Source organism: Vibrio sp. V15_P4S5T153, from assembly GCF_963874485.1.
Classification (GTDB): domain Bacteria; phylum Pseudomonadota; class Gammaproteobacteria; order Enterobacterales; family Vibrionaceae; genus Vibrio; species Vibrio anguillarum.
In genome coordinates this window covers 666145-716663 of record NZ_CAWNHR010000017.1, presented here as the reverse complement: position 1 = coordinate 716663, position 50519 = coordinate 666145, and the positions used below count along the sequence as shown (strand labels likewise).

At 39.3% G+C, this 50519-nt stretch carries 85 protein-coding genes (2 of these 85 only partly in view); 52 read left to right on the top strand and 33 right to left on the bottom strand.

The window, feature by feature from the left end; translation table 11 throughout:
• A protein-coding gene (gene tnpA / locus AACT42_RS14215) for an IS200/IS605 family transposase (protein ID WP_094182899.1) crosses the window boundary here: on the bottom strand, positions 1-299 show its 5' portion. Its footprint begins 115 nt before the window's first position; the window shows 299 of its 414 coding nt (coding positions 1-299); its start codon is at positions 297-299; its stop codon lies beyond the left edge, outside the window.
• A 23-nt stretch (positions 300-322) separates the two neighbouring features.
• Here tnpA and AACT42_RS14210 point away from each other — a divergent pair, with 23 nt between their 5' ends.
• Together AACT42_RS14210 and AACT42_RS14205 are read left to right on the top strand one after the other, a co-directional pair.
• On the top strand, positions 323-1537 hold the full coding sequence (locus tag AACT42_RS14210; protein WP_094182898.1) for an RNA-guided endonuclease InsQ/TnpB family protein: 1215 nt from the start codon (positions 323-325) through the stop codon (positions 1535-1537).
• Between the two features lie 162 nt (positions 1538-1699).
• Positions 1700-2215, top strand: coding sequence for a hypothetical protein (locus tag AACT42_RS14205; RefSeq protein WP_094182897.1), 516 nt, complete (start codon positions 1700-1702; stop codon positions 2213-2215).
• Between the two features lie 71 nt (positions 2216-2286).
• Here the strand turns inward: AACT42_RS14205 and AACT42_RS14200 are convergent, their stop codons facing one another.
• The 4 genes from AACT42_RS14200 to AACT42_RS14185 all read right to left on the bottom strand — a co-directional run bounded on the left by AACT42_RS14200 (position 2287) and on the right by AACT42_RS14185 (position 3929).
• A complete protein-coding gene (locus tag AACT42_RS14200; RefSeq protein WP_094182896.1) occupies positions 2287-2610 on the bottom strand; it encodes a hypothetical protein in 324 nt (107 codons plus the stop codon).
• A gap of 100 nt (positions 2611-2710) precedes the next feature.
• Positions 2711-3061 (bottom strand): hypothetical protein, encoded by a 351-nt coding sequence (locus AACT42_RS14195; RefSeq protein ID WP_141194980.1) that lies wholly within the window; start codon positions 3059-3061, stop codon positions 2711-2713.
• Positions 3062-3158: 97 nt separating this feature from the next.
• A complete protein-coding gene (locus AACT42_RS14190; protein WP_094182894.1) occupies positions 3159-3527 on the bottom strand; it encodes a hypothetical protein in 369 nt (122 codons plus the stop codon).
• A gap of 54 nt (positions 3528-3581) precedes the next feature.
• Positions 3582-3929 (bottom strand): hypothetical protein, encoded by a 348-nt coding sequence (locus AACT42_RS14185; protein WP_053318218.1) that lies wholly within the window; start codon positions 3927-3929, stop codon positions 3582-3584.
• A gap of 152 nt (positions 3930-4081) precedes the next feature.
• On the opposite strand from AACT42_RS14185, the gene AACT42_RS14180 reads away from it, so the two are divergent.
• A complete protein-coding gene (locus tag AACT42_RS14180) occupies positions 4082-4906 on the top strand; it encodes an RNA-guided endonuclease TnpB family protein (RefSeq protein ID WP_094133545.1) in 825 nt (274 codons plus the stop codon).
• A 79-nt stretch (positions 4907-4985) separates the two neighbouring features.
• Here the strand turns inward: AACT42_RS14180 and AACT42_RS14175 are convergent, their stop codons facing one another.
• The 3 genes from AACT42_RS14175 to AACT42_RS14165 form a co-directional block, all read right to left on the bottom strand.
• On the bottom strand, positions 4986-5702 hold the full coding sequence (locus AACT42_RS14175; RefSeq protein WP_094133544.1) for a hypothetical protein: 717 nt from the start codon (positions 5700-5702) through the stop codon (positions 4986-4988).
• 119 nt (positions 5703-5821) lie between these two features.
• Positions 5822-6049 carry a hypothetical protein gene (locus tag AACT42_RS14170; RefSeq protein WP_094133543.1) on the bottom strand — a complete coding sequence of 76 codons (228 nt, stop codon included), beginning with the start codon at positions 6047-6049 and terminating at the stop codon, positions 5822-5824.
• Between the two features lie 2 nt (positions 6050-6051).
• Positions 6052-6747 carry a hypothetical protein gene (locus AACT42_RS14165; protein WP_094133542.1) on the bottom strand — a complete coding sequence of 232 codons (696 nt, stop codon included), beginning with the start codon at positions 6745-6747 and terminating at the stop codon, positions 6052-6054.
• A gap of 153 nt (positions 6748-6900) precedes the next feature.
• Between AACT42_RS14165 and AACT42_RS14160 the strand changes: the two genes are divergently transcribed.
• Positions 6901-7161, top strand: a complete 261-nt coding sequence (locus tag AACT42_RS14160; protein WP_094182893.1) for a hypothetical protein — start codon at positions 6901-6903, stop codon at positions 7159-7161.
• Between the two features lie 58 nt (positions 7162-7219).
• Here AACT42_RS14160 and AACT42_RS14155 read toward each other — a convergent pair whose 3' ends face one another.
• Positions 7220-7654, bottom strand: a complete 435-nt coding sequence (locus tag AACT42_RS14155; RefSeq protein ID WP_094133361.1) for a hypothetical protein — start codon at positions 7652-7654, stop codon at positions 7220-7222.
• A gap of 93 nt (positions 7655-7747) precedes the next feature.
• Positions 7748-8161: a hypothetical protein gene (locus tag AACT42_RS14150; protein ID WP_141193223.1), complete on the bottom strand. Its 414-nt coding sequence runs from the start codon at positions 8159-8161 to the stop codon at positions 7748-7750.
• A 239-nt stretch (positions 8162-8400) separates the two neighbouring features.
• Here AACT42_RS14150 and AACT42_RS14145 point away from each other — a divergent pair, with 239 nt between their 5' ends.
• The 7 genes from AACT42_RS14145 to AACT42_RS14115 all read left to right on the top strand — a co-directional run bounded on the left by AACT42_RS14145 (position 8401) and on the right by AACT42_RS14115 (position 13670).
• Entirely contained in the window at positions 8401-9786 is a 1386-nt protein-coding gene (locus AACT42_RS14145) for a DNA cytosine methyltransferase (RefSeq protein ID WP_094182892.1), read from the top strand.
• Between the two features lie 257 nt (positions 9787-10043).
• Entirely contained in the window at positions 10044-10226 is a 183-nt protein-coding gene (locus AACT42_RS14140) for a hypothetical protein (RefSeq protein ID WP_094182891.1), read from the top strand.
• A 78-nt stretch (positions 10227-10304) separates the two neighbouring features.
• A complete protein-coding gene (locus tag AACT42_RS14135; protein ID WP_094131874.1) occupies positions 10305-10496 on the top strand; it encodes a hypothetical protein in 192 nt (63 codons plus the stop codon).
• A 201-nt stretch (positions 10497-10697) separates the two neighbouring features.
• Positions 10698-10943: a hypothetical protein gene (locus tag AACT42_RS14130; protein WP_094182890.1), complete on the top strand. Its 246-nt coding sequence runs from the start codon at positions 10698-10700 to the stop codon at positions 10941-10943.
• Positions 10944-11052: 109 nt separating this feature from the next.
• On the top strand, positions 11053-11745 hold the full coding sequence (locus AACT42_RS14125; RefSeq protein ID WP_094182889.1) for a hypothetical protein: 693 nt from the start codon (positions 11053-11055) through the stop codon (positions 11743-11745).
• Positions 11746-12049: 304 nt separating this feature from the next.
• Positions 12050-12841 (top strand): hypothetical protein, encoded by a 792-nt coding sequence (locus AACT42_RS14120; protein WP_094182888.1) that lies wholly within the window; start codon positions 12050-12052, stop codon positions 12839-12841.
• A 148-nt stretch (positions 12842-12989) separates the two neighbouring features.
• A complete protein-coding gene (locus AACT42_RS14115; protein WP_094182887.1) occupies positions 12990-13670 on the top strand; it encodes a hypothetical protein in 681 nt (226 codons plus the stop codon).
• 59 nt (positions 13671-13729) lie between these two features.
• Here AACT42_RS14115 and AACT42_RS14110 read toward each other — a convergent pair whose 3' ends face one another.
• Positions 13730-14065: a hypothetical protein gene (locus AACT42_RS14110; RefSeq protein WP_094182886.1), complete on the bottom strand. Its 336-nt coding sequence runs from the start codon at positions 14063-14065 to the stop codon at positions 13730-13732.
• Between the two features lie 162 nt (positions 14066-14227).
• Between AACT42_RS14110 and AACT42_RS14105 the strand changes: the two genes are divergently transcribed.
• The 10 genes from AACT42_RS14105 (at position 14228) to AACT42_RS14060 (ending at position 19907) form a co-directional block, all read left to right on the top strand.
• On the top strand, positions 14228-14617 hold the full coding sequence (locus tag AACT42_RS14105; protein WP_094182885.1) for a hypothetical protein: 390 nt from the start codon (positions 14228-14230) through the stop codon (positions 14615-14617).
• Positions 14618-14676: 59 nt separating this feature from the next.
• Complete coding sequence (locus AACT42_RS14100; RefSeq protein ID WP_094182884.1) at positions 14677-15273, top strand: hypothetical protein; 597 nt, start codon at positions 14677-14679, stop codon at positions 15271-15273.
• A 431-nt stretch (positions 15274-15704) separates the two neighbouring features.
• Entirely contained in the window at positions 15705-15923 is a 219-nt protein-coding gene (locus AACT42_RS14095) for a hypothetical protein (protein WP_094182883.1), read from the top strand.
• A 182-nt stretch (positions 15924-16105) separates the two neighbouring features.
• Positions 16106-16237 (top strand): hypothetical protein, encoded by a 132-nt coding sequence (locus AACT42_RS14090; protein WP_254918652.1) that lies wholly within the window; start codon positions 16106-16108, stop codon positions 16235-16237.
• A 28-nt stretch (positions 16238-16265) separates the two neighbouring features.
• Positions 16266-16724 (top strand): hypothetical protein, encoded by a 459-nt coding sequence (locus AACT42_RS14085; protein ID WP_094131670.1) that lies wholly within the window; start codon positions 16266-16268, stop codon positions 16722-16724.
• A gap of 609 nt (positions 16725-17333) precedes the next feature.
• Positions 17334-18209 (top strand): hypothetical protein, encoded by an 876-nt coding sequence (locus AACT42_RS14080; RefSeq protein WP_094131669.1) that lies wholly within the window; start codon positions 17334-17336, stop codon positions 18207-18209.
• A gap of 106 nt (positions 18210-18315) precedes the next feature.
• Complete coding sequence (locus AACT42_RS14075) at positions 18316-18579, top strand: hypothetical protein (protein ID WP_094131668.1); 264 nt, start codon at positions 18316-18318, stop codon at positions 18577-18579.
• 79 nt (positions 18580-18658) lie between these two features.
• On the top strand, positions 18659-19051 hold the full coding sequence (locus AACT42_RS14070; protein ID WP_094131667.1) for a DUF7238 family protein: 393 nt from the start codon (positions 18659-18661) through the stop codon (positions 19049-19051).
• A gap of 102 nt (positions 19052-19153) precedes the next feature.
• Positions 19154-19582 (top strand): hypothetical protein, encoded by a 429-nt coding sequence (locus tag AACT42_RS14065; protein ID WP_094131666.1) that lies wholly within the window; start codon positions 19154-19156, stop codon positions 19580-19582.
• Positions 19583-19613: 31 nt separating this feature from the next.
• The gene (locus AACT42_RS14060; RefSeq protein WP_094131665.1) at positions 19614-19907 is read left to right on the top strand and encodes a hypothetical protein; all 294 of its coding nucleotides are present in this window, start codon (positions 19614-19616) and stop codon (positions 19905-19907) included.
• Here the strand turns inward: AACT42_RS14060 and AACT42_RS14055 are convergent.
• The 3 genes from AACT42_RS14055 to AACT42_RS14045 all read right to left on the bottom strand — a co-directional run bounded on the left by AACT42_RS14055 (position 19879) and on the right by AACT42_RS14045 (position 21138).
• Positions 19879-20271, bottom strand: a complete 393-nt coding sequence (locus AACT42_RS14055) for a hypothetical protein (RefSeq protein ID WP_141193138.1) — start codon at positions 20269-20271, stop codon at positions 19879-19881. The two genes, AACT42_RS14060 and AACT42_RS14055, sit on opposite strands and share 29 nt — an antisense overlap.
• Positions 20272-20500: 229 nt before the next feature.
• Positions 20501-20749: a hypothetical protein gene (locus AACT42_RS14050; protein WP_094131663.1), complete on the bottom strand. Its 249-nt coding sequence runs from the start codon at positions 20747-20749 to the stop codon at positions 20501-20503.
• A gap of 56 nt (positions 20750-20805) precedes the next feature.
• Positions 20806-21138 carry a hypothetical protein gene (locus tag AACT42_RS14045; RefSeq protein WP_094131662.1) on the bottom strand — a complete coding sequence of 111 codons (333 nt, stop codon included), beginning with the start codon at positions 21136-21138 and terminating at the stop codon, positions 20806-20808.
• A gap of 152 nt (positions 21139-21290) precedes the next feature.
• Between AACT42_RS14045 and AACT42_RS14040 the strand changes: the two genes are divergently transcribed.
• From AACT42_RS14040 to AACT42_RS14025, 4 genes are all read left to right on the top strand, one after another.
• Positions 21291-21668, top strand: coding sequence for a hypothetical protein (locus tag AACT42_RS14040; protein WP_094131661.1), 378 nt, complete (start codon positions 21291-21293; stop codon positions 21666-21668).
• A 21-nt stretch (positions 21669-21689) separates the two neighbouring features.
• On the top strand, positions 21690-22028 hold the full coding sequence (locus AACT42_RS14035) for a hypothetical protein (protein WP_094131660.1): 339 nt from the start codon (positions 21690-21692) through the stop codon (positions 22026-22028).
• A gap of 82 nt (positions 22029-22110) precedes the next feature.
• On the top strand, positions 22111-22290 hold the full coding sequence (locus AACT42_RS14030; RefSeq protein WP_053314497.1) for a hypothetical protein: 180 nt from the start codon (positions 22111-22113) through the stop codon (positions 22288-22290).
• Between the two features lie 28 nt (positions 22291-22318).
• The gene (locus AACT42_RS14025; protein WP_094131659.1) at positions 22319-22873 is read left to right on the top strand and encodes a hypothetical protein; all 555 of its coding nucleotides are present in this window, start codon (positions 22319-22321) and stop codon (positions 22871-22873) included.
• A 43-nt stretch (positions 22874-22916) separates the two neighbouring features.
• Here the strand turns inward: AACT42_RS14025 and AACT42_RS14020 are convergent, their stop codons facing one another.
• Positions 22917-23420, bottom strand: a complete 504-nt coding sequence (locus AACT42_RS14020; protein ID WP_094131658.1) for a hypothetical protein — start codon at positions 23418-23420, stop codon at positions 22917-22919.
• 200 nt (positions 23421-23620) lie between these two features.
• Between AACT42_RS14020 and AACT42_RS14015 the strand changes: the two genes are divergently transcribed.
• From AACT42_RS14015 to AACT42_RS13955, 13 genes are all read left to right on the top strand, one after another.
• Entirely contained in the window at positions 23621-24484 is an 864-nt protein-coding gene (locus AACT42_RS14015) for a hypothetical protein (RefSeq protein WP_094134120.1), read from the top strand.
• A gap of 161 nt (positions 24485-24645) precedes the next feature.
• Positions 24646-24951: a hypothetical protein gene (locus AACT42_RS14010; protein ID WP_094134119.1), complete on the top strand. Its 306-nt coding sequence runs from the start codon at positions 24646-24648 to the stop codon at positions 24949-24951.
• 168 nt (positions 24952-25119) lie between these two features.
• A complete protein-coding gene (locus tag AACT42_RS14005) occupies positions 25120-26826 on the top strand; it encodes a hypothetical protein (protein WP_094134118.1) in 1707 nt (568 codons plus the stop codon).
• A gap of 264 nt (positions 26827-27090) precedes the next feature.
• Entirely contained in the window at positions 27091-27666 is a 576-nt protein-coding gene (locus tag AACT42_RS14000; protein WP_094134117.1) for a hypothetical protein, read from the top strand.
• Between the two features lie 137 nt (positions 27667-27803).
• The gene (locus AACT42_RS13995; RefSeq protein WP_053312442.1) at positions 27804-28301 is read left to right on the top strand and encodes a hypothetical protein; all 498 of its coding nucleotides are present in this window, start codon (positions 27804-27806) and stop codon (positions 28299-28301) included.
• Positions 28302-28513: 212 nt separating this feature from the next.
• Positions 28514-29017 carry a hypothetical protein gene (locus AACT42_RS13990; RefSeq protein WP_053312443.1) on the top strand — a complete coding sequence of 168 codons (504 nt, stop codon included), beginning with the start codon at positions 28514-28516 and terminating at the stop codon, positions 29015-29017.
• 18 nt (positions 29018-29035) lie between these two features.
• Entirely contained in the window at positions 29036-29500 is a 465-nt protein-coding gene (locus AACT42_RS13985; RefSeq protein WP_094134116.1) for a hypothetical protein, read from the top strand.
• Positions 29501-29657: 157 nt separating this feature from the next.
• On the top strand, positions 29658-29816 hold the full coding sequence (locus tag AACT42_RS13980; RefSeq protein ID WP_176432230.1) for a hypothetical protein: 159 nt from the start codon (positions 29658-29660) through the stop codon (positions 29814-29816).
• Positions 29813-30016 (top strand): hypothetical protein, encoded by a 204-nt coding sequence (locus AACT42_RS13975; protein WP_020330660.1) that lies wholly within the window; start codon positions 29813-29815, stop codon positions 30014-30016. The genes AACT42_RS13980 and AACT42_RS13975 overlap by 4 nt, the downstream gene beginning before the upstream one ends.
• 130 nt (positions 30017-30146) lie before the next feature.
• On the top strand, positions 30147-30428 hold the full coding sequence (locus AACT42_RS13970; RefSeq protein ID WP_094134115.1) for a hypothetical protein: 282 nt from the start codon (positions 30147-30149) through the stop codon (positions 30426-30428).
• Positions 30429-30437: 9 nt separating this feature from the next.
• The gene (locus tag AACT42_RS13965; RefSeq protein ID WP_094134114.1) at positions 30438-30680 is read left to right on the top strand and encodes a hypothetical protein; all 243 of its coding nucleotides are present in this window, start codon (positions 30438-30440) and stop codon (positions 30678-30680) included.
• A 9-nt stretch (positions 30681-30689) separates the two neighbouring features.
• Entirely contained in the window at positions 30690-30902 is a 213-nt protein-coding gene (locus AACT42_RS13960) for a hypothetical protein (protein WP_021485808.1), read from the top strand.
• Between the two features lie 113 nt (positions 30903-31015).
• Positions 31016-31720, top strand: coding sequence for a hypothetical protein (locus tag AACT42_RS13955; protein WP_094134113.1), 705 nt, complete (start codon positions 31016-31018; stop codon positions 31718-31720).
• Between the two features lie 27 nt (positions 31721-31747).
• Here the strand turns inward: AACT42_RS13955 and AACT42_RS13950 are convergent, their stop codons facing one another.
• Both AACT42_RS13950 and AACT42_RS13945 read right to left on the bottom strand, forming a co-directional pair.
• Positions 31748-31990, bottom strand: coding sequence for a hypothetical protein (locus tag AACT42_RS13950; protein ID WP_044129180.1), 243 nt, complete (start codon positions 31988-31990; stop codon positions 31748-31750).
• Positions 31991-32309: 319 nt separating this feature from the next.
• Positions 32310-33038, bottom strand: coding sequence for a hypothetical protein (locus AACT42_RS13945; protein WP_094134112.1), 729 nt, complete (start codon positions 33036-33038; stop codon positions 32310-32312).
• A gap of 154 nt (positions 33039-33192) precedes the next feature.
• Here AACT42_RS13945 and AACT42_RS13940 point away from each other — a divergent pair, with 154 nt between their 5' ends.
• A complete protein-coding gene (locus AACT42_RS13940) occupies positions 33193-33954 on the top strand; it encodes a hypothetical protein (RefSeq protein WP_141193268.1) in 762 nt (253 codons plus the stop codon).
• Between the two features lie 107 nt (positions 33955-34061).
• Here the strand turns inward: AACT42_RS13940 and AACT42_RS13935 are convergent, their stop codons facing one another.
• Positions 34062-34802 carry a glutathione peroxidase gene (locus AACT42_RS13935; RefSeq protein ID WP_094133899.1) on the bottom strand — a complete coding sequence of 247 codons (741 nt, stop codon included), beginning with the start codon at positions 34800-34802 and terminating at the stop codon, positions 34062-34064.
• A 196-nt stretch (positions 34803-34998) separates the two neighbouring features.
• On the opposite strand from AACT42_RS13935, the gene AACT42_RS13930 reads away from it, so the two are divergent.
• On the top strand, positions 34999-35418 hold the full coding sequence (locus AACT42_RS13930; protein ID WP_094133900.1) for a hypothetical protein: 420 nt from the start codon (positions 34999-35001) through the stop codon (positions 35416-35418).
• Between the two features lie 31 nt (positions 35419-35449).
• Here AACT42_RS13930 and AACT42_RS13925 read toward each other — a convergent pair whose 3' ends face one another.
• From AACT42_RS13925 to AACT42_RS13885, 9 genes are all read right to left on the bottom strand, one after another.
• Entirely contained in the window at positions 35450-35785 is a 336-nt protein-coding gene (locus tag AACT42_RS13925; RefSeq protein WP_094133901.1) for a hypothetical protein, read from the bottom strand.
• Positions 35786-35887: 102 nt separating this feature from the next.
• Positions 35888-36112, bottom strand: coding sequence for a hypothetical protein (locus tag AACT42_RS13920; protein ID WP_094133902.1), 225 nt, complete (start codon positions 36110-36112; stop codon positions 35888-35890).
• A 5-nt stretch (positions 36113-36117) separates the two neighbouring features.
• Positions 36118-36354, bottom strand: a complete 237-nt coding sequence (locus AACT42_RS13915) for a hypothetical protein (protein ID WP_053314071.1) — start codon at positions 36352-36354, stop codon at positions 36118-36120.
• 12 nt (positions 36355-36366) lie between these two features.
• Complete coding sequence (locus AACT42_RS13910; protein WP_094133903.1) at positions 36367-36780, bottom strand: hypothetical protein; 414 nt, start codon at positions 36778-36780, stop codon at positions 36367-36369.
• 141 nt (positions 36781-36921) lie between these two features.
• Complete coding sequence (locus AACT42_RS13905; protein ID WP_094133904.1) at positions 36922-37131, bottom strand: hypothetical protein; 210 nt, start codon at positions 37129-37131, stop codon at positions 36922-36924.
• A gap of 154 nt (positions 37132-37285) precedes the next feature.
• Positions 37286-37630, bottom strand: a complete 345-nt coding sequence (locus tag AACT42_RS13900; RefSeq protein WP_094133905.1) for a hypothetical protein — start codon at positions 37628-37630, stop codon at positions 37286-37288.
• Between the two features lie 196 nt (positions 37631-37826).
• Positions 37827-38660: a hypothetical protein gene (locus AACT42_RS13895; RefSeq protein WP_094133906.1), complete on the bottom strand. Its 834-nt coding sequence runs from the start codon at positions 38658-38660 to the stop codon at positions 37827-37829.
• A 31-nt stretch (positions 38661-38691) separates the two neighbouring features.
• Positions 38692-39869 (bottom strand): IS3-like element ISVch4 family transposase gene (locus tag AACT42_RS13890; RefSeq protein ID WP_094182881.1). Its coding sequence is split into 2 segments (ribosomal slippage): positions 38692-39611 and positions 39611-39869, totalling 1179 coding nucleotides; the frame shifts between segments, so codons are not numbered across the junction.
• Between the two features lie 67 nt (positions 39870-39936).
• The gene (locus AACT42_RS13885; RefSeq protein WP_094132227.1) at positions 39937-40215 is read right to left on the bottom strand and encodes a hypothetical protein; all 279 of its coding nucleotides are present in this window, start codon (positions 40213-40215) and stop codon (positions 39937-39939) included.
• Positions 40216-40702: 487 nt separating this feature from the next.
• On the opposite strand from AACT42_RS13885, the gene AACT42_RS13880 reads away from it, so the two are divergent.
• Positions 40703-41656, top strand: a complete 954-nt coding sequence (locus AACT42_RS13880) for a hypothetical protein (RefSeq protein ID WP_094132226.1) — start codon at positions 40703-40705, stop codon at positions 41654-41656.
• Positions 41657-41766: 110 nt separating this feature from the next.
• Here the strand turns inward: AACT42_RS13880 and AACT42_RS13875 are convergent, their stop codons facing one another.
• On the bottom strand, positions 41767-42390 hold the full coding sequence (locus AACT42_RS13875) for a hypothetical protein (protein ID WP_094132225.1): 624 nt from the start codon (positions 42388-42390) through the stop codon (positions 41767-41769).
• A 222-nt stretch (positions 42391-42612) separates the two neighbouring features.
• Between AACT42_RS13875 and AACT42_RS13870 the strand changes: the two genes are divergently transcribed.
• The 8 genes from AACT42_RS13870 (at position 42613) to AACT42_RS13835 (ending at position 45898) form a co-directional block, all read left to right on the top strand.
• Positions 42613-42975, top strand: coding sequence for a hypothetical protein (locus AACT42_RS13870; RefSeq protein WP_094133169.1), 363 nt, complete (start codon positions 42613-42615; stop codon positions 42973-42975).
• Positions 42976-43060: 85 nt separating this feature from the next.
• Positions 43061-43348, top strand: coding sequence for a hypothetical protein (locus AACT42_RS13865; RefSeq protein WP_094133170.1), 288 nt, complete (start codon positions 43061-43063; stop codon positions 43346-43348).
• Between the two features lie 40 nt (positions 43349-43388).
• Positions 43389-43721, top strand: a complete 333-nt coding sequence (locus AACT42_RS13860; RefSeq protein WP_094133171.1) for a hypothetical protein — start codon at positions 43389-43391, stop codon at positions 43719-43721.
• Between the two features lie 70 nt (positions 43722-43791).
• A complete protein-coding gene (locus AACT42_RS13855) occupies positions 43792-44256 on the top strand; it encodes a hypothetical protein (RefSeq protein WP_094133172.1) in 465 nt (154 codons plus the stop codon).
• A 103-nt stretch (positions 44257-44359) separates the two neighbouring features.
• Positions 44360-44665 (top strand): hypothetical protein, encoded by a 306-nt coding sequence (locus tag AACT42_RS13850; protein ID WP_094133173.1) that lies wholly within the window; start codon positions 44360-44362, stop codon positions 44663-44665.
• 97 nt (positions 44666-44762) lie between these two features.
• Complete coding sequence (locus AACT42_RS13845; protein ID WP_155399615.1) at positions 44763-44927, top strand: hypothetical protein; 165 nt, start codon at positions 44763-44765, stop codon at positions 44925-44927.
• 25 nt (positions 44928-44952) lie between these two features.
• The gene (locus AACT42_RS13840) at positions 44953-45642 is read left to right on the top strand and encodes a hypothetical protein (RefSeq protein WP_094182880.1); all 690 of its coding nucleotides are present in this window, start codon (positions 44953-44955) and stop codon (positions 45640-45642) included.
• Positions 45635-45898, top strand: a complete 264-nt coding sequence (locus AACT42_RS13835; protein WP_094182879.1) for a hypothetical protein — start codon at positions 45635-45637, stop codon at positions 45896-45898. Before AACT42_RS13840 ends, AACT42_RS13835 begins: the two co-directional genes overlap by 8 nt.
• 479 nt (positions 45899-46377) lie before the next feature.
• Here AACT42_RS13835 and AACT42_RS13830 read toward each other — a convergent pair whose 3' ends face one another.
• Positions 46378-46710 carry a hypothetical protein gene (locus AACT42_RS13830; RefSeq protein ID WP_141194979.1) on the bottom strand — a complete coding sequence of 111 codons (333 nt, stop codon included), beginning with the start codon at positions 46708-46710 and terminating at the stop codon, positions 46378-46380.
• Positions 46711-47108: 398 nt separating this feature from the next.
• On the opposite strand from AACT42_RS13830, the gene AACT42_RS13825 reads away from it, so the two are divergent.
• Complete coding sequence (locus AACT42_RS13825) at positions 47109-47357, top strand: hypothetical protein (RefSeq protein WP_094131832.1); 249 nt, start codon at positions 47109-47111, stop codon at positions 47355-47357.
• 118 nt (positions 47358-47475) lie between these two features.
• On the opposite strand, the gene AACT42_RS13820 is transcribed toward AACT42_RS13825, so the two are convergent.
• From AACT42_RS13820 to AACT42_RS13810, 3 genes are all read right to left on the bottom strand, one after another.
• Positions 47476-47760 (bottom strand): hypothetical protein, encoded by a 285-nt coding sequence (locus AACT42_RS13820; RefSeq protein ID WP_094131831.1) that lies wholly within the window; start codon positions 47758-47760, stop codon positions 47476-47478.
• A gap of 364 nt (positions 47761-48124) precedes the next feature.
• The gene (locus AACT42_RS13815) at positions 48125-48277 is read right to left on the bottom strand and encodes a hypothetical protein (RefSeq protein WP_176432229.1); all 153 of its coding nucleotides are present in this window, start codon (positions 48275-48277) and stop codon (positions 48125-48127) included.
• Positions 48278-48314: 37 nt separating this feature from the next.
• A complete protein-coding gene (locus AACT42_RS13810; RefSeq protein WP_094131830.1) occupies positions 48315-48533 on the bottom strand; it encodes a hypothetical protein in 219 nt (72 codons plus the stop codon).
• A 213-nt stretch (positions 48534-48746) separates the two neighbouring features.
• On the opposite strand from AACT42_RS13810, the gene AACT42_RS13805 reads away from it, so the two are divergent.
• Positions 48747-49643 carry a hypothetical protein gene (locus AACT42_RS13805; RefSeq protein WP_094131829.1) on the top strand — a complete coding sequence of 299 codons (897 nt, stop codon included), beginning with the start codon at positions 48747-48749 and terminating at the stop codon, positions 49641-49643.
• Between the two features lie 286 nt (positions 49644-49929).
• Here the strand turns inward: AACT42_RS13805 and AACT42_RS13800 are convergent, their stop codons facing one another.
• Entirely contained in the window at positions 49930-50145 is a 216-nt protein-coding gene (locus tag AACT42_RS13800; RefSeq protein ID WP_094131827.1) for a hypothetical protein, read from the bottom strand.
• A 138-nt stretch (positions 50146-50283) separates the two neighbouring features.
• On the opposite strand from AACT42_RS13800, the gene AACT42_RS13795 reads away from it, so the two are divergent.
• A protein-coding gene (locus AACT42_RS13795) for a hypothetical protein (RefSeq protein WP_094131826.1) crosses the window boundary here: on the top strand, positions 50284-50519 show its 5' portion. The gene runs 124 nt beyond the window's last position; only the first 236 of its 360 coding nucleotides appear in the window; the start codon lies at positions 50284-50286; its stop codon lies off the right edge, out of view.

Sequence of the window (50519 nt, the reverse complement as noted above, 5' to 3'; positions counted from 1 at the left end):
CCCAAGTGCTCAGAAAACTCCTTCCTCACAAGTCTTGAAGTGGCAGTTTTCAAGCTGTTCACCATCTTGCTTGGCTGTATTTGGGGATTTGCAGAAATCAAAAGGTGAAGATGATCGGTTTCGCCGTTGCACTCCAAAAGCTCACAGTCCCAAGTTTCAAGCAACCTTCTATACTGGGACTCTAAGTACGCAGCAACCTCTGGCGTAATGCAGCGACGACGATATTTAGTTACAAGAACTAAATGGTAATGAATATTATAAACGCTGTGATATAGCGTGTTTAGGGATTGTTTTTTCATAATAACCAAATATAATCAATTGTATGAAAAAAGCAATCCGTAAAGTTACATACAAACTGAAACCATCAGTTTCTCAAGAAGAATCGCTGATGAATTTGTTTGTGCATCATCACCAGTTGTATAACTGGGCTTTACGTGATCGCATCGAAACATACCGCAATTCTGATTACGGCCTTAGCTTTTCAGAGCAGTGCAAAATCAACACACTTTGGCGCAATAACCGCAAAGTACATGGCATATTTAACGCGAATTCTCAAAGTGAACAAGTTACATTAAAGCGTGTCGCACTGGCTTTTGATGGATTTTTTCGCCGCTTAAAGAAAGGTGATAAAAAAGCTGGATTCCCACGTTTTAAACCGTTTCAACGCTTTAAAGGTTGGGGCTACAAAGCGCATGGTGACGGTTGGAAACTTCATCTAAAAGAGAAAAAGCATGGCGCAGTTTATCTGGCTGATGTTGGGATCGTTAAGATACGAGGAAAAGCCAGGAATGATGGTGGCAAGCCGAAAACTGCCGAAATTATCAGAAAGAATGACGAATGGTTTATCTCAGTTTCAATGGAATATGATTCTATTGAAAGGCAGTGTGGCACTAAGGCCATTGGTTTAGACTGGGGTGTTTCTCATTATTTTTCAACTATCGATCAAGATGGTCATTTTAAACAAGTTGAAAACCCGCGCTATCTCAGAAACAGCAAAGAGTTATTAGCGGCTTTGCAACGCGACCTTGCGTTAGCAAAAAAGGGGACTCGCGCCCATCGCAAATTGAAGCACAGAATTGCTAAACTGCACCAAAAAATCGCCCGTCAACGACTCGATTTTACTCATAAAGAAACGGCAAAATTAGTGAAAGTGGCGGCATTAATTGCCACTGAAAAACTCACCGTTAAGAACATGACCAGCAGCGCCAAAGGCACTGCCGAGAAGCATGGGAAGAACGTCAAACAGAAGGCTGGCCTGAATCGGGAAATCCTGAACACTGCGCCAGCCATGACTCTTAATTTGCTGCGATACAAAGCGGAAGAAGCTAGTAGCGAATTTGTTGAAGTACCAACAAAGCAAGTTAAGCCAAGTCAAACATGTCCAAACTGCGGAGCTAGGAAGAAAAAATCCTTAGCTGAACGCTGGCATTCATGCGAATGTGGCTGTGAGAAGCCCCGCGATGTCGCCAGTGCGCAAGTTAATTTAAACTGGGCGTTAGGTATTCAGGCTGGGAACCAGCCTAAAAAGGCAGCTTAGCTTTCTTTTTGAAACTCCTTCAAAACGCGCCGCGTTTAGTGGGAGTTGTTCATTATACAACTCAATGCACCAAAGTCAATTTATTTAATAAAAATATTGACCGAACTACTGAGAGTTGTATAATTAAATCAATTAAGGGGTTTCCAATAAAAGGTGTAATTTATGACATTAAGCAAGAGAAGTGTTGCCAGCAAAATTCTAATCGCAATTACTTTTTCGGCTGGAATTATGGCTGGAGACTATGTAAGAGCGGCATATTCAGCAATGACCACTAACGATGAGGAATCACGCTACCAAATCTCTCAGGTTGTGGTAGATGAAAGCCTGGCTGATGCCTGCTACTCATTAGAAATCCACTATTCAAACGCATCTAATGTTCTTCACGATATTTCAGCAGAATGCGACACTGGCGATGGTGTTTATCGCGCACGAGAGACAGCTATTTCCAACATCGATTACTCGTTAATTGAAGAAATTCCTGCGTTTTATAAAGGAATTGAAATCTTGAGTAAGCTTAAGGCAATGCACATTGCTGACTGCTACGGTGCCGAGCGATGCCTTACTGTTCGTGTTGATACTCATGATGAAAAAATGATGGCGTTGATGAATTCTGGCGAACTAGCTGAAAAAATCAATCCGCTACTTGTTCGAATGCAATTAAGCTCAGAACAGCTTTAAATTCTAACTGGGTTAGACCTATAATGCTCAAAATGAAAAAATAAATTGAGAAGTCATTTTGAGCATTAAACTCATCTAGACTCTTGCTTTATTATGTTAGCTAGATTCTCTTTAATACACGAAGAAACTCTTCCAACGGATGACATACCAGTAAACTCACAAATCTCTCTATCTAAACATACCAAGTCATAGTTACTAGACAATATTGAATCCGCATTGAATTCAAATTCATTATCAAAACTCATGTTTTTTATTTTATAGTCTGGGTCATAGAATGAAAGTGCAGCCTTACTACCAACAAGTTTTATATAAATATTTAGCTCAAAATTAGTAAACTTAATAATTAATACATACTCATTTTTACGTTGTTTATAGCAATGATTACATATATACATAGCGAACACCTTTTAATTTAATTATTAATCAAAATAAAAGATTGTATGTAATAATTCAAACCTTAAAAAGCCCGCTTTTCAAAGCGGGCTTAGCTGATTATTAGTCGTATAGGAAGTCGCCTGGATCTTCATCGTCTAGCAGCCAGTTCAAGCTTAACTGGTCTGGGGATGGCTGACCGCTTTCAAATTCAAATGAGTTATCGTAAGCCTTAATCAAAGAATTGCTGTATCTCAGATACCTTACCGTTGTAATTGTTTTGAACGAGCCTTGCTCATCGTAATAATCGTAAGAAGCCTTATCAAAGCTCTCCTGGCTACTGTAATCTTTTCGTACAGGCGCGTCATGAGCAATTTTTGATAATAGCGCAAGATTCATCTCCCTTGCACTATCAGTAGAGACATTACATCCAGTAATTAATAAGGCTAAAGTACAAACTAAAAGTATCTTCATGCTTATCTTAGCGCGATAAAAGCGTCCTCAAATGGATAATCTTTAACTTCAATGCTTAAGCCATTGCCAGCAATGGCAGCAATGGCAGCAACAATTGCTAGTATTCTGATGTGCCTACCCATTCACCTTTGTGGGTAAATGCGTTCCATGTATCACCTACAACATCGTGACCCGATAACTCCATTGCCTCAAGATCTAATGCTTTTCCAATCCAAGTTGGTTCAATATCTTTTGGCATTTCAGTTTCTAACAGATCGGCAAAAACATGAATGACCTCATCTTTAGGAACTGGACGCATAAACTTGAAAGGCTGAGCAACACTGGTCTCATTAACAAACACAATCTCTTGACTGTCATTCACAACCCAGACTTTTTCTGAGTAATACTCAAGATGCTCCTTAGAGCCAATGCGTTGCTGCAATACCTCTTTTGAGCTTTTGTTAATTAGTTGAACAAACCCAAACATAACGCCTCCTAAAAGATGTGCGCCCGACTTTTTCAGGCGCGTAATAAATCTGTGTTATTCGTTTTCTTCTTTACAGAATGGACAAGCCTTACATGAAAAGCAGCCTGGACAACCGCAGTCATTACCACCACAATCACAGCAGTTGTAATGTTCGTGACAGCAATCTCCATTACCATCCATCTCTTCACACATGTTTTCTAAGATTTCATTGATACCTGCCTCTACACGGCTTAGAGCGTCTTGAGTTTTAAATTCAGGTGAAACCATAAGAGTACCATCATCGACAGCGCAACTGTAAATAGTCACTTTACCGCTACATCTCTTCAGGTATTGGTTAATCAGTACCAATTTACCTTTACGATTAAGCTCTGGACTTGAAATGGTTAGCTGTAAGTTACTCATAGTATTTCCCCGTGACTTCATGTTTTTAATTATACATATTTAACAGTTAAATTCAATAAATTAGTTTTGTTTTTTATCAAATAAAAACCGAGTAATATGATTAAAAACTAAAGAGTAAATACGATGAAGTATAAAATTGTAGATGGCAGTCTATACAAGACTCAGTAATAAACTCACTAAAACTCGAATCAGATAGCGGGTTCGACTCTGTAGCCATCAATCTTGATAAAGCTTTCTCGAACTTTTTCAATCCAAAGCTAAAAGCTAAATTTCCTAAGTTTAAGCGTAAACACGGTTATCAGAGCAGTTACCACTGCACTGGTTTAAAAATCCTTGAAAACGCAATCAAGATCCCGAAATGCAAACCTATCAAAGCTAAGATCCACCGAGAGATAAGCGGGACGCTAAAAAGCATTACCATCTCTAAATCTAGCACAGGTAAATTTTATGCTTCAATCCTAGTCGATTGCGGTAAATATAAAAACCTAAGACGAAAACAAAAAGCCCTGATTCGATGTAAAAAAGGCTCTAAAAATAGAGCGAAAGCAAGGCTATTGCTTGCTAAAGCACATGAGCGTGTGGCTAACGCTCGGAATGATTTTCAGCACCAGCTTTCAAAACGAATTATTGACGAAAACCAAGCGATAATTGTTGAAACGCTAAAATCATCCAACATGCTCAAAAACAAACGACTTGCGAAACGCATTGCTGATGCGGCTTGGGGAGCATTTGTCTCTAAGTTGGCATATAAATCAGACATGTACGGCAAGTGGCTGATTAAGTGCGATCAGTGGCTACCCTCTTCGAAGACCTGCTCTTGTTGCGGCTACAAGATGGATAAAATGCCACTCCAGATCAGGGTATGGACTTGCCCGAGCTGTAATGAAGTACACTGCCGAGATACCAACTCAGGCAAAAACTTGCGTAATGCAGGGTTAATTGAATTAAAAGCGGCTGGATTGACCGTTTCTGCTTGATGATGCCTGCGTAAATCCTAATCATGAATTAGGTTGCGGCAAACGATTCAAGAAGCCTCGCCCGATAGGGCGGGGAGAATCACCAAGACTCTGGCTTGCAACCTTTCAAACTTAACAACTCTGCTTGCGCTTGCGCATATTGAACCGTTTGAGTTGCCGAGTAATTATCATTGCTTACAGCGCGACAGTATCGATCAAAAGCGCCTTGCAAGCGTTCTGCTTGTTTAACATCAAGACCACCAATCTTTTTAAAGTCCCATGACTCAATAATTAGGCTAGGGGTGATAGATTGCTCACTGAATTTAACGGTGAACTTACCTTCAATCAAATTACTTTCTAGATCTGAAAGGTTTTTCACATCGCGCTCAGATAAGTACGAAATGAAACCATCTACGCCTGGGTATTCACAGAACTTTTCTGATAGTTCACGCGACAACTCGTGAACAAAGCCTAACCATTCACCCAACTTTAAACCTTCAACGTAAGGGATCACAAAATCAGACATGGTACTTGAGCATTTCAGATTTGGATGCAATTCATGAAGCGGCTTGCAATCGGGAGTAATCGGATTGATAAAGCCCTTAATGCTATGCATGTTAAATGAGTTGCAGTTTGGGAGATCCGCCATGCACATTGGTGTATCTTCATCGTCGTCCATATCATCAAAACCTAACTCAGCTTTGATTTGTTCAAAGTGAATATCATCTACTTCAACGGCTTGCAGGTAAAAAAATGAAAACGGTTTGCCTTCTTCCGCTTGAGAGATAATAGCTGTATGAGCTGCGATGAATTTCATAATGAATACCTTTTTTAATTCGATTTAATAATTTAATTATACATGAATTAGATTTAGAGTAAATAAAAAAAGACAGCTTATTGCTGTCTTTCTGTGTTTTTAACTGAAAAATGTGGCGCTTATGAGTTACAAGATGTTTTTTTAACTTGCTTTTTTTTACGCCACTTCTCGACAAAGCCATGATTAACAAGTGTGTTGTAGGCAGTAACAGGAATACATAAGTCCTTCAGAGCCTGCTTGATTTCAGCAACTGTTTTACCTTCAAAAATCATAGATTTTACTAAAGGCTTTGCTCTATCGGCTTCACTCAGCCTTCTCCACATTGCTGTACGCGACTTCGATTTCATACCTATTCCTCATCATCATCTTGATACTCTGACACAATCGCTAGAAAGTTTTCTTTCTTGTCAGCAAGGCAGAAGTTTTCGATGAATTTAATCATGATCTCAAATGACTCTTGAGTAACATTGCCTTTTGTACCGAATACGCCGCAATTTAACGGAAGTCCGAGTTTTTGACGAAGCTCTTCGTTTTGCACAGACTCCAGATTTAACCCTCCGAAGTAACATACATCGAAGATAAATTCATTTTCAGAGTCAGACTCATTGTAATACCCAACAACAATCTCCCAATACTTCTCATTACCCAAATCAGCAATGCAGAAACGAGGTAGGGCATCATTGTGCCATGAGAGATCTTCTAACTGCTCAAGCAAATCCACCAGCTTTTGCGGTACACCTTCGAAGGCATCACGACCAAATTCATAAGCCCAATTTGGCATCATTTGACGCAGAGCTTTTCTTGCTAAATCACTGGCTGAATCCACTGTCATAGGATTCAACATGATATTGTTTAGCGCTAAGAATCCAATCAGAAGTTCTTTGTCAGCATTTTCTTCATCGCTGAAGTTAGGATCTACTTCAAGCATGGCTTCTGTCGCAATCATGCGCTTTTCGTTCATAGTTTTACGATGATGTGTACATTTTGACAATGCACTTACTACGATGTCGTACTTACGCTGCAAATCTTCTGTGCGGATTTTCATGACTGCCTCTATCAGTTCGTATCTTATGTTTATGAATATACATCTTTAATAATTAAAAGTAAATAAAAATTTAAATTAGCAGCAATTAAATTTGTTTATTTATTGTTCTTAAATCGGTATAATCCCCGTAAAATCAATAAATACGGTCAAGCTATGAATGAATTTAATCGTGACCCATTTCGCTACAACCCAGACAAGGAAGCGGAAGCGGAATTGGAAGTATTGAGAGATGAAGTGAAAAGTAAAAGGCGTGAGCTTTTGAGTTTAAAAATTGAGATATTTAAAATGAGAATTAAGTGTTTTGCACTTGATATTGAGAACGCCTGTTTAAAGCTTCAAAATGCTTACCTAACTTTTAGGGTAAACCAGCTAACAAAACGTAGAGAGCGTTATGAAAAGCGATTTTACGCTTAAATGTTAGTGCCAACTATTTGCTGGCACTAGAGATCTTTCTTAAGCTAAATGCTCGCCCTTAGTAATTAAACACGATTTCACATGCAAGCTCGATAGTTCGCTCATCATACTCATTTTTGCCCGTTCTTAGCGCATTTTCAGCATCTTCTTGGGACATGTTCGAGAAGAACATACAAACATGGATCGCGTTATTAAGGGACTCTAAATCCACATTGATGAAATCCGAATGGAAGAATAACACATCTAGCTGCGCTGCCTGAATTCGAAAACTCTCAGATACTTCTTCGATAGCCAGGAATGCGCCTACCAGGTCGAATCCTGGATTGGAGCGTTTTTCAGGAACTAACCCAACAAACAACTCAAAAATAGGGCTAGGCAATCCGCCAATGGTCACGCCATTGGTAGCTGCACAGCACTCACAAAGCGCCTCGTTATCAACGAATTTAGCTTCAAAAAATTCCATCTGACAAGAGCAGCGGTCACAGGTAAGCATGGGTAATTCCTAGTTTTCTTGATTTGTTTCTATTATACATAAAAAACACCGCAGGGCAATATTTAATTATTTAAAATTGCCTTGCGGAGAGAGCTACTGTCCTAGTAACTGTTTGACAGTCAGCCTGTCATCTTCAGTTAAAAAGTGCTTATTGATATCTTCTACACAGACTGCTTCGCAATCTGCGATTAAACGAACGCGGTCTTCTATTAGACTTAACCATGCTTCGAGTCGCTTTTCTCGCTTAGAGACTTCCGAATTATCAATCTGTTCATTGTTAATAATCCAAGGTGCGGAAATACGTTCAATATCGCAGTCACCAAACAACTGGTAATGTAGGTTCAGCAAGTATTTTACCGCATGGTAAGTGCAGGTGAGCGGTCTTAGCTCCATTTGAGCGGTATATCCTTGCAAGATTTTCACGATATTAGTGGATAACAAACCACCATGATCGGTAATTAGTGCTCTTACTTGCTCCATTAATGGATTTTCATTAGGTCGGATCATAATATTTTCTTGACTCTTTGAATAAATTTTACCCTTAGCGTCCCATGTCCTGAGACATAGGACAGTCTAGAATTAAGCTCACTTAAAGCCACTTTAATTTAATAGTTTAATTATACACATATAAAGCCACAGGTAAAGATAAGATTAAGATTCTTTTGTTTTTAATAATTAAAATTCCTTTGACTTTTATCCTGAGAAATGTATAATTTGATCATAAACCAATAAAGAGAGACACCGCCATGTTACTGATTAATAAAGGCATTAACTTACACACTAAGCGCAACAGCAGCGAAGTTCAAAAGCGTGTATGGTTGGAAGGCAAGCGCTTCGCAAAATACGCGCCTATCGGTATGGGTCTGAAAATTACCGACAATGACGAAGAAATCGTTATTGATTTTGTTGACCCGAACAGCGAAGAAGCGACACGCACAGTTTCTAAGCGTAAAGCTCGCGGCGACTATGTTCCACTGATTGAAATCAATGAGTGTAACTCAGAATTACTAACCAAAATGAGCGAAGACGAAGTTTTGCGCATTGTGGTAAAAGAAAACGGCATCCGTATTCGAGCTAATAAGAACACTGTGTCTAGCCGCAGAAAAGAGCGTGAAGAAAGCATTAAGTACAACGTAGCGAACAACATTCCGCTTGATATGGGTTCAATTTTTGCTGGTGGTGGCACATTCGATCACGCTGGACACGAAGGTTTTGAATTATCTGGCTTGAGTACAGTTGTTCGATTTGCGATTGATAACGACCCTGATTGCATCGAAAACTTAGCTACAAATGTGCATCATGTGTTTGATAGCCGCTCAGTTTTGATTGAGTCAGATATCTCCCTTTTGAACGTTGGAAATGGCGCTCTTCCTAAGCTAAACCTGCTTAAATTAACGCCTCCATGCACAGACGCTTCAAAAGCGGGAAAAGCAAAGAAAGGCAATAAATTTGAAACCTCAAAAACGGCTCATCTAATCTACTACTACAGCCAGATTATTGAGCGCACAAACCCTGCATATGTGATTGTAGAAAACGTGCCATCGTTCCAAAATGAGGTAAGCTTCCACCTACTGAGAGCACTACTTGAGTCGTGGGAATACAAGATTCATTTGCGCGTAATCAACTCGCATTCAGACGGCTTTTCACTGGAAACTCGCGAGCGTATGTTCCTTGTTGCTGAGTCTGCGGGACTTGATTCAGGCTTCGACCTTGACCATGTTTGCCCTATCTTTGAGCGCAAAGGTGTGCTTGGTGAAATCTTGGATGATGTACCTCTTGATGATGATTGCTGGAAGTCAAAACAGGGACTGATCGAAAAAGAGAAGCGTGACCGTGAAGCGGGTAAGGGCTTCCGTATGCAAATCTTTAACGAAGAGTCTACCTATATCGGCACTATCCGCGCTCAGTACACCAAGTCAGGCAGTTCTGATCCGCTAATCAAGCACCCAGAGAAAGACATGTTCCGACTAATCAATAAGGAAGAGCACTGCCGATTAAAGAGCTTACCAGAAAGTTTTGTTGATGGTTGGCCTGAGACAACTGCTCATAAATTCCTTGGCAATGGCTTGGATGGTATGACAGCAAAATCCATCACTTTTGAGCTAGGTCGCTGCATTGGACTACTGTGGTAGAGGAATAAAGTTGCATACTAAAAAGAAAAAATAACCTTGTTCTTACCGTTATTAGAATCAATGTGAACATAAATAAAGAATCATACTAATTACAACTTCCGAGCCTGAATCGAGCTAAAGATGAGTATTAAAGTGTCATACTCGTTTTTCCCCCAAAGACTTTCAGTTATCTAAAGCTTCAGAGCAAGCCTTTTGACTAATGTTAATAATAGTGTTAATTTAACAGTGGTGTTAAATTGTATTAAATGAGTTGCATCGTGTTTTTAATAGATTACATAGAAAAACGCTACGGCAAAGAACGTGGTAACAAGAAAAAATTTCTTGAGGATAATCAAGATATTATCGGCTCTGAGCTTAGCCGTTGGTTGAAGAATGACTACAAAATCAACTTGGCAAATGGTGAGATCTACAAGCCAACATCGAAAATCGTGAATTTGTGATATTTAACACTTGCGTTAATTAACATATGTGTTAAATTAGTATCAGAAGTTAAGAATAATTAAACGGAGATACAATCTATGAATACATACGATGCAAATAATGCTCTGAAAGAGATCGAAGATTCACTTAGCGAGCTTGAAAACGTTGCGGAGAATCTAATAACTAAGAGTCCGACTAATGAATCTGCACAACGAGGGCAAGGTATTTATCACGCCACAAATAGTATTCGCTTTCTCATTAAGAACATTAGACGAGCGGAAGGTTTGTGAAAATAGATAACGCTGAAAATTTAGTATGACATTTTAATACTTAGTATGAATCTTTATTACGCAATATGTAACTATAATCTGCTCCCACAACTACTCATTAGCAGAGAAGCAGCAAATCAACAGCTAGAACCACAAGCAGCATAATTTTAAGGCACTCAGTCATAATTGGCTGAGTGTTCCTCTTTTTAGGAGCTTAACACCATGAAAAACACCTTTAATTTAACCATTTTCTTGCCAGAATCAAAAATCGACCCAAGTCAGTATCGAGTCTCACATAACGACCTTAAAAGCGCCTCATTTTCACGCTTGGACAGCGAAGAGGGAAACCCTTGCGCCATCTATCAAGTCGAAATGAATAAGCCTTACAACGCCCAAGATTTAGAGGGTGAGTTTTGCGTAACGCATCCAGATGTTGAAGTAACAGGAACAGATGTCTTTATCGATTAATATGGATTTTTCATTATAATATTGATTTATATGAATGTATTTAATATTATTGATACATCTTTATTCACCATTCACATGAATATGTGACCACACTAAACGGTGATTACCAATGGATCTATTAATTGAACTGATTGCATCATTGCTTTTCCCTGTAATTCCAGCGACCATATTTAGCCTGATGATTCATGAGATATTACAAGAAAAGCTAGAAGAGGAAATTTACCTTAAAAGAAGCAAGAAGCATCAATATCTTGTTGCAGTATCATCCTGCTTTCCAATTTCATTATTATTAATTATATACCACTACGATCCATCAATTTACACGATATATGAATCAGTTTTTTTATTTTTAATAGGTACAGCTATAACAACCATTGCTGTTATTCAAAATTACAAGACGACTGAATATTTTGGTTCATACTGCATTTCATACAAGCGTAAATCAAAAATAAAAATTGCCTCTATTCATTTATCCCCAAGCACTAATTTAAAGCTTGTAAATGGATTTATAAAAAATCACTCTGAGTATAAATCACTTTATCAGGATCTTTTACTCTCTAGCTTAGAAAAGGTATCGCCAGATACAAATTTACTTGTATTGACATCCCCAATGCTAAGAGCGAGAAGCTTCAACAAAATTTCAAAAATTTTTTATAAAAACCCTAAGGTAAAAAAGGTAAACAATTTAGGTAAAAAGAATTTTTTATTCAGCATCTACTACTTTATTACGATGTCCTGCTTGTTCAGAGCAAAAATTAAGTTTAGAGGGGTTTATACAATTTCAATTGAGATTAACAACTGAAGTTTTTCATGCTATAACTAAAGTTAATTATATCAATATCTTATCTAATATTTTAGACTTGCAATGCATTTTATGTATTAACATTTTATATGAAATTGGTATAATTTTCTGATTAGAATAGAGCGATTAAAACGCTCAGTCTCCAACTATGCCATTGCCTGCTTTGCAGGCATTTTTTTTATCACTCTTTTAGGCAGCCAGAATCAACACCAACCTAAAAATCCAAACATACTTGACCTTGACCTTGACCTTGACCCTCATTTATGTATAATGATAACAGCACATGAATCATTGGATGAACACTATGAATAAGAAAGCCTCTTTACTATCACTTGTTGACAAAAAATCATTTGAAGCAAAGATCACAGAAGCTCGTGAGCATGACCAGATTAACGGCATGACACCCGCTGTATTTGCATACAAAGATCTTGATGGTGAATTGCGTGTAGGTTTTAATTTCCAACCTGTAGGCACTGAAGTTGGTGATCGCTTCCATATTGATCACGGTGTAGGCATTAACCGTAACGAAGACGGTGAGGTTCTTTGGGTTTACTCGCCAGAAGAAGATAAGACAGAGGGGCTAACCGAACAACAGCGTTCAGATCTTGCTTTTCGCGCTGTACTTGCACACTCAAGCTACGCTGGTCTTGATACGGCAAGCATGAGCATGGAAGAGCAAATCACCGAGCTTATGAAAGGTATGCGCTCCCTTTGTTCTGACTATTGCGTTGATTTTTCTTCATTCATCAAGGAGCCTTTGACGTTCCCTAGCATTATTAATTACCCGATGCCTGAGGTCTTTGCTGAATTAGCTGATCAAGAGGGTTGGGGCTTGTTTGAGTGCGAATCTGGTATCAGTCTTTGTCGAAATGATGAAGCTAAGCTTTTAAAAGACGATACTGAAGCTTGGGATTTTATGATCCGCAAAGCAATGACAGGCTCAGAATTCCATATCGCGGTTATTGCAGGCATCAAACAGCAAAACCCTGATGAATACACACTATGGGTCAATGAGAGCCGTGTATTTAATAACTATCACTTCCACAAAGATTTTACTAACAACAAAGAACAAGCACTCAAAAATCTAGGTCTATAAAATACACGCTTTCCCTTAGTCATTGGGCTAGGGGAAAACTAAAAACCACTCGATAAATTCTAATTATTTTATTGCAGATAGTGTGCTAAAATAAATTAAAATTCAGTTGGAATTCCTACTGAATATTCAATTGAGGAATCTATAAAATATGTTTGCCTTAGAAGAACATTCCCGAACAAGTAAGCTAGAACCGATCTCAGTTTCTGATGTTTTTGATGACATTAAGCTTACCGCTGGTGGAGCAAACCTTGAAGAGCAGGGCTATATTCCGCTAACGGATGAAACCTACAATACTCCCCCTCACTCACTAAAGCTAAACCTACGCTACATGATAAAGCCTTCTCAGGCTGTTATTGAGCACATGGAAAAGTTTGGTTGCGGATACCCAAAAAGAGCGATTGAAAGTATTGTAAGCTCAATTTCGTTTGCCTACGCTGCGAGTCAAATCAACGTTAAGACTGCGGGAGTAGTGAACCCTGACGAACTAGCTTTATTTAAAGAGAATGCTGAGTTAGTAGGTGATTGCCTTGTAAAAACAGCTTACAAGAAATTTCACGCTTTACACCCTAACTTTTATTTGCGCTCTTGTATCCCGCCAAATGAAAGCCAGTTGTCTAACATCGAACAACATGCCAGAGACCTTTGGATTGCGGTAGGCTTTACCCTTAAGAATGACGCGATCATCAAGGAAGCAGAAAAAGGGGGCTTTAATAAGTTCTACCTAAATCAAGCTCGACTTGATTATCTGAACAAGCATTTCGGTATTGACGTTCCAACCGTCCATAAAGACAAGCGTATCGATAATGACGACTCGTTAACTCTTGGTTAATCTTGCCCTACGAAATTCAGAGTAATAAAGCCCGTTTTTTAAACGGGCTTTTTATATAATTAAATCATCCAATCTTGATACTTATCGTGCCAAGTCAGTAAATTCCCGTGATGCTCAAAAAGGTAGTTTTCGTTAAACTCCCACGTTTCTTTAGCTCTAGAATCTGCCTTAGGAAGTCGCAGCCATGCGCCAAGCAATTCAATAGAACCATTGGTTTTTAAAAGCTCTAGGAATTTCGGGAAAAACTCCTGATGCTCACTCTCATAAAAGCACTCTAGAATCTTTCCATCGCGACTATCACAAATAGCATGAACCACTTTTCGCGTTGGGTGATTTTGACGTTCCTCAAAATCTTTAGTCAGGCGAGTAAATGTTTTGATTGATTGCTCTTTCATGGTGAAATTCCCTGTTATTTAATTATTAAATTATACACAAATTAAATCAAAAGTAAATACCTCAAATTCCACAGAGAATTTAAATAAATTTAATAATTAAATATTGACTCTAGAGCCAGTAAAGGTATAATTAAGGCATCAAATAAAGAAAGGAACATCGCCATGCAAGTTTACGCTCAAGGTCTTACAGATTACAACCGTCACAGTCTACTACTGGCTTACGAGTTTGACGGTACTCAGCTCGCTATGACAGATTCGAGCATTAATGTGTTCACCAAAATGCCTAAAGTTGGCGAGTTCATTTTAAGCCGCTGTAAAACTCAAGCGTTTCGTGTTGTACGCCATGCGAAAGCTACCGCTTGTGGTCAAGATGTAACGGTGACATTCCTATCAGAACCGACACCAGTTTCAAAAGAGAATCCTCACGCTGAAGCTAAAGGCGATAAAGGTGTTCAAGTAGAGGTTCACCTGATGCTTGGATGCTGTCACTACATCGAGACCTACTATTTGGCTCGCCCTCGCGGTTTCGAGCTAAACGCACGTCTTCTATAAATAAATCGCCCTCTCCAAGCAGGAGGGGCAGGTTTAACAATCAGTAAGGAACTGACACCATGACAATGACACTACCTCTAATCACAGACATCAACTTAGCTCCAACGTTTGCGACTGATCGAGAGATCGATTTCAGCCCGAATGCGCTTGTTAGCGAAGAGCAAAAAGCTACTATTTATGCTATCTCAGACGCTTATGGGTTCGAGTATCCTGATGAGCTAGTTGATGGCGACCCTCGCAAATTAATTATCTCAAATGAAGAAGTGGACTTCTTAGGCTTCCATAACGGCAAATTTGGTCTTCTTATGCAATTTGAGCTTGCGTACCTACAACCAGAGTCTCAAGCAGGTATGGCGCATAATGAGTGCGCTAGTGATGCTGAAATCAAGCGCCTGTACGAAGAGCTTTGCAAAGCTTTCAATTCTGAGAAGTGCGAATACGTGAAGAAGTACGATAAGTCCGAATTCTTCTTTACTTATCATCACGACAACTTTGAAAACGGTTTATGCTTGGTTATCTTTACCCCGTTTGTTGTCGATGGTGCGGTGTACTCATCACCATACGAAAGCAAAACAGCATTGAAAGATATCGTTACAGAAACGTTTACATTTCTTAATGAAATCTGGCCGACACTAAACACCGAAGAAGCCGCTTAGCGTTAATCCCCCTCTTTAAGATTTAAAGAGGGGTAGTCTTAAACCAATACATATTTAGAATAGTGAATATTTATGGCAGTAAGTATTTTTATTGGAAAATGTAAGTCCAGTGGGGAGGAGGTACTAATTTCAAACATAATCAGCCAAGTGAAAACTCAAAATATAATCGAGATCTATCTAATATTCTAAATGACTTTATCAACAGGATTAACTCAATTTACTATAGTAAGCCATTAGCATTTCCAAAAAATCATACGGACGGATTTTACAGAATTAGAAATAAACATAACTCTACATATAATGTTATTTTTCGTACAATTCCTGATTATGCAAAAGAATACATTAGCGAGTTTAGAGAAAGTTATAGCCATGATAAATGTAAGTTTCTAAGTATTGAGCTTGGAGAGCTTGACCACACCATTAAATTCTTAGTGAATGGAAAAAAGAGAGAATACCCTCTTTCTATTATTAACGATGCATATAATGAAGAGAACTTACCAGAATCAAAAGGTATTCAGTTTTGCATTTTCATAAAAGACCTTTACACAAAAGGTTTCGAGCAATCTTTAAATGTAACGCTTACTGAAAAAGTGAGAAACATTTCTGAAAAAATGGAGCTTGAATCTGCTACCAAGAAAGCTCAAGTTTGAATGGTTATTATTAAATAATTAAATATTTACTTTAATTATTATAAGTGTATAATATGAAACATAATCAAAATTAAGGTAAAGCATCATAGCAACACAAATGAGCTTACAGCGTTCCTGAATCAACATTTCAGTGATGTTTCTACTATTGCCAAAGCATTGAATATGTTTCTAAAACACTGAAAATGGCAAAGGCACTATACAACAACTTAGGCAATGAAACTGACTTTGCTAAACGTCATCGTCAGGTTGGCATGGCAGGTTCGTTACCTGATGACCGTACCATCACGCTAAATCACAAATGGTTTCGCGCTTAAATCAAACTTACCGTCAAGGGGAATCACCATGATTGAATTATCTCCAGAACTGGACATCAAAGGTAAAGTGGTTACTTTTACTGAATCTATGGGAGAAAGTGAATACGGCATTCACTCGGGCAAAGATGTTCGTGTCGTTGAAATCTATCTCGACCACAACACCTGCAAAGAAAAGGGCGATTGTGACCCAATCACATTACCAATGATTAAGGTTGAGCTGGTAGACGATACTAGCATTACCTTTAACGCATGGTCTGATGAAGTCGGCAGCCATAAGGTCATTGACATTTTTCACACAGGTATTCAATCAGCTCAACCGCTGTACGATAGTTATGTAGGCGTACCTGGCTTACCAGGTTACAATCCAGAAGATGTTAAAAGTCTTGAAGACTACACAGTCGAAGCTGAAAAGCTTAACCCTTATCAGAAAGGCTCGTGCGAGCATGAAGTCTTTAAAAAAGGCTTTGAGTCTATGTACTTTAAGTAACTTTAATAAAGAAAATAGGTCAAATAGGACGTTTGGCGTCCTCTTTAGACTTGATTTAAACGGCTGCGCTTCTTAGTAAATTCGATCTCGTAAAGTTTGTCTTCGATTTTTTCAATGACCTTGTCAGACTCAGTCAAAGATTTTTCAATCTTTTCTTTTCCGCATCGAGAATTTCAATCCAAACAAGAAAAGAAGCTATCGGAAACTCTGACCTCGTAAGAGGGCAGTAAATAAAAGAGCTTCGCTCTCAATAAACAATTGGTTCTTTTTCTTCTCTTACTCAAAATTTTTACGCTTTTCATTAATTAATTATTGACTCTGAATCTTATTTAGGTATACTAAGAATGTTCCCGATGAGAAGTGTAGCACTAGGGGCTGCATCTCTGGGAATGAGTAAGTAGCGTCAACTCTTTGTTGAACTCTCCCCTATCGCAGGCTAGGGAGGCGGAATCCGCTTCAATAGCTCGGTAAAGCTACGAATCACACTGATTCTCTCTGCGTAAGACAGAGAAACCAAAACCAGTTTTTATCAATGCTCATAACCTACAGGGCTTGATGCTGACTAACGCGATAGGCGCATACATTAAGCCGAACAAATAGGAAATGACCATGACTAAAAATATCACTACTCCACATCAAGTTGTCACCGCTGACGTTATCAAACTTAATGTAAATAACGTTATCGCAATGATCCGCAAACACCTTAAAGCAGGCTGTAAACCTTCTCATGCCCTGGATATCGCTTGCGCTGGCTTTATCAAAGACTATCAAACGCTGAAAGGTCTTGCTGACAAAAACTTCTACGTTGCTAAAGCTAACTTTGGTACTCGCAACAATCCGTTTATTGTTGAGCGCGAGATCGGCTTTTATGAGAGCGCATGGTTTGCTCGTGAAGCGTTCGAAACAGAAGCGGAACAATGTATCGCTGAGGTTGAATGGCAAATTTACTGCAATGGTGAAGCTACAGGTATCCACATTCAGTCCACTCCAGTAAAAGAGAAGAAAGGTTACACTCTAGCTGTCGAGGTAACGGGCGAAGATGAAACAGACCTCGAAGCTGGACTGAATGAAGTGATTAAGAATCTACACTGCTACACTGGTGGCGATAGAGGCGAAAATCGCTCTTACAGCTTCACTAAGTACGGTGAGGAAATGGAGCCAAATGTTTTCCCTTACACTTTTGAAGAAGCCATTATTGACAATAACGGATTCCTTAGAGTGTCTAAGTACGATGACGAATTAGAGGAAGTGTTTAGAAAAATCGGCTACAACGAAAGCGATATCAAGCGTTGGGATGGCGATCTAATGCTTGTGAAGTGGGTCGATATTGAAAATGCTGACGATAAGCTTGATTACGATGATGAATGCTTAGCATTAGATTCTGATGGTAAAGTGGTTCATGAGCTAGAATTCGAAGACATGAAGCAAGCGCTAAAGAACTCCGATGAAAAGCTTCACCTATGCGTTGTAAAAGACACGAAGTGATAAAACACATATAATGATTCAATCGCTTATTCATAAAGCCCGTTTCTGAACGGGCTTTTATCAAATTCTACATTAGAGCACGAACCCGAACCAAAGGAATAAGAGCATGAAAAACTTAATCGGTGAAAGCGTTATTAACATCCATCGCACAAACCCAATCGTTGGTAAAATCCTCCGATTTGAAGAGGGTGTGAATGGTGGAACTGTGGTTAGATGGGAAGGGCAGAGCTGGGATTCCCACATGGTAACTGATGACTTAGCTCTAGTTCGAGATTGGCCTGTCAGAGGTGAAAACGGTGAGAGTTTAGGGCATAAAAGACTTTCAACCTACAATATTAATCAAACCTCTGAAGAATCTAACGAAAATTGATTACTTTTTTAATTATTGAATTATTTACTTTTGCTTCTCTTTATGTATAATTAACACATAACCAAATGGAGAGAAGCAAATGCGCACTCAAGATGTTTTAAAGCAATTCGATAAAGCTGTTACTGAAGGCTGCTACGGCAAGCCTGATGCGAGCGACCATGCACTTAACGCCTTATTTCACAGTGAGGTCGTTTCAAAATCTATTCAGGATTACACCGCTAATCAAGAAGACCACTTTATCTCAGACAATACAGGACACGATTTTCACAAGTCGTTCCGTGAGTGGGGCGTGATTGCTGATACAAACCTTGCTCTTGCTGTATGGAATCTCCTGCAAACTTCAAAGCTATTCTGGATCACCATTGATAAAATGATTAAAGCAGACAGTGACAGTGGCATTGTTTTTATTCATATTGGTGACGATAGCGAACTCACCAAAACGAATGATTTTAACGATCCCAACTACGCTTAAGCAGGAAAATATCATGATGACAGGTAGCACAGTAGCCCTAATTGCTAAACTACAAAGTAACGGTTGACATCACTCAATCAGAAACGTAAATAGCACAGCTTATTGCATGAACAACTCCCACTAAACGCTGCGCGTGTTGATCCAACGGGATGGGCTTTATCTGTATTTTGGTTTTTGGGATTGGAAAACGACGAAGAGGTGATCGCGTTCTCTTCTGATGACCGAGTAGTAAATCTGATCGGAGCTATGCGCGTATCATCACCGTCACTAGCTGGATGCGGAAGTTCTTTAGGCGGTGTCATTTGGGAATTTGAAGAGATTAAGCCCAAGCATGACGGACTGTATCGTCTTGTATGCGCACTGCCAGAAGCCATCAAGCAAGAGAAAGCGAGGCGTATTGCAAACAAAATTGCGTGGAAGCGATGGGAAAAGAACGCTATCTCTTTGGGGTATGAACTGACTAGTGAACCCGATTATGCTGATGCAATCCTAGAAAAAGGCTTAAATCAGTTTTTACAAGAGCTGAGGTAGGGCTGATTGAACTCAATCAGCTTCACGACACATGGACACTATTGAACATTTATCCGATTTTAAAGATGAGCTAGCCTTAGTTATCAACACTAAGCTATCGCGCTCATCTTTAAGTTTACGTGCGGTTGCTGCGTCAATCGATGGTGTGCCCCCTTCTTTACTCAGCAAAGTTCGAAACTACAAGCTTGACTCTATTACGTCTGACCGACTCATTCTTTTAGTTGGGCAAATTGAGTTATTGCTTGATGGTAAAGTTTCAGGTTTTGATGTTACCTTAAACGAAGCCAAGAAAGAGGTTACAGTGTCTTTTCTTGGCTTAGTATAGCGCTTTCCACATCATCCCCGTATTTCTCATTCACCTTCTCTGCGAGCATAATTACCGCTTGTTCGAAACTTGTCGCTGACACATCCAGATCGTAATCGTGCGTTGTAACAATTTCACCGTTTTCATCATGGATAAGTCCACCAGCTTCAAGGCAAATAACAGGTGCGTCTCTCTCGCCCAATACGACAACAGATAAAGCATCCTCAAAACGGCTCCTGCGCGTTTCTAAGCGGGTTCCTGCTTTCCAGTCAAGCCCAAGCTGTTTTGCTGTCAAAGAGTCTTTACTGTACGTTGTGGAGTCTTTTATATTGAAAATCTTGTGCTCCATTAAAAAGTACCACGCATCCATAAATAACATATTCATCTTACCTTTAATGATTAATTTCGGTCTAATGATACGGGAAAAAATGGCGTGTTATCAGATTTTGTATAAATGCTTGTAGGAAGGGGGTAGGGAAGGGTTTTACGGCAAACAAAAGCTGCCTTATGAAAGGCAGCAAGCACAATTGCCTTGCTTCTTTATGGTAGATCAAGCACTAGGAATACTAATGCCTGACACCGAATTTTTCCCAACGTTGGTAAAATTAAAGATCTTAAGATTCAATTACAATATTGTTTCCGTTGTAATCACGGAATACGCGATCATCAAAATGATACGTTTCTCCAATCATGGTTGGCGAGTCACTATGAATACACTCGCACTCTAAAGTGTAACCTTTCTCGCCATAACAGATACCGTCACTCGCTTTTACAAGGTATTTCCGTTTTCCATCGTTAAAATTAAGAATCTTGCCTACTGGCACAGGCTTTTTCATTACTGGGTATTCTTTTGCTTTAGCCATAAATCATTTCCTTTAGTGACTATTCCCGCCCCATCGGGCGAGAATTAAAATTAGATCTAATCGTCTTTTTTTGCGTATTTTAGAGCTTCTGAACGGTAAACTTTTGTGCTGTATCCGCCTTGCTCGTAAGCTAGGGAGCGCACTGTACTCTTATTGCCTTGCTCTACTTCGTTTTCCTTAAGTAGCTCAATAGCGACCTTTTCAGTGTCATACAGGGCAACAATCGTAGTTGCGTATTTACTGATCTTGTTTTTGTAACGTTGCTTAATCCAAAGAGCTGTAGCAACATTTAAAACCAGACCCGTTACAGCAATGAAGGTAAACTGCTTAGGGTTAGTGATCATCACATCAACCACTTTGGTTAACCCATCAATTAAATCATAAAGCATGTTGCCTCCAGGCTTTTCTTAATTCATGTGTTAATTATATGCTTGTGGAATCAAAAGTCAATAGAATTTTAATAATTAAATTCTTTACCTTTTGGTTTGATTATGGATAATTGAGCACAATTAATTAGAGCAACAAAAAAAAGAGAATCCCCATGTATATCAATATTCAATCGCTAGATTTTGAAAGCCTAGACATCTCCAAAACAGAAGGTTTCCTGCTACTTGCAACTATTGAAACAGATCTAATGGTCGAAATTGCACTTTGTGAATTGAAAGAGAAGAACTCGGCTCATGCCCTTGAAATGTCTCGTCTATATCAAGTCGTTTGTCATATTTACAATATCTTTTTCAATGAAATTAACATTAACATCCAGAAACTCAGCCAGTCGTCGCGTTATATTCAGCCTGCTTGGTCTATGGGTACACAAATTTCACTGGATAAATACGATCACTTACGCACTGAATCAGCAACAAGAAATGCCGCTATCAGACCGTTTTTTGCCGCGCTAAATATTGACTATCCACGTTAATATCAAGAGAAGGAAAGCCACATGCCAAAGACTCAAGAAATTGCCATTCGTTTTGGTTGTTTTATCGTGAATGTGGATGAGAAGACCGCTGAAAGCCGATTGACTCATTTTTTAGAAGTGAAATTCAATGAGCGATTTTCGTCTCATGGCATTTCTATTTCAATACCAGGATTTGAACGAATCCCGCCGCAAACTGATGATGTGAGAACGTCATTCATCCCTAACAACCTATGGTTTGATGTGGTCAGCAACTGCCAGGAATCAGCAATCAACCTGATCCGTGAAACACTCGGCTCAACAGAATTCAAGTCTTTCGCGTCTGAGTATGATATTGAATTAGATTGGTTTGATTTTGAATAATTTTAGTTTTTAATAATTAAATTATTTACTTTTAATTTTGCTTGTGTATAATTAAAAGCATCTAAAGAAAAGGGTGCATCTCATGAATGAACAGCTACTAATTGACTATATCAGTAAGAAATTCAATGGCGCTAGCGTAGCCAAAGTCGTCATTGATGATGAGTTTGGTAATGTCACTGCCACTGTAGATGGAAAGACATTCACAGACTGCGGCTTCATTGAAGAGTTTGAAAAAGAAGCACAAACGCAGAATTTGCTATAAGCCCACGTAAAAAGAGTAAGGAACCGCCATGACTGCCAAATACGCCACTGTAATCGAAGTAAATAAAATCGCTGCAATCGCAGCAATGATTGAGAACAAAGCAGCGGTAGAGATCCTACCTACGCTTAATGGTCAACTTGAAGTACTTATCAACAAGGTTCAGTTTTCCGTTTTTGATATGTACACTGACGCTTGCGGCTACATCACTCAACTGGCGAATGATGGCTTGTCAGAAGAGCAAGAAAGCCTACTTGCAAAACACCAAGACCTTGTTTTTTTCAACGGTAAAAATGGCGTACTAGTCGATTTTAGCGAAATTGAGTCGTTTTTCAGCAGTAGCACTATGCAGGAGAATCTGAGTCATACCGCTGATCGATACCATGCCCTGATTTGCTTTGATATGAGCAAGCGTAAAATTAACCGCTCAAATCAAAAACACCTGTTCCTAATTTCAGGTGATAACTTGGCTCATGCCCTTGAAGAATTCAAGAGCACAGATGAATCAAGCGGCTTAGTAGAAAGCGAGCACAGCAATGATTTTGGTGGCGAAGTCATGACCGTTATTTTTGAATGTGAAGCGTAATTAGACGTTAAAAAGGGAGGCTTAACCTCCCTTTTTTGAATTCTTATTGCTGGTGGTTTTCTTCAGCAACAACCTTAGAATAATAAGCTTTTCTTTTTTCAAGATTGTCTGTTAGTTTCAGGTACTCCACAAGCCATCTAAATTCTTGAACTAAAATGACGTTGTCATCATTGAATTTTGAGTAAATGTTTTTATATCTCTCATCTTCATATTCATCACAACCGCGCTCTTTAAGCGTCTCTTTGATTGCTGCAATTAAAGCCTCATGATCGCCAGAATACAAAAGCTTGTTGTGAATTAGATTACTTTCTCTGATATCACAAGAACCCATATAAATCCAAGTGCAAAGCATAAGCTGAGCCGTGATTGCGGCAAGCGATTTTATCAAATCCGCCTCATTAAACGTATTCACCATAAATGCGGTATACATGGTTACAACCAGGGTCGGAAATATCATTAGTAAGTTCTTTTTTTGTGTGACAATATTAGCCACATCCTTTAGAAGATCCGCCTTATCACTGCTTGTATTATTCTCTATTGATTTCATTCGCTATTCCCTATTCATTGTTTTTATTCGTTAATAAAATACACCAACTTACCAGAAGACAAAAGGTGATTGTTTATCACCCACACTCAAACCTTCTCTTTTGTGATTTTTTTCATTAATTTAATTATTAAATCATTTACTTTTGGGTTGTGTTGTGTATAATTAAGATAAATAAAGAACACCGCCATAAGGAACGCCAAATGAACAAGATTGAATTAGCGAAAAAACTTTTAGAGTACGCTGTTTATGATAACCACTTCGTTAAGCCCGACTATCATAAATCAGCAAGTTTCTTTGAGGCACTGGAAAATCGCGCCAATGAAACTATGGTTTATGCAAAGGTTTTTTGGCGTGAAAATCGATTCACTTATGCTTGGGGTAAGGGCTTCCTAACTCCAAATGACAAAGAAAAATACGAGGCATTTGTTGAAGAGCTGGCTAGCCATATCGAATTCCTTGGAGTTGAAAAAGGTAAGCTTACCATCGACTCAAGCGCAGGTTTCGAAAACTCAGCACTTGGTTCTCCGTATACGTACAGCGAGCCTATGAACTTCACTTTTGTACTGAGTGTAGAAAAAGCCTGTGAGTTGTTTGCCGTGTTGGAGCAGCATTACTCAAATATGGTTCACTCAATCTCACTGATTGATCTATTCAATCCTGTTCATGAGCAAGACATTGATTCAATTGTTGAAAGCAAACGCGAACAGGCGAGAGCAGAGATTATCGGCAAGCTGTCTAAAATCAAGCGCGGCTACCTAGCTCATCTACCGTCAGTGTTTGGATTTACCGTTAATCAGTTACGCGGCAACACATACGATCTTGTGCGAAATGATGTAACCGAACGGTTATATGACAAAGTTGAACAGCTAAACCGTTCAATTCAACAATCTCTGATTGATGCTGGCGTACTGGTATACGCAGCCGATAATCGTGAACACGTTCGATTTATGAATAAAGCGGACTTTAAGAAGCGCTTTAATGCTGCTGAACGTAAAGCGCTATACGCTCAAATCCCAGAGCTAAAAGACCATTTTGAGCCTGCAAAAGCTGCTAAAGCTGCTTAAAACCACCCCTCTAAGAGAAAGCCATCATGCCGATGGCTTTTTTATATTCTTGCAGAAGAAGCCACATATTTAATTCTTGAAAATATTCTTTACCAGATTACCGTATTCGTATATTATGGTGAACATCAAATGTATGAAGCGATACGGCTTTTGGAGCTATAATGGATATTGATCTGTTTTTATCATGGTTTGTAGTCTTGTTTATTTTCATGATTTCAACATCTCTTTTCAAAAGAGAGCGTGACGCAATACTGAAAGACTCTTGTTTTATTGGTGGAATCGCCTTCGGCGTTTCTCTTTCTTGTGCGTTATATGAACTACCTTTAACATTTTCATTTGGTTTTTACTTAGTGCTTTTGATTTCTTCAGCTCTTCAAATGGCTTACCTCTTTTCACAATATCTATGGTATAGAGCATCATTTCTTTTTCTTCTTGTTCTTTGTTTTCGCCCTTTAATTATTCAGTAAGCCACTGTAAAGCCATTCCTTTAGAAGCCATCATACCGATGGCTTTTTTTATATTCTTGCCGAAGAATTTATCCATTAAATACTTAAAATTATTCTTTACCTAGATGCATTTATATGTATAATAGTAAACATTAAATAAAAGACACCATGTAATATCAGGAGCTACCAATGAATATTGGTCTATTTTTCTCGTGGTTTGTAGCCATGTTTATTTTCATGTTTGCAACCTGCAACTTTAAAGGGGATCGCTACGATCTACAGTCAGATGCATTTGCGGTCGCTCAGTTTTCTTTTGTTTTAGCGTTTTTTGGCTTTATGGCTAACGCACCACTAACGCTATCACTTGGACTGTTTATCATGCTTTTGTTAGCAGCCGTAATGGTTGGCGTATATCATTTATCGCAAGAAGATTGGTGGAGAGCACCAGTACCACTTCTACTTGTTCTATTGGTGTACACTGTCACTTCAACAGGCATGTTCCGTGCAGAAGAGATGGGTAACTTGATTGCTCCAAAAGAGATTGATGCACCATTATTCACGCAAGTTGAAGATCCTGAATTACGCCTGGTTCCTAAAGAAATCGCATTTAACAAGCAATCAAAAGCTGTGAATGGTCGCCTACCAGACGGATCAATTATTGGTTCGATGTTTAGCCTCGATTTCAATTCCTCTATCATTCAAGTCATTAATGGCGAGAAACACTACGTCACGCCACTCACATGGTCTGGCTTTTTGAAGTGGGCATTGAATGACTATGATGTGATTGGTTATGTGATCTCTAGCGCGACAGAAAGTAATGCAGAATCAAAATTAATCACAAAGAACCCTGATGGTTCAGACATCCAAATCAAACTTACTGCGGGTGGCTTTTTCGGCTCTAACCTTGAACGACACATTTACTCAAAATTTGGCAACGTCCTAACAAGCAACTCTTACTTTGTTCTTGATGACAATATGTACCCATACTACGTTACATACAAAATCAAGCCTGAAGTTGGATTTGATAACTACCTGCCTGATGGAGCGTTTATTACAGACCCTCAAACAAAAGAAGTGACCTATTACGCACAAGAGGATATCCCTGATTTTGTTGATATCAGCGCCTCAGAATGGGTACTTCTAGACAATATTGATAAATGGGGTAGTTTACGAGAAGGCTTCATTGAATCACTAGGCTCAAAAATTGAACTTAGCTCCACGGAGTTTAATGGTGAAAAAGACCTGTTCTTCATTGATGCCGCGAACACTAAAAACGGGACTGCATTCTTTACGGGAATGGAAAATCCAAAGTCAGCAGGTAAGTCACTATCAGCAATGTTGTTTGTAGACAGCAAGACACTTGAAACATACATCTATTACCCGACTAAGGAAGCCCAAAGCGAAACAGCGGTACTTGATTCTGTACGCTCAGCACTGGGTAATCTATCTGACAAGTGGTCGCCAACACAGCCAATTCCTTACCGAATTTTTGGTGAAGAAGATGTATGGTTGACCCCAATTGTGACTCGCGGTGGCACTAGCCGTAAGGTTGAGGCTTATGCTTACACGAAAGTGTTCAGCACTGAAAAATCGGTATGGGATAAGAAGCTCTCAAACGCCACTACAAAACTTTTAACTGTAAGTAGTGAATCAGGTCAAATCTCTAATGAAGAATCGTTAGAGCCTGTTTCTGGAAGCCTGAGAACCATTTACTTTGTAAACGACAATGCTTATCTCACTCTTGACTCACAAACTAAGGTCATTGAGTGTAACCACCAAAGCGTCATTGAATGTCGCGGTGTTAAAGTCGGTCAGTGGTTAGACTTTAAAGCCATGAAGAAATCAGACAAAGAATTTGTTTTGCTTAACTTCACTAAAAACCCACTAGAGCAATAAAACTAAACAGCCTCTCATTACGGGAGGCTATTTTTTCCAACCAGGAAACACAATCATGATCATCAAAGCTATCGCACTTATCTCTGTAGTCGCTCTATTCGCCCTTTACTTCAATCTACAGAGCATTCACACAAAGAATATGCTATGGCATGACTAATTATTCTGAACCCATTAGAAACATGAAGTTATTTTTTTGCAAAACATGAGGCTCAGTGTAATATGAATGCAAATTAAAAGCGTAAACTGCCAATAAAAGAGCTTAAAATGTTAGAAGATAAGATAGATTTATCAAGCATAGGACTTAATGGGTTTAGAAAGACTATTACTCAACCAGTTATTTTTAATTTAAAAGTCGCTGACTGTAACGGTCAAATCCATAGCCTTAAATTACCAAAGCATTCACACGAAGACCTGCTATGTCTTTATGCGCTAATTACAGCCTCTCACTACAGTGAAAAAGCCATAGTCAATGCCATTGAAAAACTAATAAATCGCGAAGACTTAATACAATGTGAGTCATTGGAAACTTATGAGAAGGGTTGTACTGTAAAAACTAATCAAAGTATTGAGATGTTTTGCGATAAGTACGGCTTACCTCTTGGCAACCTACTGTATGTATCAGGTAAGTTTACACTTCAATGCGAGCACTTCCGTTCATCTGTAAACCTTACAAAGTCGCATGGAAGTAACGAATATTTTGTAGGCGCATTTACTTGGTTCATGACACTTATGTTTGGTGACAAAACCGTTAAACAATACGTGTCAGATGCCAGGAAACACATCAATCCTGAAATTCGATACGAAGTAAAAAATACTAAGCTAGTAAAACGTACCGCTTAACGCATATCGGACACGCTATATAAAAACCTGAATTGTCGCAGTTCAGGTTTTTTTACGCTTATTTAAAAATAATTCTTGATTGTCCCTTTTTCGTCCTGCATACTAAGACCATAAAAAGGGACAAGAGGGTTCACATTATGTTTTTAGATTCAATCTTAGCAATTGCCAATGTTCGCGTTCGCCTAACACCTTCACTGGTAGAAGACATCTGCAAGCTTTCTGGCACAGACAAATTTTCAAAAGCGCTACCAAACCTTGAAATCGCTATCAAAACCGTCAGCAGCATTCTTGACGATATCAATCGTGGCTGCAAAGTCTACGTGGTCGATGCTGAAGGGAATAAAGGTAAAATTTCATTCGATGTTAAATGCGCACTTGGTGATGACGAAGAAGATGAGAACGCAACTGTGCGTAATCGAATCACGAAAGGTCTAGCAAACGACATCATTACGCTCGCTGAGCGCATGGGCTTTAAGCGTAAGGATGGGAAAGCAACAACCATTTCCAACGCACTGCCATATCTACATGCAGCAATCGTCATCGCTGAAGATCTTAAAGAAAGGCTCGATAACGGGACTAAGTTCTACTTAGTTGAACCAAACGGTGAAAAATACATTATGCGTTTTTTCCAATAAAGCCACATAGCACACTAAAAGCGCATACGATGAAAAGTCATAGAGTGGAGCTAAAGGAACCAATCGTTAATCCCTTGCTCCGCAAGGGCAATATCAATGGCTTTCTTCTTTGTCTGATTTGTTTGCATTTTTAATAATTAAATAAATGACTCTTAATATTATATGTGTATAATTAAAAATATAGAGTTAAGCGATAACAAAGAGGATTTCGCATGAGCCAGCAAAGAACACTTTCAACCTTCGGTTTCCCTTACCACGTAGATGATGAATTCGGTGGTATTTACATGGCTCCTATGGATTTCGTCATGGTAAACCCAGAAGGCGCTATGCGTTCTCCTAATCAGGAAAGCGTCGATAAATTCAAAGCTGAGTTCATCGCGAATGGCTACAAATTTAAAAAGCCTTTAGTCGTGATCCCACAGCTTATTGATGGTGAGCTAAAACTTTCTGTAGCTGATGGCGCTGCGCGTTTTACAGCGGCTAAACAAGCTCAGGAAGAAGGTCATGAATTCGATGGCATCAAGGTTGCTGACATCCGTGACAAGCAAATCCGAGACGCAAATTTCTTCGATATGACGGACGAACTAAAGGTAGTTTGTGATGCCATGAATGCAGATAACTTCGTTGAAATTAAAGCTCTGGTTATCAAAATGGCTCTACGCAATTACAACCGTGAAGATCTAACGCAATTCGCACTAGATTACTTCCTTAACTAACAGCAGAGAGTAGATACCATGAAATCTCATGCAACCATTACTATCAATACATCCATTAATGGCATCGACCCTCTTAAGTTTGTGTTGAAACATCCATTCTTATATGAATGCCAGTATGATCATTCACACGTAGAAAACGGTAAAACCCAATACGTGTTTAATCTTACTGTAGACACAACCCAAACGTTAGACATTAAGCGTCAGGAAGTCACCGTAACTCACCCTGATTACGAAGTGAAAAGCCAGGATGTTGATGTTAAGACCAATAAACAGGTTTACCTTGTGATTTGGCATACGGATGACAATGAAGCCCGTAGCTCTCTTGTTGAGTCAATTGATGCTCACAGCGCATGGGGTAAGGTAGCTACAGATTACGAATCTAAGTACGGTCTTTCTGAGGATGAGGATGTTTACCTCGAACACGTTAAGTCTCTGGCTGAATTACACCAAGAATCAGGTATTGCTTTAATCAAGGCTAACTGAGTCTAGCGAATAACTCAAAACATACTGATGATAAGGGCTGCATGACGCAGCCTTTTTTATTTAATTTAACAATTAAATTCTTTACTTCGGCTCTAGTTTATGTATAATTGAACACATAGAGAGTTAACGCTCTTACTAACCTAAAAGGGGAGTGGTTATGCTTCAAAGAAAGTGCTGCAATTGCGCCACAATCATGTATGTTCAATCAGACTTTTGCTCAGAAAAATGCAGTGAAGAGTTTGATGCGTACATGAAATCTGAAATGGGTTGCTCTGACACTCAAGAGCAAGCGGAATCAAACGAGGAAGCATCATGAGCCGAGTTAAACTTACAGTAGATACCGTGGATATGGTTCATGTAGAAATTGACGGGATCGACGCAGGGGTTTTCGATAACATCGACGGGGGCAAATACTCTTGGTTCCCATGTCGAACAGATCAGCTTTCAGGCGATCACATTATCGAAATTGGCAAGGCTCTGAATGAATACAACAAACAGCAAAATCAACCTGTTTAAGTGTAAAATTTAAGCCTAAACCCATAATGATGTAATTATTTTTTATTTGCTAAATTAATTAAATTGTTTATTTCGATTTTTGTTTGTGTATAATTTCAGCAAAATGACAAATAATAATAAGCGAATGAACATGAATTACATAAAAACTCTAATACTTTTTGCATCGGTACTCATACTTTCTGGCTGCGCTGACTCTATGAGCTTTCAGCAAGCCAGTGAAGCAACCCAAGTAGGCTTTTTCTACGGGTTCTGGCATGGAGTCATCGCGCCGCTGGCATTCATTATCTCGTTGTTTGATGAAGATGTCGCGGTATACGCCATTTACAATAACAGTGCATGGTACGACTTGGGTTACATTCTTGGCATAGGTGGTTTTGCAAAAGCATGTGATGAAGGAGTACAAAGCAAATAGGACTAAAGCATGAAACTGACAAAAGCACAATCAAATCAGCTAAATGATATGGTTACACAAACTCGCATTACTCGCGGTAAGAACGCAGGTGTGCGTAAAGACGCTTTAGTCGATATTAATCACTTTGATATGCGCTCATTCAATAAGCTTATCAGTGAAAAGCTGGTGGCTCCGAGTGAATACAACGGTAACGAATGGTATGCCACTGAAAAGGGCTACGCGGTTTGGTTACAAACAAAATCAGTCAAGTAGGGGAACGATATGCCAGGCTCAAATTTAAACGCTGAGATTCGCCTTTTAATCGTTGAAATGAATGATGAGGTTGAACACCTCAAAGACAGAGCGCTCAAGGAACCCGAAAAATCCGAGCACTATAACGGTTATATCGGTGGCATCACCGAGTACCGAACCAAGCTTGAGCTTATTTTAGAGAAGTCTGGCAATAGAGACCGACCAGTAACAATTGACCAATAACCCCATAAAAAGCCGCAAATACTGCGGCTTTTTTATATGTCTATGCGATTTAATTATTTACTTTTAATGCTGTGGATGTATAATCACGAATAGACTTAAAAGGATACATCGAAATGGCAAAACAATATCTAAACGAAATTCAAACGATGCTATTAAATAAAATGGTAGCTAAATCGTTTCATCTGCATGGTGATAACGCTGGCAATCACAATGACTATTTTTTTGATATTGAAGACCTAGATAAGCGCAACATCAAGGCGCTAGTTCGATTATCCTTAATTGAATCAAGCCCTGATTATGATTATCTAGTTAGACCAAACAAGCTCGCTTATAAGACTTGGGAGTATCATAAAAATCTGTATTTGGATTATGATAACTTTTCCAACTCTGAACCACCATCAAGCATTGGGGTGTTTGGTAGAACCGTAGAGCAAACAAAGCTTCTATTACACATGATCAAGCACACCTCACCGCAGGATAGTAATGGTCACTCTGACTCATTTTTAGATTTGTCGAGCTACAAAAAGAGTGTTATCAGTGGTATTTTTTTTCTGATTGAGCAAAATCCAGACAACCCAAATGAATGGTGTGCCAGCAAAGGATCCAGATTCCATGTTAATGAATATCGCAAGGAGTTCTTGAATAGTGTAGAGCCGAGATTGAAGTCTGGATTCTATACTGAAATTCAGGGCTTTATCAGCGAACTAGATGAAAAAATCAACGCTCTAAGATCTGAAAAGCAACCATCTAATGACTTGATTCAGTTGACAGAATCTCACCGAGATACGCTTATGAGTATCTTAGCAAAGCATTCCTAGCAACAGGTATTACCAAAAGAGCCGTTACTACAGCGGCTCTTTTTCGTTCTTATCTGTTCTTAGCCTCATCTTCACGCCAATACTTCTGATAAACAGGATGTAAGCGATAAGAGATGCCGCGAAAATCGTCACAGAACCTATCACAATAGGCAGTTCCCAGTTACTTTGACTCATAGCTAGCAAACAGGTGAAAAACATCACCATGAGGGACAGAGACGTTGAGATAATTGCTCCGTTTTGCGCCCTGGTTAAGACTTTATTAGTCATCATCTATTCTCATGCATTTAACTGCCTTCATAATAATTCAACACTGAAATATGTTAAAGCAACTTTGGAAGAAAAAGGGCGAAGTATCGCCCATGTATCGAATGGCTTCATTTTCTAGATCTTTCTCCCTGAGCGTATACAGCCCAAAATGAAAAAATCACAGCAGGTAGCTGTGATTAATAAACACATAAATTGTACATCGATAAACTAAATTATTATTGTAAGTCATCGACTTACACTAAGAAAAAGGGAACATGAAAGATTCTGTTTTATATATAAACGAATAAAATCCTATGTTCCCTTTTATATGAAGTTAGTTAGCTTATAGCTGTTCGTCACAAGCGTTGCAGCAATCCGAGTCATCACGGCAATCATAACGTCCACCAGAGAGATCGACTGTTCCATTTGATTCGAAGCACTCGTCTTTACCTTCATACTGACCAGAAACAACAACCATTGCATCATCATCGTCTTTATTCACATATGTGCGACTTACGCTACCTTCCTGACTGAGATCGGCAAAGCAGTTTGGGCATCGAGGCTTATCATCATCGACCCACACACCGTCTGGACTCATCAATACAGGCTTAAATGCCGATTTCATGTAGTCTACCATTTCAGGCTTGTCTGTATTCGCCCAATGCTCAATAACCTCATTCATTTGACGTTCGGTACAGTAGTATTCAGCTTGACCACTAGAACGCAAACAAAACGCATGGTATCGGTCAGCATTGACGATTTTGAAGCTTTGAACGAGATAAGTCCACTCCCATTGAGTAAGAAATAGGGAGGTTGAAAGCCACACATTCCCATTGTTTACGAATAAATCAACAATATGCTCACTTCCGCACAGGTCTTTTTGATTTGAACCATGCATCTTCAGATCACTAATAAGGTATTCAGCGCCTAAAACAGAAAAACCATAGAGAGTTTCTTCATATCGCTTTTCAAGAACTTCACGAGCATCCTGGCTTGGATGAATGTAAATAGTATCTTTTACATTAAATGTAGCGACCTTTTGTTCAATAGGGGTTAGCGTATCAGTATTCATGGTGCCTCTCAAATGAGTAGTTTTATTTTATGTCTTAATTATACATAAATTAGTTGCAAAGTAAATGCTAATTTTAATTATTAAATTATTTGCCAGTGATCTTAATGATGTATAATTGATTTCAAGTTATAGAGTTCAACCATTGGGTATTCAAATGACTGAAGAAAACAAAGAATTACTGCACAAGCATTTCCGCATGGGACACGGCAAGTACCGCCTTATCAGTATCTGGTCAGCGCCATCAAAGGCAGTGCTTGAATCAAACCCAATGGGCTACAACAAAATGATGGCTGATCGCCCAAAATACTGCAACATGGTTTGTGACCAATGCGGCACAGGGATTATCCATCACTTTATCCTTGAAGATGAAGACAAAGAGCGATTTAGCGTAGGTTCAAGCTGCATTGAAAAGCTCGGTCAATATGATTTAGTGACTGCCGCTCAGAAGATTGAAAAAGAGCGTCAACGTCAATTACGCCAGGAACGTGCTGAGAAAAAACGTGCGGAACAACACGCTAAGTACGAAGCTGAAATTGAAGAGCAGCGTAAAAAGAACGGCGGATTAACCGATCATGAAGTGTTGATTGAAGAGCGTAAGCAGCGTGAATTGGATAACAAAAAGAAATACAGCGAACTGTCAGCTCCAATCGTTGCGCTTCTTGAAAAGGCTGGTGGCAATTTCTGTTCTGATATGGCTGACAACCTACGAAACGGCTCTATTCCTTCAGGTGGCGCTAAGAGAATCGTTATCGAAGTAATGACTAAGCAGCACACTGGCGCTCGTAAGAACAGCAAAGCTTACAATGCCGCACTGCCAGAAATGGAAGCGTTGTTTGAGTCGGTAGAGACTGAATTTAAAGCCATTAGTGAAGCGCACTATGCCTACCTGCATAAGTCATTTGGCTTCAACTCATAAAGACTTACACCCAATTCTGTTTAATGCCCTATAAAAAGGGCATTCCATAATTACTCTTATTAAATTTCAAATCCCTGTCCAAATCGGACAGGGATAATCACTATTGGTTACTTATGTTGCTCGGCAAGGTAGCTATCAAGTGCTTCACTGCCTCCAATTAACTTACCACCGATAAACACCTGCGGAACTGTAGTCGCGCCTGTAATCGCTCTTAGGCTCACTGTGGTGGCATCCTTACCCAGAACAATCTCTTCGTACTGAAAACCCGCATCAATCAGCGCTTGCTTTGCTTTTACGCAGAAAGGGCAGCTAGGCTTTGTGAATACCGTGATCGACTGTGCAACTTTGTAGTCTGGCGCTAGGTACTTAAGCATAGTATCCGCATCAGACACTTTGAATGGGTCGCCTGGCTCATTAGGTTCAATAAACATTTTCTCTATTACGCCATCTCGAACTAGCATCGAGTAACGGTGCGAACGCATTCCAAATCCTAAGTCGCTCTTTTCAACTAGCATTCCCATGCCTTTTGTGAATTCGCCATTACCATCAGGAACAACTTTGATGTTATCCGCACCCTGATCCGCTTTCCAAGCGTTCATCACAAACGTATCGTTAACTGATACGCACAGAATATCGTCAACACCATGTTCTTTAAAAACAGGGTATAGCTCCGCGTAACGAGGCAGGTGCGAGGAACTACAGGTCGGTGTAAATGCGCCTGGTAAGCTAAATACGATAACTGTCTTACCTTTAAATAGGTCATCAGTGGATACATTTACCCATGCATCACCTTCACGCACAGGGAATACTACGTGTGGCACAGATTGTTTTTCTTTGGACTCAAACATTACTAATTTACCTTTTAATTGATTCTATTTTATTGGTTTACGAGTACAGTATCCCAACTAAATAATCAAAGGTAAATTCGATTGATTCTATCAAATCAATTGCTCATAACTATTAAGTGCCAAGTTGCAAGGGTAATTTAAGGTTTATTTACTCAAGTTTTGCGTGTAAAATTCACAAAAAATAAAGGAATAAACAATGAATAATGAAGATTTTTTCAATCAATTAATGAACTTTTCCACAACTCCAGATACTATATTCTCACTATGTGGCATCACATTAGTTGCGGGTTTCGTCTACGTGTTACTCAAAGTCATGATCATGCTTTTTTCTAACTTTAGCAAAACACCCGAATCCCTTGAAGAAAGCAACGCTAAGTTCCCTAGCGTATGGATGCCAATTCAAAGCGTATTTCTCATGCAACTCATCATAGGCGCAATGAAATTTAGCGGTCAAGATGAGCGATACACAACCATAGGTAATGTGTTTGGCACGGCAGTTCAGAGCTATCAGGTAGCAGGGCTTTTCATAACGGTAGTCATCATCTGCTTTGCCATTTCTTTAGTATCTGATGTAAAAACCTTGTTCCAATCCAATAAAAACGAAAAGCGAGCTTAAAAGCTCGCTTTTTCTTTATGGAGTCGGCAAATCAGACTTCGTATTTCAGTACCGCGTTTCCATCCTTCATTTCCATTGAAGTAGGGTAAACGCGATCACCGTCAAACCATAGCGTTAATGAGGTCTCACTTGGCACATCTTCAAGCTCAGGAATCATTTCAGCAGCCAACATAGGATCTTGATTTGAGTTTGTCTTGCCCTGTGAGTCAAAAATTACCTTTAACTCAACAATCTCTTTGCTCTCAATTAGGCTAGTGTCCACCATGTATACAGGGTGATCGGCACTTGAATAAGGTACGTTGGCGTGTACCTCATTCGCGTCATTTTCAACTAAAAATGAGATGAGATCTGAGACATTAATGGACATACATTTTCCTTTTATCGTAAAGAAATAAACTTTTACTTTTCAATGACTCAAATATATATTAATAGCATTAAAAGTAAATAGTGTTAATGATTAAAATTATGGTTAGCCCACCTGTTTCCCTGGTTCTGTGTCTGCTCGCTTGATTAGGACTAGCTCGCCCTTGTTAAGCTGACCCCAGTAATTACCGCGCTTGTCATGCACTCGGTAACGCCAATTAACGGCATACTCAGCACTACCAAACAAAAATCGTTCACCAGTTTTTTTAATCTCAATAAGGTCGCCCTCATTAAAAGCGACCTCTTCTCTTAGAAAGTTAGGGTTTTTCATTCGACCTAACCTTGAGATTCGATATTATGCGCAGCCCATACCGCTAAGGCTTGCAACTGCTTTGGAGAAAAATGACCATCCAGATGCACCTTTCCTTTTTCAAAGTCACCCACATCAAGCTCGTTATCCGCTTCCTTGTGAAAGTGAATGAAGTTATCAGAGCCTTTTAACTCAGCATCTGACACAACGGAACATTCATTTTTCAGGATGGCTACAGCCTCATCATAAGTCATATTTTCCATTCCAATTCCCTTTTAGCTATTGGCTGCAATGATTTCTTCAAGTTTACACTTAATCAGTTGATTAAGTGAGGGGTCAATTGGCTTCTCTCTGTCACTTAGCTGTTCTTTCAGCTTGTTAATGGCGCGAGTACGGTTTTTCTCACAAGTATTGAACAAGTAGTTAAGCGGTTTCGGTGCCGCTTGAAACGCCAGGGAAATACCAAAGCCTACCAGATCGCAAATATGCGGTGCGCTCAGTTCCAGTTTTTTCAGGTATTCTTGAGCCATGAGAGGGGTAAGCTCTTTATCCATCATTGATTCAATCAGGGTGTGCAAAGCAGCTTGAGTCGAGTGCTCATTCTGGAAATTATCGACATGGAGAAACACATCGTATGCCTGCTGATTGTTCTCGACAATCAGCTCAGGAATAATTAAGTTAATTTGCATAAGCTACTCAGTTCAATTTATTTATAGCCATGTTTTACTATAAATATCATCAATTTACAATAAATATCAAACGTAATGGTTATCATAAACCAATAGGAAAGAGAGAGTAGAGCGACCCGTTTACTGATCGCTCTCAATACCTTACTCGTTATCCATCTCGATTTCGTAGAGCATATCAAGTGCGTCTCTGTCGAAACCTTCAGCCACCAGCGTATCCATACTGGTATCTGGATCATTGAAAATGCGACATAACGCGCTATGGTACAGCTCAACCACATTATCATTGACCTCAAGACTTAAACGCTCCAATACGTTGCGGATAACCTCGGTTTCTTGATTGTTAATGCTCATAACGTTCCCTTTATTGAATTGATAACCTTTGATTTTTATTATACATAAATAAGGTTGAAATGCAATAATTTAATTATTAAAAACTCACAATCGCTGAGCGGTTAGCCCAGCGAATTAGTAGAGTAATTTTAATAGTAAGGTAACGCTGTCAGAGCTAGGCGTATTTTTCTAGCAACTCTGCAAGCGCACCACTTTGCTTGTACTCTTTGAGCTGCTCCAAGCTAATCTGAGTACCACCAAGATCGGAGGTGTTATTCAAGCAGCTAATCGCATTAAAACCAAGTTTGTGCTTACTCAGGCAAATGTATGTCTTAGAAAAGGCTAGATGTCGAGAAGAATCCTTTAGGTAATCATCCAGCACACTCAGGAAAGATTGCTTAGAGAAACGGTAATCACCTTTTAACTCAGTCTCAAAAATCGAAATGATTTCATCGATGTCAGATTGAGCCAGCCTTGTTACGTCCAGAACTAGCGGTAGAGAAAGATATGTGCGATTCATTTTCCAAGCCTTTTAGTTTGTTTTTAATGTGTTTCTTGATTTCCATTATACATAAATAAGATTAATATACAATAATTTAATTATTAAAATCTGCTTTTGCTCACAAGTGAGCTAACTCATAGTAATTGCTCTTATCTCCAGGCAATAAAAAAGAGAGAAATGGAAACCATTCTCTCTTAACTGCTCTATTAACTCTTTATAATGCCTTACGAGGCTTTACTAACCTTAAGCATCCCATTTCAATGGAATAACCTTCGTTATCTGGAATGCAGAACTCAACCCCGATTGGAACCGTATATTGCTTACCCACAATATCACTCATAACGTAGAATCTTACAGGCTCTTCTCTAAGGTGATTTGGCTGAGATTTGATTATTTCAATGGCTTCATTCCAGAATAAGATTTGTGCTGCATTTTCATTCAGTGATGTAGTCAATTTTTTGCAATGGTTGATATGATTTTCATAACCTTCAAGATATGTTGAAATGGTTATAACACCTTCATTCAACTGGACATCAGAACAAACCATAAGCATTTTATCTTCACTAGAAGAAACAATATGATTATTTGTTATAAACACTGGTTGATCTTCAATACCTTCACCCATTTTAATAAGGTCATTGTATGTGAACGAACCAAAGTTATTATGTATGGATTGAATGCATCGTTGTAATCGAGACTCTTCAGAAGGAGATATGCACGACAGTACCTCGCTATTGAATCTCAACAATCTAAATTTGCTCTTATTAATATCAATGGCCTTTGTGAAATTACCATCAACGGATAAGATTATAGATTTACCTGAAATGGCAGTTTCAAAGTCCACATTAATGATGCAGCTATCAGGCAAATCCTCTTCAATGAAATCAGTAAAGACTCTACCTAGAGAAAGAGACGTTGCAGCAGTGTATGCGTAAAGTATAAATCCAGTGTTAACCTTATAATATACATGGTTTACAACAAATTCCTCATTATCGACAAGGATAGAGAAGTAATAAGATCTGCTACGCTCACCCACATCTGTATTCATGCTCATCATGAAATATAACAGTTTGTAGTGGTCAACTAAAATTGGCCACGGTTTTAGAGTTTTCCCAATATAATCGTTCTGATTCATTGGGAGTTAGACCACCGTTATACTGATGTGGCCTGAGTTGGCAGTAATATCCGATAATGTAGCGGGTGATCTCTTGTTGAGCCTCAGCGAAGCTACGATAGCCCACAGTTGGCACCCATTCCGTCTTCAGACTTCTAAAGAAGCGCTCTATCGGCGCATTATCCCAACAGTTTCCTCGGCGAGATAAACTCTGTTTTATTTGAAAGCGCCACAGTAATTGACGGTATTTACGGCTAGTATAATGACTGCCTTGATCGCTATGGAACATGACACCTTTTGGCTTTCCGCGAGATTCATAGGCCATAGACAGCGCTTTACCTGTCAACCGACTATCAGGCGACAAAGACATTGACCAACCGATCACTTTGCGGGCAAAAAGATCGATAACGACCGCTAAATACATCCACCGATTACCTGTCCAAATATACGTAACATCGCCAGCCCAGACTTCATTTGGAGCCGCAACAGCAAATTGACGACTTAAGTGATTTGGAACGTCAATATGTTCTTGTGAAGCCTTTCTGTAACGATGCTTTGGTTCTTGGCAGCTCACTAAACCAAGAGTTCTCATTAGCTTTGTTGCTCGGTATCGGCTCAGCTTTACACCCTGATTTGTGACTATATCTGCAATGGTTCTCGCTCCCGCAGAGCCATTGCTTGCGGCGTAAGCCTCGCTAATCAAGCTGCGCAGCTTTATTGTTTCCGCATTAATTAACGCTGGGCGTTTAAGCCAATAGTTATAACTATTTCGATGAACATTGAAGACTTCGCATAATATTTTTACACTGTGGCTCTGCTTGAGTTTCTTGATTATCAAGAATTGTTCAGTGAGTCCGACATCAAGAGAGCCGTGGCTTTTTTTAGTATTTCATTATGCTCTTCAAGGCGCGCTAGCTTCTTTTTCAATTCCCGAATTTCTATTTGCTCAGGGGTCATAGGTGAAGCTTTCGGTGTTTTCCCTTGGCGTTCTTCTCTAAGCTGGCGAACCCATTTGTCCATCGTGGACTTGCCCACATTCATGGCTTGGGCTGCTTCAGTCACTGAGTAATTTTGGTCTAAGACTAGCTGCGCTGCTTCTAACTTAAATTCTGCGCTAAATAGTCGTCTTGTACGTTTTGTCATAATGTCACCTGTTAACTTATGAGGTGATGATATCACCTCTAACTAAGTGACCAAATTCACTATGCCACTACAGTTCGAGAATAATTTCATGCGAGTCATATTCATAAATTCTTGATTTAACTCTGAATTTTTTCTCTGTAAACTCGAATACTTCAGGAATCTGCACAGACTCAACGAAGTTCTTTTCTGTCATTTTACCAGAGGCTTTCACCAGGCTAGCACTCGCCGCGTTTGTGGATGAGAACCCAAACAACTTAGAGGCGATGACTTGGCCTTCAGATAGAGACTTGAGAGACAAACTTGTCTTTAAACGCTTGGAAAGCGTTTTGAATGCATTTACATACATAGGGATACCTTAATATCTATGAGACGATGCCTGCTACCAACTTCAAACACCGCATCAACGAAATTAAGATACAAGTGGCTTGATAAATATTAATTGAGATTTGGGACGCGGTAATCCGCTATAAGGTAGCCATCCTGCGTTTCTCAATGACGCTCCAATAAACCTATCACACACCTTCAATCATTGCCACGCAACAAGAAAAATAATTTAAAACATTTGATTCAAATCCGTTATTTTAAAAAAGTATTTCTATCGATAAATCTGTATTGACTCCTAATTCAATCTATACGTTGAGAAAGGCACTGCAAACGGGCAGATAGCTGGCAACGTAGGTTCAGAATCCCCTGCCACCTTCATTGGCAAAATTCGTAGCAGTTAATCACAATTTTTAAATACATAATTTTCTAATGGCGATTAACGACAAATCACTTAAGAAGGTAGAGTGTCCGACACTTTAAAAGTTAATTGCTGATTGTGGAGAATTACCATGTTTAAAAATGCCGATCACGCAAAGAAAGCGACTAAATCAATTTTCGATTTCTCTAAAGCTAACCCTAAAGCCAAACTCTCAGAGTTCCGCGAGTTCCTGGCTTCTAAGTTCAGCTACAATACGTTCCATGACCTCCTAAACAACGTCTCTGCACCTCAAGAGGCGAAAGAAATTCCGCTTTTAGGATTGCTCTCTGGTGATTACGCCGTACAGGTAAATAACACATCATTTGGCAGAGTTTTTATCATGCCTGACTCCATTGTAATTAATTATGATGTTGAGATTGATAAGAATGGCTTGTTTACTGATGAAAAATCACTAACGATTCCCCTAAGCCACATTAATAAAGCGAAGATTGTTGGCTCAAAGGTATTCCTGAAAGATGATTGCAATGAGCTGGTTGAGCTTGTTATCTACCTACCAATGAATAGCCATCAAGTTAAAATCACTACCAATCATGACCTAATCACTGTTAGAAAGTCTTTGGATAGTGGAGAAACAGAAGAGTACAGCTTCAGCAATGATCGCTCTGGTGAGCACATGGCAAAAGATCTATTCAAAAATCTCTTAGAATCGTCAGTATCGAACTTTGATGAATACAGCAAGGACGACATTGATGCTCTATGGGAAATCGGAAGTGAGTCATTTGGCGCAGGTAAGATTGAGGTTATCTACGAACTGGATTCTGATGATGACATTCTATGTAAAGGCGAATTAGCTGAGATTCAAATTGCATTTGATATTGAATCAGCATCTGTTAGTCAGATGGTGCAGATTATTAATGACAATTACGATGAAGACTCAATCATTGATGGGTTAAAGGATGGTTCACTTAGTACAACGACTTGGCATGGCAATGGAATTCCTGATATTTCCATTACCGCTACAGGTGAGGTTGTTGGCATTATTCTGTCACAAGAAATTGAAGGCGATTACGACGAGTTTCGTTAATAAGAACTGAACACCAAAAAACCAATTTAAAAAGCGTGACTCTTGAGTCACGCTTTCTTTTTGCCTGTTCGATTTAATGAAAGGGCTTATCAACGATGAATAAGCGCCTATTACGACTTCCTAAGCCCACTCATAATCTTTTCAAGCGTTACACTTGCGGCTTTGTTCGCTTGCGTTGTAGCAACATCATGCACGTTAGAACCGATATTGCTTTGAGTCCAGATCACACCTGCGGTGAATAAACAAATCTTCTCTACTACCTCCGCACGATTATCAGGGCTAAACAGTCGCTTTACGTCCATATTTAGGATGTGCGTCAGAAACGACTCAGAAACAACTCCAAGGAACTCCATTGCCATTCTAAACTCTCGGTTCGAGTCAATGGTGTAACCCTCTCTAACGTACTGCACACGCTCGCTTAGCTGCTCCATAGCTTGCTTGTATAGTGCCTTAACAAGCGGCTCACGATAGAACATGCTAAATTCAGTTGAAAGAGATACTATTTCACGCAGACGAAACTCAAGCTGTGTGAGGTTGTTGATTTGCTGAATACTATCTTTATTGCCCTCAATAACACCAGGTAATTTAGCCTCTAAGAACTCACTTTCAAATGGCTGGTATTCTTTCTCTAGCACCTTAACGTACTCACGCGCCATCTCAATCGTCACTAAAGGGTGATCAATAAACGTCATGTACTCATCATTGTTCGCACTGGTTTCATCTACCTTATTCACGCTTACTCTCTTATAAAACTCGCATTTGTTTTAACAAATAATATCAATTATATTACGATTTACCTAGCACTTTACGAACATTGTAATTCAGGAATTTTCCAATTAATTATTTATTAATTAATCTGATTTTTAATTATTAAATTATTGACTCTTAAATCGAATGGGTGTATATTAACCATAAATTGAAATAAAATCCAAAACGAATTAGGAAAGTGCGTCACCATGAAAAACCAACAACCATCAAGCACTACTACCCAACCTGAAATCACTCACATCTGGTTTCACAACTCTAAAATGCGTGTGTTTAACACTCCTGTTAATGATCGATGGGAAAAACAATGGGAGAAATTGTCAGTTGTTAGTGAGAATAGCCGCAGTTACATCCTAAGCAACGGTGCGAAAGCCCCTAAAAAGCAAGAGAATGTCCAGCTAGGCACTTTTGCTTACTCAGACGAGCAGCTAAAAGAAATCATCTGGCACCACAATAACAACCGCAAAATCGCTGAAGAAATCAAAAATCTTGCTGGTGGAAGCATCGAACTGACTCGCGAGCTAGAAGCTCTAATTGCTAAGTACAAAGGCTAGCAAAATCTTTCTTGGTAGGGCATGATTCACTATCATGCCTTACACCATTCAAAATTAGTAACATCAGAGGACAATAGGAGTCAACATGGCTGTCACTCAAAACGAAAGCATTAAGTACACTCTGAGCTTCCAGGAAGCGCTTGAGCAGGTAATGGACGGTAAAGGCTGGGCGCAAGGCGAGCAGTTTGCTAATGGAGTGATTATGATGGAAAAGAGCGCTATGTTCATTGATGGTCGCGATTACCTACACGTTCATGACTTTAAATCTGAACGCCGCAACCAAAAGTCAGACATTCAGATCACTAAGAACTTGATGATGCAAAAATTCCGTATCGTAAGCACTCAAGCGGACGCTGAACGCAAAATCAGTTAATCCTATACCTATCCCAAACACCGCAAGCAATGTAGGTGACTTGACGTTTGCCGATTTAGACGACAACGCCAGAACTGAATTTGTTTGCGGTGGTTGCTATTATCTCTCTGTAACCCTCCATAAACTCAAAGGTTATCCGATTTACGCGGAAATCGATGTTGATGACTTTATCCATTGTTGGGTAACTGACCCTGACGGTAACGCTATCGACATCAATCGGATTCATAACGGGAATTGGGCAAAGACCCCGTACTCTAGCGCAACCCCTAAAGGCATTATCCTCAAGCACCACCTACTTGAACGGGCTAGGGACTTGATATTAAGCCATCCATCACATTTTAACCTACATGCAACACTAAAATTTAATAATTAATAATTTACAATTAGTGTTATTTATGTATAATAACTATAAATAGTGACCATCAAACAAAAAGGATGTACTTATGACGAATAATCTTATCTCACTACCATCTGGTTTTGAATACGCTAACAAAAACTCTATCGAAACTGGTTATAGCATGGAAACATTGCGTAAAGTTGCTGAAGATGAGTTTTACTCCGATCTTGATTGGTTCTATCAGGCTCACGATAACGGCAATGGAACAACTTGCCTTATTCGAAGACCTAAAAACCTTTTTGAGGTTTTCCACGCAGTTAATTATTTTAAATCCAACAAAAAAAACTTTGACTACGTAATTAAATTTCAAGGAAGAAAGGCGTATAAAGACCACTTCAGCAGCATTAATCGTATGGATGGTGAACTATCTATCAGAATGGGTGAGGATTTCGGATGGTATCTTTTGAGCAGAGAGCAACTTCTTTCTGCAACAAAACAGAATGATGGTTCTTGGAGTATTCCTTCAAACTCCGTACATCCTTATGACCTAATTCTTTATGTATTAAGCTAAGTTTTGCAAAATTTCACTTTCATTGACTTAGGCTAAACCCTCGGACAAACCCGACAAAACGGGTTTGTCTAACAAACAACAAACTCAGAATATGGATTAGATAATGAAAGCGACTATCAAAACAGGTCATCACCCAAGAGTAGGAGAAGAATTTACAGTTGTTGAAGTTCTTAACTGTCAAATTGTAGTTCTAAATATTAATGGAGTTAAAACCGATTTTGGAATTTCAGAAGTGGTTTTCAACACTGAAAAAACTAGCGAATTCGAACTTGGCAAGTTCCTAACTCTGCTTGCTGACTTTGGTGTAAGGGATGCAGATATTGAGAAGTCAGCGAAGGCTTGCGCGAAAGTTACATCTATCCCTATCTCAAGATGCAGAAAAGCAATTGCTACTTATCACTGGGGGTAAAGCCTCTTAATCCATCCTCATCTTTAACTATTTTATTGACTTTTTCTGCTTTTTTTGTATAATCAAGGAAAGTCCAATAAATAACAAAGGTTATCGTATGGAACGTCAATTAAAGAAAAGTCAGCCGCGTAAAGTGAAAGCGAAACAGGTAGTCCTGGCTAGCATCCTACTGGTTGGGCTGACCACTGGCAGCATTAGTGTTTACAAGGACTTTTGCGACTTTAAAGAAAAGGCTTGCGCTGGCTTATTGCAAGGCATGTAAGCGGAAATATTGGTAACAAACAACCATGAGCAACACACGCATTAATCTTTCTGATTTGAAATCAGCAAGACTTCGTACCCTATTTACCTCGCACCTAAGAGGCGAAGCACTTGGCTCAACACTTTTCAATCGCGGCTATGTTTTGCACGAAAGAAAAGCTAAAACAAAAGCAGCCCTTGATTTACATAAACCTGCTGCGAATAAAGAAAAGCTTAAATTAGCGTTTCTTTTCCTAAAGCCTGTGATTGAGATTGCTGCTTATCTAAGCCTATACCTGTACTTAAGCAACCAAGACGGCTCATGGTTGTTTCCAAAGTACGCAGGTCTGGTGACGCTTGCAGCCATTGCAGCTATGACCACTATGCAAATCACTGGCTCTTTGAGCGATAAGACTAGCCAAAAGTATTACCTTCCATTTGGTTTAGGTTTCTTGTTTGGCAACCCATTTTCAGATCTAAAGATCACGTACAGAATCGCAAGCCTTGAAGATGAGGTAAAGGAATACAATGAAATGTGCTCCTACCTCGCTCAGCACGAACGTACAATGGATTATGTTCGCAGCAACTACAACGAATTCAACGGAGTCGAGAGAGCATTCGCTGATAACCTAATCAGAATTCGAATGAAAAACTCAGAACAGGAATTATTGATTAACAAGTTTCTTAGCGAAAGCAAAGCAATCGAAGAAACCACAGAGAGCGCACACCATGAGTAAAACTATCGAAGCAACTTTCATCTCACAATGGGACGAAGGCAATGTAGAAACAACCTGTAAGGTTAATCTTGAGACTTTAGAAGTCACGGACATTGAGCAGAGTGACGATTCAGAACACATGATCAACCTGCTTGAAGAAACGGTTGAAGTGACCATCAACGAAAAGTACGAAATCTACCATCCCGACCAAAAGGGCGATAAGTACTTTATCAAGGAAGCAGACAAGGCTCGACTACTCGCCCAAGCCAACGTATAGCAGAGCCACTCGATACTGGCAGCAATAAGCTGCCTTTATCACTCTAAGTAGGTAATAAGCCCTATAACCACCATAAGAGAAAACATCATGCAGTACCAAGAATCCAATAAGACAAGTAACAAAATCACTAAGAAAGATTTAATTGAATTCTGCGCATGGGTAGGAATCTTCGCAGTATGTGTATTCTTTGAATTACATGACAAGGTAGACGACAAAATCGCAATGCTATCTTTATCGTTCGTATAGAGAGGTAATAGGTGATCGTGTATATGAGTCATACATAGGGGAAGATATAGCACTCATAAAGGATGAGTAAAATATCCACCTACTGAAAACAACCTCTAGAACTTCCTAAGCGACAAGAGAACAGAAATGGGCAACTATGCCACTTAACGCACCTTTACCTCATACAATGCAAATAGGGCGCAAATAGAAAGGGTGTTACAAGTAATACCTATAACACCCCAAACAAAACTACCTTATCGCTCTAAACCACTCACTGACTTTTCAGGCTCATCATGAATAACGTCATAAGTGATAATCTCCTGGATACCGTTAGCTTCCTCAATATCAATCAAGTCCCTATAGACGTAATCATTGCAATTGACGTTCATGTTAACCACTTCAAGCACCTTAGCTAGAATATCGGCAGTCTTATCACCATTACACTTAACGTCTTTAATCTCTACAGGGATAATAGCGTTAAGCCTTACATGGTATCCATCCTCACTACCACCCTCATTGATTTCATCGATAATCTCAAAGGTCGATTCTGCCCTTACCACGTTAGACAGAGTAATATGATCTTTCATAATAGGATGTCTTACCCTTACCATCGTATCTACAATCTCAGATGTCCTATCAAGGATCTCAGCAAACTTATCTTTGTCCAAACCCTTAACACATACTGGTAGAGCAATTTTATATTCACCTGAAAATTTCATCTTACTTCTCTTTTATTATTTATTTTTCTTATTATATCAGTCCAAACCCAACAAATAAAACTCTATTGCTGGTGGATTTTCATAGTACAAGCGATAACAATGAGGATATTGCAGATACAGTATAAGCATTGAGAATCAATGCAGAACCAATTGGCTCTTCTTTACTATGCCTCTATGGTTTCTCATTTAATTAAATTATTAAATTTACTTTTGAACTTGTTTGTGTATAATAAGGACATTAACAATAAAGCCCAAAGGGGAACGCCATGTCTATTATCACTTTTGAACAACGTCGAGCTAGAATGACTACGCCTGAAGACGTAAACAAAGAAATCAACCTGGCTTCTGCCTATGCCAAGTCCCTACATACAAAGGCTAAGACTTGCCAAGGCACACTAGCTGAAAAGCTGGCTATCAAAGATAATGCGAAGAAAGCTGATGAAGTGACTCGCAAACTTAAGCTACAGTCTTTCGACATCGAAGATGAACTGAGAGCGGAAAGCCTGACTCACTAAGATATAAAGGCTCTAGGTGAACTGGAGCCTGTTTAAGTTACTCGCTGTAGTGTGGCTATAGCGAATACTTGTTTGACCCCAATAGAAAAAGGCACACCGTGACAGTGTGCCTTTCTCATTAGTGAAGCGCTTCCGCCTCAATGATGTTAATGAACCGTCTTCTTTGAGGTTTAATTGTCAGATCCAGCGTAAGCTCTCCCGAGTTCGCCCAGCGGTCAAAACACCCCTTAGGCTCGATGAATTCAACCACGTTACCATCTCCGATCACACGGAGGTAACGATCACCCAAATCGACTCGCTCGTAATCCCTATCAACAACAAGCCCAAGCCAAGCGAAAAGCTCGCGTGTGCTCATTTTGGTGTTCTTACGGCAAAGCTCAAAAACACTCATTTCCTGTTTCATACCCTACGTTCCTTTTAATTCAACATTAAAAGGTCGTTAGCTCAGTGCAGGTACGAGACTCATATTATATATAAAAAACCCAGCGGTCAAGCATTAAATCTAAAGAATTTCAATTTCTAAATAACCACTTACCATTCCTAGAAATGCCTTAAAGTTTCTTTTATGCAAGTTCCTAAGATGCTCAGTGCTGCAATCGTAAAACTTAGCCACCTCAGTCAGACTCCTTGCACCAAGATCCTTTGCAACCTCGCTTGGCAACATGGATTGGTATCCGCGATTTGAGTATTTGAAATCATTTAAAGCCACAGTAGCCACCTAACCATTAAAACAAAAGGAGAGCCGCTACAGCCCTCCTAGTGAACAATCAGAAACAGAACTTGTCGATTGCCTGCTTTGCGTAAGTGAGAGTCGTAAATGAACCGAAATCATTAAAACCTTCTACCGCGTAGTTGCCCTTATGCACACCACACATAACCAAGTAGATCTTATGACCTCTGTAAAAGTGTTCTTTCTTCATTCTAACTCCTTACGTTAGCAATCTAATGAATTTTGGATTAAGCCGCTACTTTTGCTTCAAGTGCGCTCTTGAAATTAGCCAGTAAAGTATCTACTTCACCTTTCATTTCATCGGCTTCAACTTCCATCTTGAACGGGTCAAACTCAGTGTCATCACCGTTGTCGTAAGCGTTCATTGCATCTTCATCAGCTTGAGTGTGAATAGCACAGCCTTCAACTTTGCTACGGCAAAGCTCTACAGCAGCATGAAGGCACATTTCAACCTCAATGTCGTTACCGTCTTCGAAAGTAACTTTAGTGCGAGGTGCTTCAACCTTTCTGACTGTTCGTCTTTAATATAATGCCAATATTATTGGCATTTTGAGCAAAAATCAAGTGTTTAGGTGAATTTTTTTGTTCTTATTATATGTAGTGACAAATTCAAGTAAATATGGTAGTATTTTGCAAAATTAAACAGTAAAGGTTTATCCATGAATAATGACCAAGCAACACTAATTGAAGACGCCATAAACGCTTGCATCTTCAATACTGGACTCAACTTTGAATCAGTAGACACCATCATGTCTAAAGTTAAGGACGGGGAACTGAGTTTCCATATGGATACCAGACAGGGGCGCTTCTTTGGACTGTATAGCGAGAAACCCATCTATGAATTTGAGTGGCTACATGAGTTCACTCGCACATCATTGATTGATTCCAATATTAGAGAACTGACCAATACCAATGATCCCCGTAACTTCATTGATGGCGCTGTAGCTAAAGAAAACACGATTTTCTACATGCTAAGTCAACGATTCATCATGGTTCAGGACACCTCATGCACCGCTAACAACATTGAGGATATTTTTAATCGCAAGAATGTAAGAGCATCAAGCAAGTTCATTAAGGCTATTATCGACCAGGGAGAGGGGAAGTTTGTACCATTTAACCTACTGGTGTTTACAGGGGAAAAACTCCCACTGTCTCACTTCAGCCAGCTAGACAAGCTGTCTAAGTGGTACGAGAATAACAACGGAAAGCTCTTCATTGTCAATGGCGGTCACGTAATCAACGAATCAAATCCGCTGGTGGTCTTTAAGAAGATTGTGAGCAATAAAAACTACCCAATTACAGATGACCACAAATCCCTCCTAAAAAGCGCTGAGAATGTCTGTATTGGCTTTGACTCCAATATGGAGCCATTGACCATCGACATCATCACAGTCACGCCAGAGCTTATTACAGCCGCTAAATCGCAAGATGATAATGGCATCTATGTAGAGCTTTGCAATGTCGATAACGGATGGATTCTCTTTCTTGAGCTGGGCAAGTCCTATGATGCTTTACGCTTCACTGAGTTCGATAGAAAACTCATCAAAAACATCTAACAAAAAGGGCAGCTAAGTAGCTGCCCTTTCTAGTCCGATACCGTCACTCACTCAGACTGGACTCGTAACACTAAAGTAAGCGTTACCCAAAACGCGGTCACGTTTGTTCACAAGTGAATTAACCACTGATTCAATACTAATCGCAGACATCTTGCTTGCTGAAGAAATCAGACGTTGCGGCATTTCAAGGACGTAAGCGAGCTTCTGGTTGATGCACTTAATCTTAGCGATATCCGAGATCGTAAACTCAAACACTTTTGCTAGAAGCTCAGTCTCTTGGAGACTTTCATAATCCGAATGGCAATACTCCGCAGCCATTTTCAATGAGCTTGCCAGCTTGCCAGCTTGCCAGCGTGGTTGCGATTTTCTGACGATATTGCTGCACTTCAGCGTTAAGCGAACTCAATTCCTTCTCAAGAATATCTTCAATCTCAGTCATAACAAGCTTTGCTTGCTCACCGTCTAGCATAAACAGTTTTGGCACTAGTGATTCGTTTGGCATGGCGCATACTCCAGTTTCAATATTTGAATTAATTATATATACGTAGATCTTAAGGTCAGCATAAAATAATTAACTTAAAATTATTTACTTTTTTTCTTATTGATGTATTATTTATGTATTGGTTTTAAAGGTGACTACATGAACGAAAAGACACTAGCTATCATCCTTCAAGCTACAGTAAAAAATGCTGTTGGTGTTCTACAGGGTGTTGAGGCACACCAACTAAAAGAGTTTCTTATTCTTGAATCCAAAACAAAGATTAAGAAAAACTTGGTTAATGAGCAGGTTAAGCGAACCAGTCTCGATGGTGAGGTTCAAATTAACCTAACCTTCATCCCTGGTGATGAAGATAAGCACCTGTCAATGATTGCTAA

Bases quoted from the DNA above. Each gene is read 5' to 3' on its own strand.
- AACT42_RS14210 (WP_094182898.1), top strand. From the start codon at position 323: ATGAAAAAAGCAATCCGTAAAGTTACATACAAACTGAAACCATCAGTT.
- AACT42_RS14205 (WP_094182897.1), top strand. From the start codon at position 1,700: ATGACATTAAGCAAGAGAAGTGTTGCCAGCAAAATTCTAATCGCAATT.
- AACT42_RS14200 (WP_094182896.1), bottom strand. From the start codon at position 2,610: ATGTATATATGTAATCATTGCTATAAACAACGTAAAAATGAGTATGTA.
- AACT42_RS14195 (WP_141194980.1), bottom strand. From the start codon at position 3,061: ATGAAGATACTTTTAGTTTGTACTTTAGCCTTATTAATTACTGGATGT.
- AACT42_RS14190 (WP_094182894.1), bottom strand. From the start codon at position 3,527: ATGTTTGGGTTTGTTCAACTAATTAACAAAAGCTCAAAAGAGGTATTG.
- AACT42_RS14185 (WP_053318218.1), bottom strand. From the start codon at position 3,929: ATGAGTAACTTACAGCTAACCATTTCAAGTCCAGAGCTTAATCGTAAA.
- AACT42_RS14175 (WP_094133544.1), bottom strand. From the start codon at position 5,702: ATGAAATTCATCGCAGCTCATACAGCTATTATCTCTCAAGCGGAAGAA.
- AACT42_RS14170 (WP_094133543.1), bottom strand. From the start codon at position 6,049: ATGAAATCGAAGTCGCGTACAGCAATGTGGAGAAGGCTGAGTGAAGCC.
- AACT42_RS14165 (WP_094133542.1), bottom strand. From the start codon at position 6,747: ATGAAAATCCGCACAGAAGATTTGCAGCGTAAGTACGACATCGTAGTA.
- AACT42_RS14160 (WP_094182893.1), top strand. From the start codon at position 6,901: ATGAATGAATTTAATCGTGACCCATTTCGCTACAACCCAGACAAGGAA.
- AACT42_RS14155 (WP_094133361.1), bottom strand. From the start codon at position 7,654: ATGCTTACCTGTGACCGCTGCTCTTGTCAGATGGAATTTTTTGAAGCT.
- AACT42_RS14150 (WP_141193223.1), bottom strand. From the start codon at position 8,161: ATGATCCGACCTAATGAAAATCCATTAATGGAGCAAGTAAGAGCACTA.
- AACT42_RS14145 (WP_094182892.1), top strand. From the start codon at position 8,401: ATGTTACTGATTAATAAAGGCATTAACTTACACACTAAGCGCAACAGC.
- AACT42_RS14135 (WP_094131874.1), top strand. From the start codon at position 10,305: ATGAATACATACGATGCAAATAATGCTCTGAAAGAGATCGAAGATTCA.
- AACT42_RS14130 (WP_094182890.1), top strand. From the start codon at position 10,698: ATGAAAAACACCTTTAATTTAACCATTTTCTTGCCAGAATCAAAAATC.
- AACT42_RS14125 (WP_094182889.1), top strand. From the start codon at position 11,053: ATGGATCTATTAATTGAACTGATTGCATCATTGCTTTTCCCTGTAATT.
- AACT42_RS14120 (WP_094182888.1), top strand. From the start codon at position 12,050: ATGAATAAGAAAGCCTCTTTACTATCACTTGTTGACAAAAAATCATTT.
- AACT42_RS14115 (WP_094182887.1), top strand. From the start codon at position 12,990: ATGTTTGCCTTAGAAGAACATTCCCGAACAAGTAAGCTAGAACCGATC.
- AACT42_RS14110 (WP_094182886.1), bottom strand. From the start codon at position 14,065: ATGAAAGAGCAATCAATCAAAACATTTACTCGCCTGACTAAAGATTTT.
- AACT42_RS14105 (WP_094182885.1), top strand. From the start codon at position 14,228: ATGCAAGTTTACGCTCAAGGTCTTACAGATTACAACCGTCACAGTCTA.
- AACT42_RS14100 (WP_094182884.1), top strand. From the start codon at position 14,677: ATGACAATGACACTACCTCTAATCACAGACATCAACTTAGCTCCAACG.
- AACT42_RS14090 (WP_254918652.1), top strand. From the start codon at position 16,106: ATGGCAAAGGCACTATACAACAACTTAGGCAATGAAACTGACTTTGCT.
- AACT42_RS14085 (WP_094131670.1), top strand. From the start codon at position 16,266: ATGATTGAATTATCTCCAGAACTGGACATCAAAGGTAAAGTGGTTACT.
- AACT42_RS14080 (WP_094131669.1), top strand. From the start codon at position 17,334: ATGACTAAAAATATCACTACTCCACATCAAGTTGTCACCGCTGACGTT.
- AACT42_RS14075 (WP_094131668.1), top strand. From the start codon at position 18,316: ATGAAAAACTTAATCGGTGAAAGCGTTATTAACATCCATCGCACAAAC.
- AACT42_RS14070 (WP_094131667.1), top strand. From the start codon at position 18,659: ATGCGCACTCAAGATGTTTTAAAGCAATTCGATAAAGCTGTTACTGAA.
- AACT42_RS14060 (WP_094131665.1), top strand. From the start codon at position 19,614: ATGGACACTATTGAACATTTATCCGATTTTAAAGATGAGCTAGCCTTA.
- AACT42_RS14055 (WP_141193138.1), bottom strand. From the start codon at position 20,271: ATGAATATGTTATTTATGGATGCGTGGTACTTTTTAATGGAGCACAAG.
- AACT42_RS14050 (WP_094131663.1), bottom strand. From the start codon at position 20,749: ATGGCTAAAGCAAAAGAATACCCAGTAATGAAAAAGCCTGTGCCAGTA.
- AACT42_RS14045 (WP_094131662.1), bottom strand. From the start codon at position 21,138: ATGCTTTATGATTTAATTGATGGGTTAACCAAAGTGGTTGATGTGATG.
- AACT42_RS14040 (WP_094131661.1), top strand. From the start codon at position 21,291: ATGTATATCAATATTCAATCGCTAGATTTTGAAAGCCTAGACATCTCC.
- AACT42_RS14035 (WP_094131660.1), top strand. From the start codon at position 21,690: ATGCCAAAGACTCAAGAAATTGCCATTCGTTTTGGTTGTTTTATCGTG.
- AACT42_RS14030 (WP_053314497.1), top strand. From the start codon at position 22,111: ATGAATGAACAGCTACTAATTGACTATATCAGTAAGAAATTCAATGGC.
- AACT42_RS14025 (WP_094131659.1), top strand. From the start codon at position 22,319: ATGACTGCCAAATACGCCACTGTAATCGAAGTAAATAAAATCGCTGCA.
- AACT42_RS14020 (WP_094131658.1), bottom strand. From the start codon at position 23,420: ATGAAATCAATAGAGAATAATACAAGCAGTGATAAGGCGGATCTTCTA.
- AACT42_RS14015 (WP_094134120.1), top strand. From the start codon at position 23,621: ATGAACAAGATTGAATTAGCGAAAAAACTTTTAGAGTACGCTGTTTAT.
- AACT42_RS14010 (WP_094134119.1), top strand. From the start codon at position 24,646: ATGGATATTGATCTGTTTTTATCATGGTTTGTAGTCTTGTTTATTTTC.
- AACT42_RS14005 (WP_094134118.1), top strand. From the start codon at position 25,120: ATGAATATTGGTCTATTTTTCTCGTGGTTTGTAGCCATGTTTATTTTC.
- AACT42_RS14000 (WP_094134117.1), top strand. From the start codon at position 27,091: ATGTTAGAAGATAAGATAGATTTATCAAGCATAGGACTTAATGGGTTT.
- AACT42_RS13995 (WP_053312442.1), top strand. From the start codon at position 27,804: ATGTTTTTAGATTCAATCTTAGCAATTGCCAATGTTCGCGTTCGCCTA.
- AACT42_RS13990 (WP_053312443.1), top strand. From the start codon at position 28,514: ATGAGCCAGCAAAGAACACTTTCAACCTTCGGTTTCCCTTACCACGTA.
- AACT42_RS13985 (WP_094134116.1), top strand. From the start codon at position 29,036: ATGAAATCTCATGCAACCATTACTATCAATACATCCATTAATGGCATC.
- AACT42_RS13980 (WP_176432230.1), top strand. From the start codon at position 29,658: ATGCTTCAAAGAAAGTGCTGCAATTGCGCCACAATCATGTATGTTCAA.
- AACT42_RS13975 (WP_020330660.1), top strand. From the start codon at position 29,813: ATGAGCCGAGTTAAACTTACAGTAGATACCGTGGATATGGTTCATGTA.
- AACT42_RS13970 (WP_094134115.1), top strand. From the start codon at position 30,147: ATGAATTACATAAAAACTCTAATACTTTTTGCATCGGTACTCATACTT.
- AACT42_RS13965 (WP_094134114.1), top strand. From the start codon at position 30,438: ATGAAACTGACAAAAGCACAATCAAATCAGCTAAATGATATGGTTACA.
- AACT42_RS13960 (WP_021485808.1), top strand. From the start codon at position 30,690: ATGCCAGGCTCAAATTTAAACGCTGAGATTCGCCTTTTAATCGTTGAA.
- AACT42_RS13955 (WP_094134113.1), top strand. From the start codon at position 31,016: ATGGCAAAACAATATCTAAACGAAATTCAAACGATGCTATTAAATAAA.
- AACT42_RS13950 (WP_044129180.1), bottom strand. From the start codon at position 31,990: ATGATGACTAATAAAGTCTTAACCAGGGCGCAAAACGGAGCAATTATC.
- AACT42_RS13945 (WP_094134112.1), bottom strand. From the start codon at position 33,038: ATGAATACTGATACGCTAACCCCTATTGAACAAAAGGTCGCTACATTT.
- AACT42_RS13940 (WP_141193268.1), top strand. From the start codon at position 33,193: ATGACTGAAGAAAACAAAGAATTACTGCACAAGCATTTCCGCATGGGA.
- AACT42_RS13935 (WP_094133899.1), bottom strand. From the start codon at position 34,802: ATGTTTGAGTCCAAAGAAAAACAATCTGTGCCACACGTAGTATTCCCT.
- AACT42_RS13930 (WP_094133900.1), top strand. From the start codon at position 34,999: ATGAATAATGAAGATTTTTTCAATCAATTAATGAACTTTTCCACAACT.
- AACT42_RS13925 (WP_094133901.1), bottom strand. From the start codon at position 35,785: ATGTCCATTAATGTCTCAGATCTCATCTCATTTTTAGTTGAAAATGAC.
- AACT42_RS13920 (WP_094133902.1), bottom strand. From the start codon at position 36,112: ATGAAAAACCCTAACTTTCTAAGAGAAGAGGTCGCTTTTAATGAGGGC.
- AACT42_RS13915 (WP_053314071.1), bottom strand. From the start codon at position 36,354: ATGGAAAATATGACTTATGATGAGGCTGTAGCCATCCTGAAAAATGAA.
- AACT42_RS13910 (WP_094133903.1), bottom strand. From the start codon at position 36,780: ATGCAAATTAACTTAATTATTCCTGAGCTGATTGTCGAGAACAATCAG.
- AACT42_RS13905 (WP_094133904.1), bottom strand. From the start codon at position 37,131: ATGAGCATTAACAATCAAGAAACCGAGGTTATCCGCAACGTATTGGAG.
- AACT42_RS13900 (WP_094133905.1), bottom strand. From the start codon at position 37,630: ATGAATCGCACATATCTTTCTCTACCGCTAGTTCTGGACGTAACAAGG.
- AACT42_RS13895 (WP_094133906.1), bottom strand. From the start codon at position 38,660: ATGAATACAGATGTGGGTGAGCGTAGCAGATCTTATTACTTCTCTATC.
- AACT42_RS13885 (WP_094132227.1), bottom strand. From the start codon at position 40,215: ATGTATGTAAATGCATTCAAAACGCTTTCCAAGCGTTTAAAGACAAGT.
- AACT42_RS13880 (WP_094132226.1), top strand. From the start codon at position 40,703: ATGTTTAAAAATGCCGATCACGCAAAGAAAGCGACTAAATCAATTTTC.
- AACT42_RS13870 (WP_094133169.1), top strand. From the start codon at position 42,613: ATGAAAAACCAACAACCATCAAGCACTACTACCCAACCTGAAATCACT.
- AACT42_RS13865 (WP_094133170.1), top strand. From the start codon at position 43,061: ATGGCTGTCACTCAAAACGAAAGCATTAAGTACACTCTGAGCTTCCAG.
- AACT42_RS13855 (WP_094133172.1), top strand. From the start codon at position 43,792: ATGACGAATAATCTTATCTCACTACCATCTGGTTTTGAATACGCTAAC.
- AACT42_RS13850 (WP_094133173.1), top strand. From the start codon at position 44,360: ATGAAAGCGACTATCAAAACAGGTCATCACCCAAGAGTAGGAGAAGAA.
- AACT42_RS13845 (WP_155399615.1), top strand. From the start codon at position 44,763: ATGGAACGTCAATTAAAGAAAAGTCAGCCGCGTAAAGTGAAAGCGAAA.
- AACT42_RS13840 (WP_094182880.1), top strand. From the start codon at position 44,953: ATGAGCAACACACGCATTAATCTTTCTGATTTGAAATCAGCAAGACTT.
- AACT42_RS13835 (WP_094182879.1), top strand. From the start codon at position 45,635: ATGAGTAAAACTATCGAAGCAACTTTCATCTCACAATGGGACGAAGGC.
- AACT42_RS13830 (WP_141194979.1), bottom strand. From the start codon at position 46,710: ATGAAAGATCATATTACTCTGTCTAACGTGGTAAGGGCAGAATCGACC.
- AACT42_RS13825 (WP_094131832.1), top strand. From the start codon at position 47,109: ATGTCTATTATCACTTTTGAACAACGTCGAGCTAGAATGACTACGCCT.
- AACT42_RS13820 (WP_094131831.1), bottom strand. From the start codon at position 47,760: ATGAAACAGGAAATGAGTGTTTTTGAGCTTTGCCGTAAGAACACCAAA.
- AACT42_RS13815 (WP_176432229.1), bottom strand. From the start codon at position 48,277: ATGAAGAAAGAACACTTTTACAGAGGTCATAAGATCTACTTGGTTATG.
- AACT42_RS13810 (WP_094131830.1), bottom strand. From the start codon at position 48,533: ATGTGCCTTCATGCTGCTGTAGAGCTTTGCCGTAGCAAAGTTGAAGGC.
- AACT42_RS13805 (WP_094131829.1), top strand. From the start codon at position 48,747: ATGAATAATGACCAAGCAACACTAATTGAAGACGCCATAAACGCTTGC.
- AACT42_RS13800 (WP_094131827.1), bottom strand. From the start codon at position 50,145: ATGCCAAACGAATCACTAGTGCCAAAACTGTTTATGCTAGACGGTGAG.